The 56,073-nt window shown below is 71.2% G+C and carries 55 protein-coding genes (2 of these 55 only partly in view); 25 read left to right on the forward strand and 30 right to left on the reverse strand.

The annotated features are described in order from the left end of the window. The 5 genes from L942_RS29605 to ald form a co-directional block, all read right to left on the reverse strand. A protein-coding gene (locus L942_RS29605) for a DUF3311 domain-containing protein (RefSeq protein WP_037366905.1) crosses the window boundary here: on the reverse strand, window positions 1-207 show its 5' portion. It extends 33 nt beyond the left edge of the window; only the first 207 of its 240 coding nucleotides appear in the window; the start codon lies at window positions 205-207; the stop codon falls past the left edge of the window. Next, on the reverse strand, window positions 204-1,868 hold the full coding sequence (locus L942_RS29610) for an amidohydrolase (RefSeq protein WP_051166337.1): 1,665 nt from the start codon (window positions 1,866-1,868) through the stop codon (window positions 204-206). Before L942_RS29610 ends, L942_RS29605 begins: the two co-directional genes overlap by 4 nt. Window positions 1,869-1,977: 109 nt before the next feature. Then, window positions 1,978-2,877, reverse strand: coding sequence for an SDR family NAD(P)-dependent oxidoreductase (locus tag L942_RS29615; RefSeq protein ID WP_037366908.1), 900 nt, complete (start codon window positions 2,875-2,877; stop codon window positions 1,978-1,980). A 130-nt stretch (window positions 2,878-3,007) separates the two neighbouring features. Next, a complete protein-coding gene (gene pdxR / locus L942_RS29620; RefSeq protein ID WP_037366910.1) occupies window positions 3,008-4,471 on the reverse strand; it encodes a MocR-like pyridoxine biosynthesis transcription factor PdxR in 1,464 nt (487 codons plus the stop codon). Between the two features lie 94 nt (window positions 4,472-4,565). Continuing rightward, window positions 4,566-5,681: an alanine dehydrogenase gene (ald, locus tag L942_RS29625; RefSeq protein WP_037366912.1), complete on the reverse strand. Its 1,116-nt coding sequence runs from the start codon at window positions 5,679-5,681 to the stop codon at window positions 4,566-4,568. 204 nt (window positions 5,682-5,885) lie between these two features. Here ald and L942_RS29630 point away from each other — a divergent pair, with 204 nt between their 5' ends. Both L942_RS29630 and L942_RS29635 read left to right on the forward strand, forming a co-directional pair. After that, window positions 5,886-6,875 carry a phosphotransacetylase gene (locus L942_RS29630; protein ID WP_037366914.1) on the forward strand — a complete coding sequence of 330 codons (990 nt, stop codon included), beginning with the start codon at window positions 5,886-5,888 and terminating at the stop codon, window positions 6,873-6,875. Then, window positions 6,872-7,549, forward strand: a complete 678-nt coding sequence (locus tag L942_RS29635; protein ID WP_037366916.1) for a phosphonatase-like hydrolase — start codon at window positions 6,872-6,874, stop codon at window positions 7,547-7,549. The genes L942_RS29630 and L942_RS29635 overlap by 4 nt, the downstream gene beginning before the upstream one ends. Here the strand turns inward: L942_RS29635 and L942_RS29640 are convergent. Further along, window positions 7,546-8,115, reverse strand: coding sequence for a TetR/AcrR family transcriptional regulator (locus tag L942_RS29640; RefSeq protein WP_037366918.1), 570 nt, complete (start codon window positions 8,113-8,115; stop codon window positions 7,546-7,548). The genes L942_RS29635 and L942_RS29640 overlap by 4 nt on opposite strands. A gap of 73 nt (window positions 8,116-8,188) precedes the next feature. On the opposite strand from L942_RS29640, the gene L942_RS29645 reads away from it, so the two are divergent. Continuing rightward, window positions 8,189-9,346, forward strand: coding sequence for an FAD-dependent monooxygenase (locus L942_RS29645; RefSeq protein WP_037366920.1), 1,158 nt, complete (start codon window positions 8,189-8,191; stop codon window positions 9,344-9,346). 48 nt (window positions 9,347-9,394) lie between these two features. Here L942_RS29645 and L942_RS29650 read toward each other — a convergent pair whose 3' ends face one another. Both L942_RS29650 and L942_RS29655 read right to left on the reverse strand, forming a co-directional pair. Next, window positions 9,395-10,039, reverse strand: a complete 645-nt coding sequence (locus L942_RS29650; RefSeq protein WP_037366923.1) for a cysteine hydrolase family protein — start codon at window positions 10,037-10,039, stop codon at window positions 9,395-9,397. Window positions 10,040-10,113: 74 nt separating this feature from the next. Then, a complete protein-coding gene (locus L942_RS29655; protein WP_037366926.1) occupies window positions 10,114-11,040 on the reverse strand; it encodes a LysR substrate-binding domain-containing protein in 927 nt (308 codons plus the stop codon). 251 nt (window positions 11,041-11,291) lie between these two features. Here L942_RS29655 and L942_RS29660 point away from each other — a divergent pair, with 251 nt between their 5' ends. Genes L942_RS29660 through L942_RS29680 form a run of 5 tightly spaced genes read left to right on the forward strand, consistent with a single transcriptional unit; the run spans window position 11,292 to window position 15,418 of the window. After that, window positions 11,292-12,749 carry a 2-hydroxymuconic semialdehyde dehydrogenase gene (locus L942_RS29660; RefSeq protein ID WP_037367073.1) on the forward strand — a complete coding sequence of 486 codons (1,458 nt, stop codon included), beginning with the start codon at window positions 11,292-11,294 and terminating at the stop codon, window positions 12,747-12,749. Next, window positions 12,746-13,480, forward strand: a complete 735-nt coding sequence (locus tag L942_RS29665) for a 2-keto-4-pentenoate hydratase (RefSeq protein WP_051166339.1) — start codon at window positions 12,746-12,748, stop codon at window positions 13,478-13,480. Before L942_RS29660 ends, L942_RS29665 begins: the two co-directional genes overlap by 4 nt. A gap of 2 nt (window positions 13,481-13,482) precedes the next feature. Then, entirely contained in the window at window positions 13,483-13,908 is a 426-nt protein-coding gene (locus L942_RS29670; RefSeq protein ID WP_235079480.1) for a RidA family protein, read from the forward strand. Then, entirely contained in the window at window positions 13,905-14,429 is a 525-nt protein-coding gene (locus L942_RS29675; RefSeq protein ID WP_037366930.1) for a 3-hydroxyanthranilate 3,4-dioxygenase, read from the forward strand. Before L942_RS29670 ends, L942_RS29675 begins: the two co-directional genes overlap by 4 nt. A gap of 2 nt (window positions 14,430-14,431) precedes the next feature. Then, window positions 14,432-15,418 carry an amidohydrolase family protein gene (locus L942_RS29680; RefSeq protein ID WP_037366932.1) on the forward strand — a complete coding sequence of 329 codons (987 nt, stop codon included), beginning with the start codon at window positions 14,432-14,434 and terminating at the stop codon, window positions 15,416-15,418. A 7-nt stretch (window positions 15,419-15,425) separates the two neighbouring features. Here the strand turns inward: L942_RS29680 and L942_RS29685 are convergent, their stop codons facing one another. The 7 genes from L942_RS29685 to L942_RS29715 form a co-directional block, all read right to left on the reverse strand. Further along, on the reverse strand, window positions 15,426-16,937 hold the full coding sequence (locus L942_RS29685) for an amidohydrolase family protein (RefSeq protein ID WP_037366934.1): 1,512 nt from the start codon (window positions 16,935-16,937) through the stop codon (window positions 15,426-15,428). Then, entirely contained in the window at window positions 16,921-18,396 is a 1,476-nt protein-coding gene (locus tag L942_RS29690) for a chlorohydrolase family protein (RefSeq protein WP_037366937.1), read from the reverse strand. Before L942_RS29690 ends, L942_RS29685 begins: the two co-directional genes overlap by 17 nt. Further along, window positions 18,396-19,442: a sugar phosphate isomerase/epimerase family protein gene (locus tag L942_RS29695; protein ID WP_037366941.1), complete on the reverse strand. Its 1,047-nt coding sequence runs from the start codon at window positions 19,440-19,442 to the stop codon at window positions 18,396-18,398. Before L942_RS29695 ends, L942_RS29690 begins: the two co-directional genes overlap by 1 nt. Continuing rightward, window positions 19,439-20,152: a hypothetical protein gene (locus tag L942_RS29700; RefSeq protein WP_051166340.1), complete on the reverse strand. Its 714-nt coding sequence runs from the start codon at window positions 20,150-20,152 to the stop codon at window positions 19,439-19,441. Before L942_RS29700 ends, L942_RS29695 begins: the two co-directional genes overlap by 4 nt. Window positions 20,153-20,235: 83 nt before the next feature. Next, entirely contained in the window at window positions 20,236-21,501 is a 1,266-nt protein-coding gene (locus tag L942_RS29705) for an MFS transporter (RefSeq protein ID WP_051166341.1), read from the reverse strand. Between the two features lie 164 nt (window positions 21,502-21,665). Continuing rightward, on the reverse strand, window positions 21,666-22,991 hold the full coding sequence (locus L942_RS29710; protein ID WP_200862965.1) for an NtaA/DmoA family FMN-dependent monooxygenase: 1,326 nt from the start codon (window positions 22,989-22,991) through the stop codon (window positions 21,666-21,668). A 16-nt stretch (window positions 22,992-23,007) separates the two neighbouring features. Further along, window positions 23,008-24,123: an LLM class flavin-dependent oxidoreductase gene (locus tag L942_RS29715; protein ID WP_037366948.1), complete on the reverse strand. Its 1,116-nt coding sequence runs from the start codon at window positions 24,121-24,123 to the stop codon at window positions 23,008-23,010. Window positions 24,124-24,341: 218 nt separating this feature from the next. Here L942_RS29715 and L942_RS29720 point away from each other — a divergent pair, with 218 nt between their 5' ends. Together L942_RS29720 and L942_RS29725 are read left to right on the forward strand one after the other, a co-directional pair. Continuing rightward, on the forward strand, window positions 24,342-25,547 hold the full coding sequence (locus L942_RS29720; protein WP_037366950.1) for an IS110 family transposase: 1,206 nt from the start codon (window positions 24,342-24,344) through the stop codon (window positions 25,545-25,547). A gap of 152 nt (window positions 25,548-25,699) precedes the next feature. After that, on the forward strand, window positions 25,700-26,566 hold the full coding sequence (locus tag L942_RS29725; RefSeq protein ID WP_037366952.1) for an aminoglycoside phosphotransferase family protein: 867 nt from the start codon (window positions 25,700-25,702) through the stop codon (window positions 26,564-26,566). A 6-nt stretch (window positions 26,567-26,572) separates the two neighbouring features. Here the strand turns inward: L942_RS29725 and L942_RS45600 are convergent, their stop codons facing one another. Together L942_RS45600 and L942_RS29735 are read right to left on the reverse strand one after the other, a co-directional pair. After that, window positions 26,573-27,352, reverse strand: a complete 780-nt coding sequence (locus tag L942_RS45600; protein ID WP_235079482.1) for a nitroreductase/quinone reductase family protein — start codon at window positions 27,350-27,352, stop codon at window positions 26,573-26,575. Between the two features lie 25 nt (window positions 27,353-27,377). After that, a complete protein-coding gene (locus tag L942_RS29735; RefSeq protein ID WP_037366955.1) occupies window positions 27,378-28,400 on the reverse strand; it encodes an LLM class flavin-dependent oxidoreductase in 1,023 nt (340 codons plus the stop codon). 98 nt (window positions 28,401-28,498) lie between these two features. Here L942_RS29735 and L942_RS29740 point away from each other — a divergent pair, with 98 nt between their 5' ends. Next, window positions 28,499-29,470, forward strand: a complete 972-nt coding sequence (locus L942_RS29740) for a quinone oxidoreductase family protein (RefSeq protein ID WP_037366957.1) — start codon at window positions 28,499-28,501, stop codon at window positions 29,468-29,470. Window positions 29,471-29,472: 2 nt separating this feature from the next. On the opposite strand, the gene L942_RS29745 is transcribed toward L942_RS29740, so the two are convergent. The 4 genes from L942_RS29745 to L942_RS29760 are packed head-to-tail and all read right to left on the reverse strand — an operon-like array spanning window position 29,473 to window position 34,410. Beyond that, the gene (locus L942_RS29745; RefSeq protein ID WP_037366960.1) at window positions 29,473-31,056 is read right to left on the reverse strand and encodes a dipeptide ABC transporter ATP-binding protein; all 1,584 of its coding nucleotides are present in this window, start codon (window positions 31,054-31,056) and stop codon (window positions 29,473-29,475) included. A 3-nt stretch (window positions 31,057-31,059) separates the two neighbouring features. Continuing rightward, window positions 31,060-31,884: an ABC transporter permease gene (locus L942_RS29750; protein ID WP_037366962.1), complete on the reverse strand. Its 825-nt coding sequence runs from the start codon at window positions 31,882-31,884 to the stop codon at window positions 31,060-31,062. Continuing rightward, the gene (locus L942_RS29755; RefSeq protein WP_326929366.1) at window positions 31,877-32,851 is read right to left on the reverse strand and encodes an ABC transporter permease; all 975 of its coding nucleotides are present in this window, start codon (window positions 32,849-32,851) and stop codon (window positions 31,877-31,879) included. Before L942_RS29755 ends, L942_RS29750 begins: the two co-directional genes overlap by 8 nt. After that, window positions 32,833-34,410: an ABC transporter substrate-binding protein gene (locus L942_RS29760; RefSeq protein ID WP_037367078.1), complete on the reverse strand. Its 1,578-nt coding sequence runs from the start codon at window positions 34,408-34,410 to the stop codon at window positions 32,833-32,835. Before L942_RS29760 ends, L942_RS29755 begins: the two co-directional genes overlap by 19 nt. A 323-nt stretch (window positions 34,411-34,733) precedes the next feature. On the opposite strand from L942_RS29760, the gene L942_RS29765 reads away from it, so the two are divergent. Then, a complete protein-coding gene (locus L942_RS29765) occupies window positions 34,734-35,954 on the forward strand; it encodes an MFS transporter (protein WP_037366965.1) in 1,221 nt (406 codons plus the stop codon). A gap of 4 nt (window positions 35,955-35,958) precedes the next feature. Here L942_RS29765 and msrA read toward each other — a convergent pair whose 3' ends face one another. Both msrA and L942_RS29775 read right to left on the reverse strand, forming a co-directional pair. Continuing rightward, window positions 35,959-36,459 carry a peptide-methionine (S)-S-oxide reductase MsrA gene (gene msrA, locus L942_RS29770; RefSeq protein WP_037366967.1) on the reverse strand — a complete coding sequence of 167 codons (501 nt, stop codon included), beginning with the start codon at window positions 36,457-36,459 and terminating at the stop codon, window positions 35,959-35,961. Window positions 36,460-36,497: 38 nt separating this feature from the next. Further along, entirely contained in the window at window positions 36,498-37,385 is an 888-nt protein-coding gene (locus L942_RS29775) for a LysR family transcriptional regulator (protein ID WP_037366970.1), read from the reverse strand. A gap of 84 nt (window positions 37,386-37,469) precedes the next feature. Between L942_RS29775 and L942_RS29780 the strand changes: the two genes are divergently transcribed. Together L942_RS29780 and L942_RS29785 are read left to right on the forward strand one after the other, a co-directional pair. Next, window positions 37,470-38,327 carry an EamA family transporter gene (locus L942_RS29780; protein WP_037366972.1) on the forward strand — a complete coding sequence of 286 codons (858 nt, stop codon included), beginning with the start codon at window positions 37,470-37,472 and terminating at the stop codon, window positions 38,325-38,327. 23 nt (window positions 38,328-38,350) lie between these two features. Further along, window positions 38,351-38,977 carry a DsbA family oxidoreductase gene (locus L942_RS29785; protein WP_037366974.1) on the forward strand — a complete coding sequence of 209 codons (627 nt, stop codon included), beginning with the start codon at window positions 38,351-38,353 and terminating at the stop codon, window positions 38,975-38,977. Between the two features lie 12 nt (window positions 38,978-38,989). On the opposite strand, the gene L942_RS29790 is transcribed toward L942_RS29785, so the two are convergent. Continuing rightward, complete coding sequence (locus L942_RS29790; protein ID WP_037366976.1) at window positions 38,990-39,478, reverse strand: hypothetical protein; 489 nt, start codon at window positions 39,476-39,478, stop codon at window positions 38,990-38,992. A 187-nt stretch (window positions 39,479-39,665) separates the two neighbouring features. Between L942_RS29790 and L942_RS29795 the strand changes: the two genes are divergently transcribed. Further along, the gene (locus L942_RS29795; RefSeq protein ID WP_051166342.1) at window positions 39,666-40,127 is read left to right on the forward strand and encodes a nuclear transport factor 2 family protein; all 462 of its coding nucleotides are present in this window, start codon (window positions 39,666-39,668) and stop codon (window positions 40,125-40,127) included. Between the two features lie 57 nt (window positions 40,128-40,184). Here L942_RS29795 and lepB read toward each other — a convergent pair whose 3' ends face one another. Further along, on the reverse strand, window positions 40,185-41,069 hold the full coding sequence (gene lepB / locus L942_RS29800) for a signal peptidase I (RefSeq protein ID WP_037366978.1): 885 nt from the start codon (window positions 41,067-41,069) through the stop codon (window positions 40,185-40,187). A 430-nt stretch (window positions 41,070-41,499) separates the two neighbouring features. Next, window positions 41,500-42,264, reverse strand: coding sequence for a crotonase/enoyl-CoA hydratase family protein (locus L942_RS29805; protein WP_037367080.1), 765 nt, complete (start codon window positions 42,262-42,264; stop codon window positions 41,500-41,502). 104 nt (window positions 42,265-42,368) lie between these two features. Here L942_RS29805 and L942_RS29810 point away from each other — a divergent pair, with 104 nt between their 5' ends. Together L942_RS29810 and L942_RS29815 are read left to right on the forward strand one after the other, a co-directional pair. After that, on the forward strand, window positions 42,369-42,917 hold the full coding sequence (locus L942_RS29810) for an HD domain-containing protein (protein WP_037366980.1): 549 nt from the start codon (window positions 42,369-42,371) through the stop codon (window positions 42,915-42,917). An 85-nt stretch (window positions 42,918-43,002) separates the two neighbouring features. Further along, complete coding sequence (locus tag L942_RS29815; protein WP_037366983.1) at window positions 43,003-43,437, forward strand: L,D-transpeptidase; 435 nt, start codon at window positions 43,003-43,005, stop codon at window positions 43,435-43,437. Here the strand turns inward: L942_RS29815 and L942_RS29820 are convergent, their stop codons facing one another. Continuing rightward, window positions 43,438-44,595: an NAD(P)/FAD-dependent oxidoreductase gene (locus L942_RS29820; protein WP_037366985.1), complete on the reverse strand. Its 1,158-nt coding sequence runs from the start codon at window positions 44,593-44,595 to the stop codon at window positions 43,438-43,440. Continuing rightward, window positions 44,592-44,909 (reverse strand): bifunctional 3-phenylpropionate/cinnamic acid dioxygenase ferredoxin subunit, encoded by a 318-nt coding sequence (locus L942_RS29825; RefSeq protein WP_037366987.1) that lies wholly within the window; start codon window positions 44,907-44,909, stop codon window positions 44,592-44,594. The genes L942_RS29820 and L942_RS29825 overlap by 4 nt, the downstream gene beginning before the upstream one ends. A 280-nt stretch (window positions 44,910-45,189) precedes the next feature. Between L942_RS29825 and L942_RS29830 the strand changes: the two genes are divergently transcribed. Then, the gene (locus tag L942_RS29830) at window positions 45,190-46,311 is read left to right on the forward strand and encodes an aromatic ring-hydroxylating oxygenase subunit alpha (protein ID WP_037366990.1); all 1,122 of its coding nucleotides are present in this window, start codon (window positions 45,190-45,192) and stop codon (window positions 46,309-46,311) included. Between the two features lie 18 nt (window positions 46,312-46,329). On the opposite strand, the gene L942_RS29835 is transcribed toward L942_RS29830, so the two are convergent. Beyond that, a complete protein-coding gene (locus L942_RS29835) occupies window positions 46,330-46,701 on the reverse strand; it encodes a hypothetical protein (protein ID WP_106965081.1) in 372 nt (123 codons plus the stop codon). A gap of 100 nt (window positions 46,702-46,801) precedes the next feature. Next, complete coding sequence (locus L942_RS29840) at window positions 46,802-47,464, reverse strand: GntR family transcriptional regulator (RefSeq protein ID WP_200862967.1); 663 nt, start codon at window positions 47,462-47,464, stop codon at window positions 46,802-46,804. 71 nt (window positions 47,465-47,535) lie between these two features. Here L942_RS29840 and L942_RS29845 point away from each other — a divergent pair, with 71 nt between their 5' ends. The 7 genes in view from L942_RS29845 to L942_RS44555 are tightly spaced (at most 19 nt apart) and all read left to right on the forward strand, a layout consistent with a single transcriptional unit that may run on beyond the window. Beyond that, a complete protein-coding gene (locus L942_RS29845) occupies window positions 47,536-48,780 on the forward strand; it encodes a sarcosine oxidase subunit beta family protein (RefSeq protein WP_037366995.1) in 1,245 nt (414 codons plus the stop codon). A gap of 8 nt (window positions 48,781-48,788) precedes the next feature. Next, window positions 48,789-49,067, forward strand: a complete 279-nt coding sequence (locus tag L942_RS29850) for a sarcosine oxidase subunit delta (RefSeq protein ID WP_037366998.1) — start codon at window positions 48,789-48,791, stop codon at window positions 49,065-49,067. Then, window positions 49,064-51,853 (forward strand): FAD-dependent oxidoreductase, encoded by a 2,790-nt coding sequence (locus L942_RS29855; protein ID WP_037367000.1) that lies wholly within the window; start codon window positions 49,064-49,066, stop codon window positions 51,851-51,853. Before L942_RS29850 ends, L942_RS29855 begins: the two co-directional genes overlap by 4 nt. Further along, window positions 51,843-52,394 (forward strand): sarcosine oxidase subunit gamma, encoded by a 552-nt coding sequence (locus L942_RS29860; RefSeq protein ID WP_106965082.1) that lies wholly within the window; start codon window positions 51,843-51,845, stop codon window positions 52,392-52,394. The genes L942_RS29855 and L942_RS29860 overlap by 11 nt, the downstream gene beginning before the upstream one ends. Then, window positions 52,391-53,236 carry a formyltetrahydrofolate deformylase gene (gene purU, locus L942_RS29865; RefSeq protein WP_037367002.1) on the forward strand — a complete coding sequence of 282 codons (846 nt, stop codon included), beginning with the start codon at window positions 52,391-52,393 and terminating at the stop codon, window positions 53,234-53,236. Before L942_RS29860 ends, purU begins: the two co-directional genes overlap by 4 nt. A 19-nt stretch (window positions 53,237-53,255) precedes the next feature. Next, a complete protein-coding gene (locus L942_RS29870) occupies window positions 53,256-55,679 on the forward strand; it encodes a GcvT family protein (RefSeq protein ID WP_037367005.1) in 2,424 nt (807 codons plus the stop codon). A 14-nt stretch (window positions 55,680-55,693) separates the two neighbouring features. Then, on the forward strand, window positions 55,694-56,073 hold the 5' portion of the coding sequence (locus L942_RS44555) for a hypothetical protein (protein WP_037367007.1). It continues 91 nt past the right edge of the window; 380 of the gene's 471 nt are visible here — the first part of the coding sequence; the start codon lies at window positions 55,694-55,696; its stop codon lies beyond the right edge, outside the window.

The following is a 56,073-nucleotide window of genomic DNA, read 5'->3' on the forward strand; positions in this document are numbered from 1 at the left end:
GTCGGCCGGGTAGTGCCGGCGGTCGAAGAACCGCCAGCTGATCCACAGGCACAGGGTGGTCAGCGGGAAGCAGAGGAACATCCAGAAGAACACCAGCGGGAACCCGGCGACAGTCGCGGGCGAACCCGCCACCAGCGGGATTCCGCCGAGGATGGCGACGGCGGGGATGCCCAGCCCGATGCACAGGCTCGGCCAGCTGCGGATCATCGGATGCCTCCCGCCGTGGCCGGATCGCGTTGCCAGACCAGCTGTCCGCCGATCACCGTGGCGTCGACGGTCAGGTCCCGGATCCGGCTCGGGTCCACAGTGGTCGGATCCTCGGACAGCACGATCAGGTCCGCGAGCTTGCCGACCTCGAGGCTGCCCTTGCTCGCTTCCTCGCCGGCCAGATATGCCGCGTCGATCGTGTATCCGCGCAGGGCGGCTTCGACGTCGATCGCCTGCTCCGGGCCGAGGAGCCGGCCGCTGCTGGTTTGCCGGGCGACCGCGCACCAGATGCCCTCCAGCGGCGGCACCGGCGTGACCGGGGTGTCGGAATGCAGTCCGAAGTGGATGCCGCGGGAGCGGGCCGACGCGAGCGGGCTGATCCGGCGGGCCCGTTCCGGGCCGAGGAAAACGTCCCGGTGCCGGTCGCCCCAGTAGTAGACGTGCTTGATGAAGAACGACGCGGCGATGCCGTTTTCGGCCATCCGGTCGAGCTGGTCCTCGCGGGCGGTCTGGCAGTGTTCGATGCGGTGCCGCCGGCCGGTGCCCTCGGGCGCGCCGAGCCGGGCGTAGCCGTCGATGATCGCGTCGATCGCGGCGTCGCCGTTGCCGTGCACCGCGACCTGCCAGCCGGCGGCGTCGAGCGCGGCGATGCGGCGGGACAGGTCGTCCGGTTCGAGCAGCATCATGCCGTGTTCGCCCGGATCGCAGGTGTAGCCCTCGGCCAGGCAGCCGGTGCGGCCCTGGATCGAGCCGTCCGCGACGATCTTGACGCCGTTCATGGTGAAGCCGTCCGGATCCGACGGATCTGGCGGTTCCGGCGTGCCCTCCGCGAGCCCGGGCACGAGGGTGTGGAAGAGATAGCCGTGGACGCGGGTGCGCAGCTTTCCGGCGCGGGTCAGCATCCGGTACGCGGCGAGTTCCTGTTCGCCGCCGATCAGGCCGATTCCGGTGTCGTGCACCGAAGTGACGCCGTTGCGCAGGTACTCGGCGTCGGCCAGCTGGAGGGCGTGGGCCAGTTCGTCCGGGCCTTGCGCGGGCATCGCGGAGTTGACCAGGAACGCCGCCGTCTCGATGAGCAGGCCGGTCGGTTCGCCGCGTTCGTCGCGGGCGATGACGCCGCCGGGGGGATCGGGCGTGGCCGCGGTGATGCCGACGGCTCGCAACGCGGCGGAGTTCGCCACGGAGAAGTGGCCGGTCACGTGCGTGAGCAGGACCGGGTTGCCCGGGGAGGCCGGATCGAGGTCGTGCCGGGTCGGGTGCCGGTTGTCGGCGAGGAGCGTGTCGTCGTAGCGGAAACCCTTGATCCATTCGCCGGGCCCGAAATCGCGCGCCGCCTGCCGGACCCGGTCGGCGATGTCGCTGATCCGGTCGTTGGGCGGGCTGCCGGCGTCGACCGGGGCGGCCAGCGCCATGCCGAAGAACGACGGATGGTTGTGCGATTCCACGAATCCCGGGACGACGGCGCGCCCGGCCAGATCGAGCACCGTCGTGTCCGGACCGGCGAGGGCGGCGATCGCGCGGTCGTCGCCGACCTCGGCGATCCGTCCGTCGCGGGCGGCGAGCGCGGACGCCCGGGTCCCGCCTCGGTCCAGGGTCAGCACCGTGCCCCCGAGCACCACCAGGTCGGGAGCCGGGCGAGCGGATGCGACGGGTTCGCCCACGATGGGACCTCCTTGTCCACGTGTCCTGCCCCCACGACAGTGCCGGGGGAGCTGGCCCGCGAACAGGTCCAGAAAGCGACGCGCGCGTGGCGCCAGAAGCGGCCGCCCGCTAGACGATGTCGAGCAGCGATACCTCGCCTTCGCTGCCCACGATGCCGAGCGGTTTGCTGGTCGCGTCGTCGACGATCTGCGCCAGGTGCTCGGCGATGTCCTCCGGGGTGGTGTCCGGGTTGGCGTAGCCCTCGTTCATGGTGAGCGCGATGCGCTGCATGAGCCCGCCTTGGGTCAGGAAGGTTTCGCCGGTCACCGCGCAGGCTTCGTGGGCGAAATAGGCGACCAGCTGCGACGCCATCGACGGCGTCATCTTCTCCTTGAGCGTTTCCTTGAGCGAGTCCGGGATGTCGGCTTCCTCGGCCAAGCGGGTGTAGGCCGTCGGCGCGATCGCGTTCACGCGGATGCCCGCCGCCTTGCCTTCCAGGGCGAGGCACCGGGTGAACCCGAAGACCGCGGCCTTGGAGGTGACGTAGGGAGTCTGGCCCTCCCAGCCGACGATGGTCGGCGACGAGGTGTTGACGATGCGGCCGGCCCCGCTGGCGGCCAGGTGCGGCCACGCGGCGGCGGCGATCGCGGCGGTGCCGAAGAAGTTGACCTCCATCTGGCGCCGGATCTGGTCGACGGCGCCGGGCGAGCCGATCGGGGCGGGCACGTTGATGCCGGCGTTGTTCACGACGATGTCGAGCTTCCCGAACGCGTCGATCGCAGCCTGCACGACGGCTTCGGCGTCGGCGGCGACGTCGTCGTGGTTCGCCGCGGCGGTTCCGCCCGCTGCCTTGATCTCGGCGACCACTTCGTCGGCCGGGCGCGGGCTGGCGCCGGAGCCGGTCGGGTCGCCGCCGAGGTCGTTGACGAGCACCGAAGCGCCGCGCGCGGCCAGCAGCAGGGCGTGCGAACGGCCCAGGCCGCGTCCGCCGCCGGTCACCAGGGCCACTTTGCCGTCGAAACGCAGCATCTCGGGTCGCTCCTCGTCGTGGTCGGGGCCTGGCTGCCGACGGCCTCCAGTGCGTCGCACAATATGTTATATATTTTGGGTGGTTGTCAAGGCCCGAGGCGCGGCGGGCGTTCCCGTCCGCCGGGCGGGTTCAGGCGTCCAGCAGCTCCCGGCAGAGGTCGCCGAGCAGCCGGATCCCCGGGTCGATCGCGGACTGCGGGGTGGCGGAGAAGCCGATGCGGAAGTGGTTGCGCGGCGGGTCGTCGCCGAGGAAGAAGATGTCGCCGGGTTCGACGAGGATGCCCAGTTCCTCCGCGCGCCGCACGAGGACCCGGCAGTCCAGTTCGGACGGCCCGGTCATCCACAGGCTGACGCCGCCGGGCGGATACGGGCCCTGCGGCCACGGCAGGTATTCGGCGACCGCGGCGGTGGTGGCGGTCCACTTGCGCATCAGTTTCGTGCGGTAGCGGCGCAGCGACCGGTGGTACTCGCCGCTTTCGATGAGCAGCGCCAGTGCCCGCTGCAGCTGGCCGGGCGGGTGGCGCAGGACGTAGCGGCGCGCCTCGCGCAGCGCGCGCACCAGTTCGCGCGGCCCGACCAGGTAGCCGAGGCGCAGGCCGGGCGAGAGGAATTTGGAGAAGGTGCCGAGGTAGACCGCGTCGCCGGTGTTGTCGAGCGCCTTCAACGCCGGGGTCGGGCTGCCCTGGTAGCGGAATTCGCTGTCGTAGTCGTCTTCGACCAGCACGGTGCCGGACGCCGCGGCCTGCGAGAGAAGCTGGCGGCGCCGGCCGATGCCGAGGGTCGCGTTGGTCGGGTGCTGGTGGCTCGGGGTGAGGTACAGGAGATCGATCCCGTCGAGCGATTCGGGCGGCTGCAGGCCGCGGGAGTCGACGTCGAGGCCGGTCACGCGGGCGCCGGTGCGGAGGAAGATGTGCCGCGCGTCGAGGTAGCCGGGGTTTTCGATGGCCACGACCTGGTCCGGGCCGAGCAGCACGCGGCCGAGCAGGTCGAGGCCCTGCTGCGAGCCGACGGTGATCAGCACTTCTTCCGGGTCCGCCTCGATGCCGCGGGTGGTCAGCAGCTGCCGGCAGACCATCTCGACCAGCATCGGATCGTCGGAACCGACGCTGTCCTGCAGGCTGTGGAAGACGTGCGGGCGGTAGAGCGCGTCGCGCAGGCAGCGGGTCCAGGACCGGGCCGGGAACGCGGTGATGTCGACCTGCCCGGCCAGGAACGGATACGGGTAGCTCGCCCAGTCGGTGCGTTTTTCGATGTGGGCGACGCCGGCGTCCGGGAACCGGCGCACCCGGCTCGCCCAGTCGATCCGCGATTCGGTGTCCCGGGCCTCCACCGCGCAGTGCGGGCGCATCTCGGCGTTGACGAACAATCCGCTGCGCTCGCGGCTTTCCACGTAGCCCTCGGCGACCAGCTCCTGGTAGGCGAGGTTGATCGTGTTCCGGGAAACGCCCAGTTCGACGGCCAGTTCCCGCGAGCTGGGCAGCCGGCGGGCCGGGTCGAACGTGCCGATGGCGATCCCGTGCTCGATCGCCCGCCGGACCTGGCGGTACAGCGGTTCGTCCGACGAGCGGTCGATCTCGATCAACGTGCGGGGCAAGTGCGCTCTCCCAAGTCGGCCGACGTGCAGCGGGGTGGGCTGAAACGTAACTCGCGGCGTCCGGTTTTCCCACCCCGCGCCACGCCGACGAGGCTCAGGCCAGCGCGTCGGCGACGTCGGTGAAGGCCAGGCCGTGCGCCCGGGCGACCGGCTCGTAGGTCAGCGCCCCGGCCACCGTGTTCACGCCGCCGCGAAGCTCGGGCGTGTCCTGCACCGCGGTGCGGAGGCCCTTGTTCGCGATCTCCAGCGCGTAGGGAAGCGTTACGTTGGTGAGCGCGTGCGTGGAGGTGTGCGGGACCGCGCCCGGCATGTTGGCCACGCAGTAGAACACCGACTCGTGCACGCGGAAGGTCGGCTCGGCGTGGGTCGTCGGCCTCGAGTCCTCGAAGCAGCCGCCCTGGTCGATCGAGATGTCCACCAGCACGCTGCCCGGCTTCATCCGCGAAACCGTCTCGTTGGAGACCAGGCTCGGGGCCTTCGCGCCCGGGACGAGCACCGCGCCGATCACCAGATCGGCCTCCAGCACCGCCTGCTCGATCGCGTACGCGTTCGCCGCGGCGGTGCGGATCCGGCCCTGGTACATCCGGTCGGCGGCGCGCAGCTTGTCCACGTTCTTGTCGAACAGCACGACGTCGCCCCAGGTCCCGGCCGCGACGGCGACCGCGTTCATCCCGGCGACGCCCGCGCCCAGCACGACCACGCGGGCCGGCGGCACCCCGGAGACGCCGCCGATCAGCACCCCGCGCCCGCCGTTGACGCGCATCAGCGTCTGCGCGCCGACCTGCGGGGCCAGCCGTCCGGCCACCTCGCTCATCGGGAACAGCAGCGGAAGGGAGCCGTTCGGCAGCTGGACCGTTTCGTAGGCCACCGACGTGGTGCCCGCGTCGAGCAGGGCCTTCGTGCAGGGCTCGCTCGCGGCGAGGTGCAGGTAGGTGAACAGCAGCTGGTCCGAACGCAGCCGGTGGTACTCCTCGGCGATCGGCTCCTTGACCTTCAGCACCATTTCCGCGGTGCCCCACACGTCGTCCGCGTGGTCGAGCAGCTTCGCGCCGGCGGCCGCGTAGTCCTCGTCGCGGATGGACGAGCCCTCGCCCGCGCCGCGTTCCACGAAGACCTCGTGGCCGGCCGAGGTGAACTCGTGCACTCCGGCCGGCGTCGCCGCCACCCGGTATTCGTGGTTCTTGACCTCGCGTGGCACGCCGATCTTCATCGCCTGCTCCCATCTGCCGTGTGTGGTGCGACCGAGAGTGCGCGAGGACTGGCCACCGCGAAAGTGCCAGAAACCGCTCGGTCGACGGGTCCAGGCGCGGGCGCTTCTGGACCCGTCAACGGGCACTGTTCTGGCTCTGTCCCTTGGGGCCAGGGGTCGGGATCCTGCTCGGGGAGCACTGCCGTCCGCGAGGGAGTTTGCGAGATGACCATGGCCCCTCTGGCCGAGACCTGGCGGGACCGCGTCGGCGATGCCCGCCCGCGGATCGCGCTCGCCGACGGCGCCGATCCGCGCGCCGTCACCGCGGCGGCGCACCTGGTCGACCGGGGCGAGATCTCGCCGGTGCTGGTAGGTCCGGCCGCGAAGATCGCCGCTGCGGCGGCAGAGCTGGGGCTTCCGGTGCCGCCGTTGCTGGACACTTCCGCGTTGGCTGCCGACGAGGCTGTCCTCGCGCGGCTGGCGACGGCGTTCCCGGACCGGGCGGAGGCAGTCCGGGCCGACCCGGTCGCCCTCTCCGCGGCGCTTCTCGCGCTGGGCCGGGTGGATGCGTGCCTGGCGGGGGCGACGCGGCCGACGTCCGATGTGCTGCGGGCCGGCCTGCGGATCGTCGGGCTTGCTCCGGGGGTGCGGACCCTGAGCAGTTGTTTCCTGATGTTGTTGCGGGACGGCCGATCGCTCACGTTCGCCGACTGCGCGGTGGTCCCCGAGCCGGATGCGGACGCGCTGGCCGACATCGCGGTCGGTGCGGCGGCGACGCATCGCGCGCTGACCGGAACTGAGCCGGTGGTGGCGATGCTTTCCTTCAGCACGCAAGGCAGTGCCAAGCATTCCGCGGTGGACAAGGTTCGCGCGGCCACTTCGCTGGTGCGGGAACGGCTGCCGGGCGTGGCGGTGGACGGCGAACTGCAATTCGACGCCGCGGTCGTGGACGCGGTCGGGGTGGCCAAGGCGCCGCGGTCGACGGTGGCGGGGCGGGCGAATGTGCTGGTGTTCCCCAACCTGGACGCGGGGAACATCGCGTACAAGATCGCTGAACGGCTCGGCGGGGCGACCGCGCTCGGGCCGATCCTGCAGGGCGTCGCGGCGCCGCTGCACGACCTGTCGCGCGGCTGCAGCGCGGCGGACATCGAGACGATGGCCCTGATCAGCGCGGTGCACGCGGTGACCGGGCGGGAAGTGGAGCAGGTCCGATGACGCGAACGGTGGAACTGGTCGTGCTCGACATGGCGGGCACGACGGTCCGGGACGACGGCGCGGTCGAGGCGGCTTTCTCGGCGGCACTGGAGGCGGTGGGGGTGCCCGCGGACTCGCCGGAGCGGGAGGACGTGGACGCCTACGTCCGCGACACGATGGGGCAGTCGAAGATCGAGGTCTTCCGGGCGCTGTTTCCGGCGGACGGTGTGGCGGAGAAGGCGAATCAGGTTTTCGAGAGCGCGTTCGCTTCCCGGGCGATCGAGGTGGCCGCGCCGCTTCCCGGTGCGGAGGAAGCGATCGACAAGTTGCGCGCCCAGGGACGCCGGGTGTGCTTGAGCACGGGGTTCTCGGCTCGGACCCGGGACGCGCTGCTGCGGCGGCTGGGGTGGACGGACCTGGCAGATCTGGTGGTGTGCCCGGCGGACGCGGGCGGGCGGGGCCGGCCGTTCCCGGACATGGTGCTGACCGCGGTGCTGCGGCTGGGAATCACGGATGTGCGCGCGGTCGCGGTGGCGGGGGACACCGGGTTCGACATGCTGACCGGCCGCCGGGCAGGCGCGTCAGTGGTGGCTGGGGTCCTGACTGGGGCGCACGACGAGGCGACTTTGCGGGCGCACGGGGCGACGCATGTGCTCGGGTCGGTGGCGGAGTTGCCGGCGGTTCTGGAGCGTTAGGGCTTGGCGGGCGGTGCCACCGCAGTGGCGATCAACGCCCGTGCCGCGATCTCGATCCTCTCCTCGTCTCCGGTGACGATCCGGTCCAGGCACAACCCCCGCAGGCCGGAGATCAGCAAGCTGGCTCGGGCGGCCGCCTCGGGTTCGGCGTAGCCCAGTTTTCGGTACACCGGCACCAGTGGCTCCACCATCGCGGTGATCGCTTCCCGCGCGACGGTCAGGTAGCGCTCCGGCTGGGTCGGGGCCAGGGCCAGCACCTGGAAAAGGATGTTGATCGGCCGTTGCTGGCGGCCGCGGGTGATCGCGTGCCACAGGGCGTGCGCGGCGGCGGCGAGGGATTTCTCGTCGTGCACGGAGTGGAAGAGTTCGGTGACGTCCGGGCGGCTCGCCGCGATCGCTTCGGTGATCAGGTTTTCCCGGCTGCCGAAGTAGTACAGCAGCATCCGCTTGCTCGTCCCCAGCGCTTCGCCCATCGGGGCGAGCGACAGGTCCGCGATGCCGTGCGTCGCCAGGTAGTCCACGGCTTGCTGCATCAGTTCGGCACGGCGGCCGGTCCCGGAGTCCACCCCTTGACTGTACCGATCGGTACGCCGTACCGTCCAACCATGTACCGATCGGTACACGAGGCGAGGAGGGCTCATGGCGGTGGCGATCGTCGGCGGCGGGATCGGCGGGCTGACGCTCGCGCTCGCGTTGCGGGAGCGCGGGATCCGGGCGGAGGTGTACGAGCGGTCCGCGGAGCTGCGGGAGATCGGGGCGGCGGTGGCGTTGTCCGCCAACGGTTCCCGCGTGCTCGCGGGGCTCGGGTTGCGCGACGAGCTGGACGCGTGCTCGGCGGTTCCGACGGAGCTGGTCTACCGGCATTGGCGGGGCGGCCATCGCGTGGCGGCGTATCCGGTGGGGGAGGCGTACGAAAAGCGGTTCGCCGGGCCGTATTTCGGTGTGCATCGGGCGGATTTGCAGCGGATTCTCGCCGGCGCGTGCGGGAACGTCCATCTTGGCCGGCGGGTGACCGGGGTGGTCGAGGACGGGGCGGGATATCGGCTCGAGTTCGCCGACGGCGGCAGCGAAACCGCGGACGTCGTGGTGGGGGCGGACGGGGTGCACTCGACCGTCCGGGCGTGGGTCGACGACATGCCGCTGGCCCGGTATTCGGGTTCGAGCGGGTTTCGCGGGCTGGTGCCGGTGGCGCACCTGCCGTCGCTGCCGGACGCGGGCGCGATCCAGTTCTGGATGGGGCCGGGCGGGCATCTCCTGCATTACCCGATCGGCGACGGGTCGGTGGTGAATTTCCTTGCGGTGCTGGACGAACCGGCGAATTGGCCGGGGGAGTCGTGGACCGAGGACATTCCCCGGGAGCGCATCGACGCCGCCTTCGAGGGCTGGCATCCGGCGGTGCGCGAGATGGTCGGCGCGACGACGTTGCTTCAGCGGTGGGGACTGTTCGGCCAGCACCCGCTCAACCGCTGGCATCGCGGCGGGGTGGTGCTGCTCGGCGACGCCGCGCACGCGATGCTGCCGCACCACGGGCAGGGTGCGAACCAGACGATCGAGGACGCGGTGACGCTCGCCGAGTGCCTGGCGGCGGATTCCCGCGACGCGGCGCTTGCCCGGTACGAGAAGCTCCGGCGGCCGCGGACCCGGGCGATTCAGCGGAGTTCGTGGGTGGCCAATGCGTTGCTGCACGTGCCGGACGGCCCGGCAGCGGACGCGCGGGATGTCGCGTTGGGGCGGATCGAGGAAACGCTGGAGTGGATCCACGGACACGACGCGGTGGCGACTGCTGAGCGCGGCTGAGGGAGTTGCTTGCCCGACAGCAGTCGCCCGGATCCCCGCGAGGTCTGGCTAAGCCGCCCCTTTTTCCGCCAACGCCTTGAACTCGGCGCTCGTGAGCACGTCCGCAGTGGACTGAGCGAGCACGACCAGGGTCGCGGCGTGCACTTCGGCGGCGGACATCGCGCCGTGGCCAAGGTCGGGGTGGTCGTAGGTGGCGCACGCGTCGGACAGCACTCCGGTGCGGAAGTCGCGGAACATCGCGTCGCGGATGGTGGCGTGGACGCAGTCCTCGGTGGTCACTCCGGTGGCGATCAGCGTGTCCACGCCGCGTCCGCGGAGCTGTATTTCGAAATCGGTGCCGTAGAAGGCGCTGTACCGGTGCTTGGGGATCAGCGGCTCGTCCGGGCGGCGGTCCACTTCGGAGTAGAGCGCAGCGCCGGGCGTGCCGTCGATGAGCGCCCGGCCCTCCGCGATCGGCGGGTACAGGTCGGCGAACCGGCCCATGTCGGTGCCGTCGGGGCGATGGACGTGGGCGGTGAAAAAGACCGGGATGCCCGCGTCGCGGCAGAACCGGATCGTGTCGTTCAGGACGGGGATCATCGCGCGTCCGGCCGGGGATTCCAGCGGGGCACCGGGCGCCAGGAAGTCGTGCTGCATGTCGATGACGGCCAGCGCGGTGCGGGCCGGGTCGACGGTGGACAAGCGGTAACCCATGGAACGCTCCCTCCGCAGAGGTTCCATGAGGTATCACGGCTTCACGTCGGTCGTCAAGAATGCGACAGAAAGCGTCAGGCGTCTTCGATCTGGGCGGCGGCGGTGTGCAGGGACTCGATGAGTGCTTGGGTGGCTGGGTTGAGCCGGCGTCCGGCGGCGAGGGTGAGGCCGACACTGTGTCCGATGTTCTCGAGCGGGGTCGGCAGGGTGGCCAGTCGGGGGTCGTCCATTCCGAGCAGGCCGGGGAGTGCGGCGACCATGGCGGTTTCGGTGAGCAGTTGCCGGACGGTGAGGAAGGAGGTCGCTTCGACGCGGTTGGCGGGCAGGTCGAGGCCGTGTTGGGCGAAGAGGCTTTCGAGTTCGTGGCGGAGCATGGTTTCGGTGCCGGGCACGATCCAGGGGAATTCGGCGAGGTCTTCGAGGGAGACGCTCTCGTGGTCGGCGAGGGGGTGGTGTGCGCCGGCGACGACGCGGATTGATTCCTGGTAGAGGGCGTGTCGTCGGGTGTTTTCGGTGCCGGGGCCGCTGAGTCGGCCGACGATGACGTCGACGCGGCCTGCGGTGAGTTCGACGAGCAGCGTTTCGGGGGTGCCTTCGCGGACGACGACGGTGACGAGGGGGTGGTCTTGTTTGAGGTGTGCGATGGCGCGGGGGAGGAGCAGGTTGGAGCCGGCGAGGTGGATGCCGGCGACGACGCGGCCGCGGGTGGCGTCGGCGATTTCGACGACGTGGCGGGCGGCGTGGGTGAGTTGGGCGAGTACGGCGCGGGCGTGTTCGGTGAAGGCGGTGCCGAATTCGGTGGGGGTGATGCCGCGGGGGCCGCGTTCGTAGAGGGGGACGCCGAGGATGGTTTCGAGGTCGTGCAGGCCGCGGGTGACGACTGGCTGGGTGACGTGCAGGGCGGCGGCCGCGCCGACGACGCTGCCCTGCTCGGTGAGGGTGTCCACGAGCACGAGGTGCCTGAGCTTGAGGCGGCCGTCGAGCAGGCGGGGCATCTCCATTCCGGCGACATTACTGTCCGGACCGGTTTCCGGCGTCACGAGAGGGCGAGCCGGAGCAAGGCCCGGCTGAGCCTGTGGTCCCGATCGACGTTCACGGGAGCCATCCTTCGCCGCCGCTGTCATGCCTGGCCAATGCTCATTCCGGGGAAAGTTATGCCGGAACAGGCACGCCGGAGCCATGTCCGGGCGGCTATGGGAGCGGCGGCAAAGAGCATTGGCCAGGCATGCCGGACGTCCCTACGGTCAGCTTCATGGCTGCGGAACTCCACAACGTCGTCGGCGGGACCCGGGTCGCCGGGCGGCGCACCTTCGAGAAGGTCGACCCGGTCGACGGGTCGCTCGTCGCGCACGTCCACGAGGCCGGACCGGACGTGGTCGACGCGGCGGTCGCGGCCGCGCGCGCCGCGCTGGACGGGCCGTGGGGACGCGCGCCGGTGGCCGAGCGCACCGCCCTGCTGCGCCGGATCGCGGACCGGATCGAGGAGCGGTTCGAGGATTTCGTCGCCGCGGAGGTCCGCGACACCGGAAAGCCGGAGCGGCTGGCACGCGACTTGGACGTGGCGCGGGCGGCGGCGAACTTCCGCTCCTTCGCGGACACGGTCGCGGCGGCCGGTCTCGACTCCTTCCTGACGGATCTGCCCGGCGGCCGGAAAGCGCTCAACTACGCGGTGCCCAAGCCGCTGGGCGTGGTCGCGGTGATCGTGCCGTGGAACCTGCCGCTGCTGCTGTTGACCTGGAAGGTCGCGCCCGCGCTGGCCTGCGGCAACGCGGTGGTGGTCAAGCCCTCGGAGGAGACGCCCTCGACCGCGACGCTGCTGGCCGAAGTGATCGCGGAGGCGGGTGCGCCGGCCGGGGTGTATAACGTCGTGCACGGCTTCGGGCCGGACTCCGCCGGCGAGTACCTCACCACGCACCGCGGCATCGACGGCGTGACGTTCACCGGCGAATCCCGGACCGGCTCGGCGATCATGCGCGCGGTCGCTCCGTCGGTCCGGCCGGTTTCCTTTGAACTGGGCGGAAAAAACTCGGCGGTGGTGTTCGCGGACTGCGACCTCGAAAAGACACTCGACGGACTCGCCCGTTCGGTTTTCCTGAACACCGGGCAGGTGTGTCTGTGCACCGAGCGGGTTTACGTCGAGCGGTCGGTCTTCGACGCGGTGGCGGACGGGCTCGCGGAGCGGGCGAGAGCGTTGCGGCTGGGACGGCCGGACGATCCGGACACCACCACCGGGCCGTTGATCTCCCAGCAGCACCGGAAGAAAGTCCAGTCCTATCTGGACTTGGCGGTGGCGGAAGGCGCGACGGTGCTGACCGGCGGTTCGGTCCCGGACCTCGGGCCGGACCTCGCGGGCGGGTCGTGGATCGAACCGACGCTGTGGACCGGGCTGGACAACTCGGCGCGGGTCGTGCGCGAGGAGGTCTTCGGTCCGGTCGCGGCGCTGATCCCGTTCGACACCGAGGAGGAAGCCGTCCGGCTGGCGAACGACACCGAGTACGGGCTGGCCGCCGCCGTGTGGACCACCGACCTGGAGCGCGGCCACCGCGTCGCGCAGCAGATGCGGGTCGGGATGGCCTGGGTCAACACCTGGTACCTGCGCGATCTCCGGTCGCCGTTCGGGGGTGTCGGGCTGTCCGGCATCGGCCGGGAGGGCGGCCTGCACTCGATGCACTTCTACACCCAGCCGACGAATGTGTGCGTGCAGCTGTGAGCACTGTCGAGGAGCGTGCGGAACTGTTGGACCGCGCGACCGCCACCGGGCAGGCGATCCCGCAGCTCACCAGCGCCGAACCGATGACCCTGGAGACCGCCTACGCCGTGCAGCACGCCGGAATCGCGTTGCGCGAACAGCGCGGCGAGCGGCTGGCCGGGGTCAAGCTGGGTTTCACGAGCAAGGCGAAGGCCGAGCAGATGGGCGTCTCCGACGTGATCATCGGCTCGCTGACCGACCGCATGGGGATCGAGGACGGCGGGACGTTCGACGTCGGCCGCGGCGTGCATCCGCGGGTCGAACCCGAGGTCGCGTTCCGGCTCGGTCCGGACGCCGAGCCGGTCGCCGTCGCGCCCGCGCTCGAGATCATCGACAGCCGGTACCGCGACTTCCGGTTCAGCCTGGCCGACGTGGTCGCCGACAACACCTCGGCGTCCGCGTTCGTGCTCGGGCCGTGGACGCGGATCGGTCGGCTGGACGCGCTGGCCGTGGACCTGCTTTTCGACGGCGAGGTCGTCGCGACCGGCTCGACCGCGGACATCCTCGGCGACCCGCTCCGGGCGCTCCCCGCGGCGCGGCGGATGGCCGCCGAGTACGGGCACCGCCTGTTCGACGGGGCGGTGCTGCTGGCTGGCGCGGCGACCGCGGCGGTGGCGCTGAAGCCGCGCACGCATGTGGAGGCCCGGGTCGCCGGGCTGGGGTCGGTTTCCGTTCGCACCAAGGAGGGATGAGCGTGGCGCAAGCCCATGTCGTCGCCGGGAAGGCGACGCCGCGCGGGCGGTTCCCGCACGTGAAGGTCGTCGGGGACCTCGTGTTCGTCTCCGGCACCAGCAGCAGGCGCCCGGACAACACGTTCGCCGGCGCGGAGGCCGACGAGTCCGGTGTGACCACATTGGACATCCGGGCGCAGACCCGCGCGGTCATCGAGAACATCCGCGACATCCTGGCCGCGGCCGGCGCGGGGCTCGAAGACCTCGCGCAGCTGACCGTGTTCCTGGTCAACATGAACGATTTCGGCGGCTACAACGAGGTCTACGGCGAGTTCTTCGACGAGCACGGCCCGGCCCGCACGACCGTCGCGGTGCACCAGCTGCCGCATCCGCATCTGCTCATCGAGATCCAGGCGATCGCCCGGATCCCCGGCAAGGAGGAACGATGACCGCCATCCCGCCCGTGTTCGACTTCGCGAAGTGGATCAAAGACCACGAGGACGAGCTGAAGCCGCCGGTCAACAACAAGCAGATGTGGGCCCCGACGGGCGATTTCATCGTGCAGGTGGTCGGCGGGCCGAACCAGCGCACCGACTTCCACCTCGACCCGTACGAGGAATGGTTCTACCAGTACAAGGGCGACATGCACGTCAACCTGATGACCGAGGACGGCCCGCGGCGGGTCGACATCCGCGAGGGCGAGATGTGGATGCTGCCGCGGAACGTGCACCATTCGCCGCAGCGCCCGCAGGAGGGTTCGATCGGGATCGTGATCGAGCGGATCCGCGAGGAGGGCACGCTCGAGAAGTTCGTCTGGTTCTGCTTGGAGTGCGACGCGAAGGTGCACGAGGTGGAACTGCAGGTGCGGGACATCGTCGACGACCTGCCGCCGGTGTTCGAGCAGTTCTACTCGTCCGAGGAAGCCCGGACCTGCGGCAACTGCGGTGCGCTGCACCCCGGGAAGGGCTGAGCGTGCGCGCGATCGACGTCCACAGCCATTTCGTCCCGCACGGCTGGCCCGACCTCGGCGAGGGAATGCCGTGGCTGCGCGCGGAAACCGAGCGCGAGGCGATGATCATGGTCGGCTCGGAGGAGTTCCGCCGGATCCGGTCCGACTGCTGGGACGCGTCGGTCCGGCTGCGCGACATGGACGCCGACGGCATCGAGGCGCAGGCCGTCTCGCCGACGCCGGTGTTCTTCGGCTACGAAACCAGTCCGGGGCAGGGCGAGAAAATCGCCCGGGTCTTCAACGATCTCGCGCTGGAGATCTGCGCGCCCGCGCCGGACCGGCTGATCCCGTTCTGCCAGGTTCCCTTGCAGGACGCCGACGCCGCGTGCCGCGAACTGGACCGTGCGGTCGCGGCCGGGCACCGGGGCGTGGAGATCGGCAACCACGTCGGCGACCGCGACCTCGACGACGCCGGCGTGGTGACCTTCCTGCAGCACGCGGCGTCGCTCGGCGTCCCGGTGTTCGTGCACCCGTGGGACATGCCGCTCGCGCCGCGGCTGGACCGCTGGATGGCGCGGTGGCTGACCGGAATGCCCGCCGAGACGCATCTGTCGATCATCGCGATGATCCTCGGCGGGGTGTTCGACCGGGTGCCGCCGAGCTTGCGGATCTGCTTCGCGCACGGGGGCGGGTCGTTCGCGTTCTGGCTGGGGCGGCTGGAGAACGCGTGGCACCAGCGGGCGGACATCATCGCCACTTCGGAGAAGCCGCCGTCGGAGTACGTCGGGCGGTTCAGCGTCGATTCGGTCGTGTTCACCGAGCCCGCGTTGCGGAATCTGGTGGACACGCTCGGGGCGGAGCAGGTGATGGTGGGAAGCGATTATCCGTACCCGCTGGGGGAGCGCCCGGCCGGCGGCGTCGTGCGCCAGGCCGGATTCCTCGACGACGCCGAACGGGAACTGCTGCTGCGGGGCAACGCACAGCGGTTCCTGGGGATCGCCGACAACTGAGCCGCGGTCACTCCTCGAACGGGACGGGCGAGGTGAATCGCTGCCGCGTCACGCCCCAGGCAGGCGGCGTGACGAAACGGTCCAAGCCGCCGCGCTCGCGGATGAGCGCGGCTTCTTCCGCAGCCTCGGCCAGCACCGCGTCGGCGTCCATCGTCAGCACCCGGCGATCCCGCATCAGCACCCGGCCGCCGACGACAGTGGTTTCGACGTCCTGGCCGCCGGCCTTGTAGACGAGGTCCTGCACCGGCATGTGCACCGGCCACAGGTGCGCCTGCCGGGTGTCCACCACGATCAGGTCCGCCGCCTTGCCCGGCTCCAGCGACCCGATCTCGTCCGCCCAGCCCAGCGCCCGTGCCGCTTGGACGGTGACGGACTCCAGCAGGGTGCCCGGCGGCAGCAGGTAGACGTCGCGCAGCTGCAGCTGGGTCAGCGTCTGCGCCTGCCGCATCGCGGCGAAGAGGTCGAACGACGACATCGGCGCACAGCCGTCGGTGGTGATCGCGACCGGGACGCCCGCGTCCATCAGCTCCGGGACCGGGCACCGGCCGCGCAGCGCCCCGACCACGACGCCCGGCCCGTGAGTCACCGCGGTGCCGGTCTCGGCCAGGATCGCGACCTCGTCCGGGCTCAGGCCGAAGCCGTGCTGGAAGTGCACGTCCGGGCCGAGCAGGGCGTTCGGGTCCTGCTCGTGGGCGAGCCGGATCATGCCGCCGAACGCGTCGGTGTGGATTCTCGTGCCGTGGCGGCGGGCGAGATCGCGCACCAGTTCCGACTGCAGCCGGTCGGACGGCGTGAGCGTGGTCGTCTGGTCCGGCGGCAGCGGCCCGCTCGGGCTCAGCGACGGGACCATCGTGTAGGGCGTCACGTACACCCGGACGCGGCCGTCCGCACCGCCGTGCCAGCGGCCGACGGTGGCTTCCGCGCCGGCCATCATCTCCTCCAGTCCGACCGTGTGCGAGCGCTGGATTCCGTTGTCCCACCACCGGGTTTCGCGCGGCCACGGCTGTCCCGCCGGGCCGACGCCGAGCACCAGCCGCATCCCGCTCGCCGCGTAGGCTTCGGCGTGCGCGTTCCCCATCTCGGGCACGTCCGACCGCGGCTGGGAACCCAATACGGACACTCCGGTGGTGACCCCGAACCGGATCCGTTCCATCGCCGCCAGCGCCGCGTCCGCGCGCCAGTACTCCGCGGACGTGTGCTCGAAGTACGCCCGGGTGGCGATCCGCATCCACCACGAGAGCGAGTCGACGCCGATCGTTTTCATCAGGGCGTGCCCGCCGTGGCCGTGCGCGTCGATCAGGCCGGGCAGCACGGCTTTGCCGCCGCAGTCGATGACCTCGTCGCCGAGGTACTCGGCGGCGACGGCCTCGGCGGTGTCCACCGCGAGGATCTTGCCGTCGTCGATGGCCACCGCGCCGCGTTCGAGGACGCGCCGGTCGGCATCGAGGGTGATCACGGTCGCGTTGGTGACCACCAGCGCGATCCGGCGGGGCGCGGTGCGTTCAGCGACGGTCGGCATGACGTTCCATCCGGAAGGAGGGCGGGAAGAGTTCGTGCTCGGGGCGGCGCAGGCGGTCGCGTTCGGGATAGCTCGCCCGGTACTTGTCGTGGATCGCCTGTGCCTGGGCTCGGGACCGCTCGTGGTCGACGCCCACGACCCGCCCGTGCTCGACCGTCGTCCGCCCGGCGACCACCACTCGGCGCACGTCGCGGCCGTTGCCGTTCATGACGAGGCTGCGGATCGGGTCGTCGACGGGGCCGAAATGCGGGGCGGACAGGTCGAACGAGACCAGGTCGGCCTGCGCGCCGGGGGAAAGGCGGCCGAGGTCGGCGCGGCCCAGCGCGTGCGCGCCCCCGAGGGTGGCGGCCCGGTAGAGGTCGGCGGCGGATCCCGCCGATTTGACGCGTTCGACAGCCTTGGTGAGGACCATCCCGGTGTCCATCGCGCGGACCATGTCGGGCGGGGCGGTGTCGGTGCCCATCGCCATCGCGACGCCGTGCGCCCGGTAGCGGTCGAAAGACTCCAGCACGACGCCGAAACGGGCGACCGCCATCGGGCAGAAGACCACCGTCGTGCCCGACCTGGCCAGCCGGTCGAGGTCCGCGTGCCCGGAAGCGGGCAGCTGGCTGTGCCCGTCGACGGCCCAGGCGTGCGGGATCGCGGTCCGCGGCCCGAGGAAGCCGATCGCGTCGAGATACTCGATCGGCCGCAGTGCGTGGCGGTGCGCGATCGCGTCCACTTCGGACAGGGTTTGGCCCGCGTGCAGGCGGATCGGCCAGCCGTTGTCGTCGCTGGCTTCTTTCGCGCGCTGGAGCAGCCCGGTCGTCTGGTTTTCGACGCGGGAGGGGAGCAAGGCGGCGCGCACCAGCCCGTCCGAGGCGCCGTCGAAGTCCTGCGCGAACCGGACCGCCTCGGCCAGGCCGTGCTCCCCGAGCGCGAGATCTTCGAAGACTCCCGGTTCGCCGCGGGCGTCGACGATCGGCACCGACGCCCGGAAGCTGGGCCCCAGATAGACCCGGAGGCCGAGCCGCGCGGCGCTGGCGGCGGCCGCGGCGAGGTCGTCGTAGTTCTCCGCCCACGAGGTGTAGATCTCCGACGCGATCGGCATCGCGGTGGTGATGCCGTTGAGCAGCAGCTGCTGGAACGCCAGCTCCCGGATCGTCGCGCGCTCCCCGGGGGTGAAGACCTCCCTCCGGCGTCCGACGTAGTCCTCCGACCAGGCCAGCCCGGACGCGAGAGCGGGTGGCTGATGGGTGTCGAAAACGGCGTGGTCGATGTCCCCCAACGCGTTCAGGTCCACGAAACCGGGACCGACGAGCGCGTCGCCCTCGTCGATCTCGACGTCCGCGGTCCCCTCGAACGGGCTGCCGGCGTGGACGATCCGGTCGCCGTCGTAGACGACCTCGCCGTGCTCGTGCACGACGTGGTCCTGCCCGTCGTGCGCGACGACGAACCGGGCGTTGATCCGGGTGCGCATCAGATGGTCTGCAGTTCGTGCGCCAGCACGTGCCGCAAGTAGCTCGCGGTCTTTTCGATGAACCGGAGTTGTTCCGCCTCGTCGCACGGGTGGCTCAGCAAATAGCCGGTCGCCGGGATCTCTCCGCGTTCGGCGCGTGCGGCGTACTCGTCAGTGAGCCGCAGGACTTCCGCGAGTTCGGCGTCGGTGAGGTCGGGATGCGCGGCGAGCCACGCCGGGTCGTTGACGTGCACCGGCATGACGGTCCGGTCGCGCGAGTTTTCAATGGACAGCGTGAGTTCCGGATTGTGTGCGGCGAGGACGCGGAGGATTTCGCGCCAGTCGAAGACGCCTTCGCCGCACGGCGCGAGCATCCGGCCGATGCCGTAGTCGGTGCGCATCAACGCGACGTCGCGGACATGGCTCATCCGCGTGTAGGGCGCGACACGCCGGGCCGCCGCGACCGGATCTTCCGCGCGCGCGATGACGTTGGCGGTGTCGAACGTGATGCCGACGGTGTCCGGCCCGACGGCTTCGACCAGCCGGACCACCTCGAACGAAGTGATCTCCTCGTGTGTCTCGACATTCAGGTGACATCCCAGGTCGCGGACCGCGGGAGCGAGCTGCCGCAGGAACTTCTCGGTCGCGGCGAGCTGATCGGCCCAGGACACGTCAGTGCGGAACCGGTCGAAGACGTAGTAGCCGGGAAGCTTCGGCTTGTAGTTGGCGGTTCCGACCCACAGCTCGCGGCAGCCGATCTCGGCGGCCGCGGTCATCATCAGAACGATCCCGCGGGCGTAGTCCCCTTCGCCGAGCTCACGCACCTCGGGCGCTTCCGCGTTGGCGTACGGATTCACTTTCGCCAGGCCCAATTCGAGGTACATGCCGAGCCGGTCCGCCTCGGCGCGCAGTTCGCGCAGCACGCCCCGGTCCAGCGTCGGGGTGACGTCGAGAATGGTGCGGAAGAAGATCCCGTCCATGCCGATTTCGCGGGCGCGGCGCAGCCGGTCGACCGCGCTGCTGTCCGGCGCTCCCGGCAGTTTCCTTCCGTCGACGCCGATCTTCATCGAGAGTGCTCCTTGTCTGCGCGGCCCGGGTCGGCCGAGCTGGTAGGGACCGGATGGTGGCACTTGGCGGTCACCGAACCGGTCGGGCCGGGGAAGCTGCGGCTCGCCGGGAACGAGGCCGAGCACTCGGGCCGGCCGTGGCCGACCGGGCAGCCCGGTTCGAACGCGCAGCCGCCGGTCGGCGCGTGCACCCGCTCGGGTGCGCCGGCGAGCAGCGCTGCGAGATAGCGGTGGCGCGGCCGGGAGAAGAGCTCCTCGGCCGGCCCGCGCTCGACGATCCGGCCGGCGAGCAGGATCTGGACCGTGTCGCAGGTCTGGCGAAGCAGGGCGAGGTCGTCGCTCACCAGGACGAGCGGGGTGTCGTGCTCCGCGAAGGTGCGGCGGAGAAAGGCGGAATCGGTCGCGTCCGGGCGGGCACCGGCCTGGTCGACGACGACGGCGCGGGCTCCCTGCGCCAGGGCGCGGCGGAGCTCGTCGTGCTCGAGCGTGCCCGTCAGCAGGTGCGCCCACTTCCGCTCCGCGAGCCCGCAGAGGTCACCGTCGTTCTCGACAGTTCCGCCCGTGACTGTCTCGCCGGATGCGGGCTGACCGGCGAGCGCCCTGGCGAGTGCGCTCGTTCCGGACGCGCGACCGCCGGCTATCCCCAGGCGCTCGCCGGCGCGCAGGTCGAAGTTCACGTCGTCGACCAGGGCGCCAGACCGGTCCCGCACCCGCACTCCGCGGACCCGGGCGACCGTCCGGCGGCCGGACACCCGGGGACCGGGAGAAGCGGGGAGGTGGTGGGCTTGCGGGGTCACCGGTCGGCCGGCGCCGGACGGCGGAAACCGAGGAACGCGGCACAGGCCAGTGCGACCACGACCGGCACGGCGGCGATCAGCAGGATCGGCCGGGCGCCGAAGGACGCGGCGATCAGGACGCCGCCGACGGCCGGTGCGACGATCGAGCCGACCCGGCCGACGGCTGCGTTCCAGCCGATGCCGGTAGCGCGGGCGCCCGTCGGGTACAGCGTCGTCGCGACGGCCATCTGCCCGTTGCCGTTGGTGATCGTCCCGGCTCCGGCGATCAGCAGCGCCACGAGCACTCCGGCGTGCGTCAGCTGGGCCACGCCGAGGACCGCCAGCGCGGCGATCCCGAAGCAGCTGGTGACGACCTGGGTCCGGGCGGTGCCCAGCCGGGTCGAAAGCAGGACCAGCACGAGCGTGCCGAGGATGCCGCCGAGGTTGTACATCGCGATGCCGAGCGGCGCTTGGACGGCGGTGAAGCCGTAGTCCTTCAGCAGCGAGGGCACCCAGCTGTTGATGATGTAAGTGGTCAAGAACGCGACGAAGGCGAAAACCCACAGCACCGCGGTGAAGACGCGCAGGCGGGGAGTGAAGAGCTGGCTGACCGCTGCTTCGCGGCGGCGGACTGCGGCATCGGCCACGGCGTCGGCGGGCAGCGCGTTCGGCATCGGGTGCAGCATCAAAGCACCCGCGACCACGAAGGGCAGCGCGCCGGCGACCCAGAAGACGCCACGCGCGCCGAGCGAGGAGATCAGAGAGCCGCCGACGAACCCGCCGACCGTCGCGCCCACCGCCAGGCCGAGCGTGGTGAGGACCGCGACTCGTTCCCGCAGCCGCGCCGGTGCGTGCGCGGACCCGAGAGCGATGGCGACCGGCAGCACCGCGCCCAGCCCGAGCCCGGTGACGAACCGCAGACCGGCCAGCAGCGGGATCGAGTGCATCGGCAGGGTCGCCGCCACCATCAGGGTGAACAGCCCGTACCAGGCCACGCCCAGAAGCAGGAAGCGCTTCGGCCCCAGCACGGTGCTGAGCCAGCCGGACAGGACGTAGCCGGCCACCGCGCCGAGGTTGGTCAGGACGAGCGCGAGGCTGAAATCGGCGGGCGAGACGTGCCATCCGGCCGCCATCTCGGGCAGGGAGAAGGCCAGGCTGACGGTGTCGAACCCGTCGAGCAGGACCGCGAGGAACGTCAGTGCGGTGAACGACCACAGCACGCCGGGGCGCACCCGTGCGTCTGGTCCGGACCGCTGAGCGAGGCGGCTTTCTTGCGCGGACATCTTCGTCTCCTTCGGCTGGTCGTGTGAGTTTCGGCCAGCGCGAGATGCCGCACAAATGCCTAATGCCGGGTCCGCCATAGCCTGATGGGCATAGAGTGGCGACCGGCGCCGGGACGAAAAAAACCGGCCGCCCGGGCAGAGCAGCCGGCTTTCGCGGGCAGGGTTCAGGAAAGCCCGAGGTGGTCCCGGAGAGTAGGCCCGCTGTAGTCCTCCCGGAACACCCCCCGTTCCTGAAGCCGCGGCACCACCTGGTCGGCGAACCGGTCCAGCCCGCCCGGCGTCACGTGCGGCACCAGGATGAATCCGTCCGACGCGTCGGCCTGGACGAGTTCGTTCATGGCGGACGCGACGGTCTCCGCGGAGCCTATGAAGTTCTGCCGTCCGGTGACCTCGATGATCAGTTCCCGGCTCGAGAGGTGCTTCGCCTCCGCCAGCTGCCGCCATTCGTTGGCGGTCGCGATCGGGTCGCGGTGCATCCGGACGCTCGCGCGGCCCTTCGAGATCAGGTCGCCGACCACCGGGTCGAACGACGGGAGCGGGCCGTTCGGGTCGTGGTCGCTGAGGTCGGTGTTCCAGAGCTGTTCGAGGAACTTGATCGCGGTCTGTTCGCTGACCTGCTGCAACCGGACTTCGTGGGCGAGTTCGTGCGCCTCGGCGTCGGTGTCGCCCAGGACGAAGGTGGCGGCGGGCAGGATGACCAGTTCGTGCGGGGAGCGGCCGTATTTCGCCAGGCGGCCCTTGACGTCGGAGTAGAACGCCTGCCCTGCTTCGAGCGTGCCGTGCCGGGTGAAGATGGCGTCCGCGGTCGCGGCGGCGAATTCGCGGCCTTCTTCGGAATCGCCGGCCTGGATGGTGACCGGGCGGCCCTGCGGGCTGCGCGGGACCGGGAAGCGGCCGGAGATGTCGAAATGCTCGTCGTGGTGCGCGAAATCGCCGCCGCGGTCGGCCAGGAAACGGCCGGATTCCCGGTCCGCCAGGAGTTCGTCGCCGCGCCAGGAGTCGAAGAGCTCCCACGCGGTCCGCAGGAACGTTTCGGCGCGGGAGTAGCGCTGGTCCTGCGGCAGGAAGCCGCCGCGGCGGAAGTTTTCGCCGGTGAAGGCGTCCCAGGACGTGACGACGTTCCACGCGGCCCGTCCGGCGGAAAGGTGGTCGAGGGAGGCGAATTGCCGCGCGACCTCGAACGGTTCGTTGAAGGTGGAGTTGATGGTGCCGGCCAGGCCCAGGCGGTCGGTCACCGCGGCCAGCGCGGACAGCACGGTGAAGGTGTCCGGGCGGCCTACGACGTCGAGGTCGTAGATCTGGCCGTTCTGTTCGCGCAGCCGGAGGCCTTCGGCGAGGAAGAAGAAGTCGAACTTCGCGCGTTCGGCCGTCTGGGCCAGCTTGACGAACGAGCTGAACTCGATGTGGCTGCCCGCTTCGGGATCGCTCCACACGGTGGTGTTGTTGACCCCGGGGAAATGCGCGGCGAGGTGGATTTGCTTGGCGGTCATGGAAATCTCCCGGGACTCAGGCGGCGTAGCGGTTGGCCGGGCGCGGCAGGCCGAGCAGCCCGCGCAGGGTCGAGGCCTCGTAGCCGGTGCGGAACGCGCCCCGGTCGCGCAGTTCGGGGACCAGGGCGCGGGTGACGGCGGTCAGGTCGTGCGGCAACGCCCCGGGGCGAAGGCGGAACCCGGTCAGCCCGGCGGCGTGCCAGTCGAGCAGGAGATCCGCCAGCTGGGCCGGGGTGCCGGTGAAGACGTGTGCGTCCGAAGCGAACTCGGCGCGGTCGTCCAGGCGGGCTTTGCGGTCGGCGGCGGCTTGTTCGGTCTCGTCGAGGAAGATCACGAGGTCGGCGAAAACCTGAAGGGGCGCACCGATCTCGTCGATGATCGACGCGGCGTGCGCGCGGTCGGCCGGGGTCACGTACACGACGTCGGCCTGGCGGGCGGCGAGGCGGTAGGCGTCGGGGCCGTGCGCCAGTGCGGCGACGATCGGCTGGCCCTGCGGCGGACGCGGCGTGATGGACGGGCCTTTGACGGAGAACCAGCGGCCCTCGAAGTCGATGTAGTGCAGTTTGTCCCGGTCGATGAACCGGCCGGTGGCGACGTCGCGGATTTCGGCGTCGTCCTCCCAGCTGTCCCACAGCCGGCGCAGCACCTCGACGTAATCGGCGGCTTCCTCGAACAGGTCGGCCGCCTCGGGCGGCGTGCGGCGGCCGAAGTGCTGGAACTCTTCGGGACGGCTGGAAACCTGGACGCGGACGCCGGCGCGGCCGGTGCTGACGTAGTCGAGCGTCGCGATCGCCTTCGACAGGTGGAACGGCTCGGTATGGGTGACGACCGCGGTCGGGATCAGGCCGATGTGCGACGTCAGCGGCGCGATCCGCGAGGCCAGCAGCACCGCGTCCAGCCGGGTCTGCGCGCGGTCGGCGCGCGCGGTCGGTTCGCTGGGATCGCGCAGGGAGAGGAAGTCCTCGAAGGTGACGAAGTCCAGGTGCGCGGCTTCGGCTTCCTGGACCAGGCCGGTCCAGTACCCGGCGGTGAGCAGGTCGGCCGGGCGGGCGTCCGGTTCGCGCCACGCCGCAGGGTGCCAGCCGGCGCCTTCCAGCGCGACGGCGAGCCGTGGTCCGGTGTGCCCTGTCATGCTGCGTCCTACCTTCTTTGTTGGGTCTGAACTGGTCATTCGTAGGATCGGTGGGCCCTGGGGCTCCGGGTATGGCTCTCATGCTGTCGCTGTTGGCAAGGCTGAAAGGACTTGGCCGCCCGGGCCCCCGCGACGACTCGACCGCTCATTGGGATATGCGTGGATCGCTGTGTAGGACACCGTCGGCGTGGTCGTCTGCGGGTGAACTGTTCTCGTGAATGACGGAGGCGGTCGTGCCCCGGATCTGGGCTGGCGTGGACATCGGCAAGGAACACCACCACTGCGTGGTGATCAACGACAACGGCGAGCGGCTGTTGTCCCGGCGAGTCCGCAACGACGAAACCGAACTGCTGGCCTTGATCGCCGACGTCGCGGCCGTCGACACCGATGCGCTGTGGGCGATCGACCTGAACAGCGGCGGCGCCGCGCTGCTGATCGGCCTGCTGGCCAACCACGACCAGGAACTGGTCTACATCACGGGTTTGAAGGTCCACCGAGCTGCCGGAACCTGCCGGGGCGAAGGGAAAACCGACGCGAAAGACGCGTTCGTCATCGCCGACCAGGCCCGCGTCCGCCGCGACCTCGGCCCGTTGCGGGCCGGGGACGAGATCGCGGTGGACTTGCGGACCCTGACCAACCGGCGCACCGACCTGGTCTGCGACCGCACCCGGGCGATCAACCGGATCCGCCACCAGCTGCTGGAGTACTTTCCCGCGCTGGAACGCAGCCTCGACCTGTCCCGCAAAGGACACCTGCTGCTGCTGACGGAACACCAGACCCCGGACGGAATCCGGAGACTGGGCGAGCAACGCCTGACCCGCTGGCTGCGCCACCGCAAGGTCCGCAAAGCCGAATCGGTCGCACACGCGGCCGTCGAAGCCGCCGCCGCGCAGCACACCACGCTGCCCGGCCAGAAACTCGCCGCCGCGATGGTCGAACGGCTGGCCAAAGGGGTGATCGCCCTCAACACCGAAATCGCCGAGATCGACGCGATGATCGAGGAACGGTTTCGCCAGCACCGCCTTGCCGAAGTGATCCTCACCCTGCCCGGTTTCGGCCCGACCCTCGCCGCGGAATTTCTCGCCGCCACCGGCGGCGAGACAACCGCGTTCGGCTCGGCCGACCGGCTCGCCGGCTACGCCGGCCTCGCCCCGGTTCCCCGCGACTCCGGCCGCATCCGCGGCAACCTGCGACGACCTCGCCGCTACCACCGCGGCCTGCTGCGCGCCTGCTACCTCGCCGCCTCGGCCAGCCTGCCCAACTGCCCGATTTCCAAGGCCTACTACCAGCGCAAACGCGCCGAAGGCAAACGACACGAACAAGCCCTGCTCTGCCTCGCCCGCCGACGCCTCAACGTCCTCTGGGCCATGCTCCGCGACAACGCCCGCTACCACGATTCACCCCCGATCCCGGTAGCTGCCTGACTTGACAATCCCCATTGGGAAGTCCTTTCCCCGTGGATGCCAGCAGTGTGGCGCGGACCCCGGCGCGCGGGCGACGGTAACCAGCGTCTGGGACAGTCCGCGGAAACGGGAATAAACCGGTTGCCCGCTGTCGCGCCGACGCGGTTTGCTCGATGCCGATGAATCGGATGCACGCCGACGAAGCGGACATCGACGACGACCTGGTCCGTCGCCTCGTCGCGGCCCAGTTTCCGCGGTGGGCCGGGCTGCCGGTCGCGCGGGTCGCCTCGTCGGGGACGGAAAACGCGATGTTCCGGCTCGGCGACGAGCTGGTGGTGCGGCTGCCTCGGCTGGCACGCGCGGCCGCCGAGATCGGCCGCGAACAGCGCTGGCTGCGGTGGCTCGCGCCGCGGCTGCCGGTCGCGGTGCCCGAAGTGCTGGCCGGAGGACGGCCGGGCGAGGGTTTCGCCTGGAACTGGTCGGTGCTGCGCTGGCTGCCCGGGGCCAACCGGGATTTCGGCGACGCGCAGGTGGCGCGCGACTTGGGCGCGTTCGTAAAAGCGTTGCGCCGCCTCGACCCTGCCGGCGCGCCGGAAATCAGCCGCGGCCGCCCGCTGCGCACCCGCGACGTGCCGACCCGGGAAGCGATCGCGCAACTGGGCGGAGACCCGGCGTATGTCGCGGCGTGGGAGAAGGCGCTCGCGGCACCGGAATGGACCGGGAATCCGAGGTGGCTGCACGCGGATCTGTCGCCGGGAAATGTGCTGGTCGACGATGGCGGCCTGAGCGCGGTGCTGGACTTCGCCGGGGTGGGCGTCGGCGATCCGGCGGTGGACGTGATCCCGGCGTGGAACACGTTCGCGGCGGCGGAGCGGGAGGTGTTCCGCGAGGCCGTGGAGGTCGACGACGCGACGTGGCAGCGCGGCCGGGGCTGGGCGTTGTCGATCGCGCTGATCCAGCTGCCGTATTACCGCGAGACGAATCCGGTGCTGGCGGCCAACGCGCGGCGCACGATCGAGGCCGTGCTGTCCGACTCGTGAGCGGCCCTAGTCCAGGTCGATCCGGATCGTCAGCAGGTCGGTGCCGAACGCCTGGACCGCGGCGCTGTTCAAGCGGGGCAACGCCTTCAGCCGCGCGCGGGCGTCGTCGTCCGGGAGCAGCAGGGCGGTCCCGCGCAGCCAGCGGCCGTGCAGGCGCAGCCGGATGCGCGGGTCGGCCTGGATGTTGCGCACGTACTGCGACCGCTCGCCGAATTCCGACACCAGCCAGAATTCCCGCCCGACGCGGCGTCCGCCGATCGGGGTCCGGCGGGGGAGGCCGGAGCTGCGGCCGGTGGTTTCGAGCAGGGTCTGGCCAGGGAGCCGCGACAGGACGGGGTTCCCGAGTTTGCGCTGGAACGTCGTGACGATCTGGTGCTGCAGGTCGCCGGGCCGCGCCGCCCCGGCAGCCTGCCGCAAGCGCGCCGGAATGACGAGTTCGTGGATCGGCGCTGCCAAGGCCCAGAGCTGGCGGGCCGGGAACCGGTCGTAGCCGACCTCAGTCGTCCAGTGCACCCGGTCCGAGTCGAGGTGCACGATGTTGCGCGTCGTCAGCAGCGGCGACGGGGCTTCGAGCACGACCCGGTCCGGCGCGGCCGAAGCGACGGTCCAGCCCAGCACCCGGTCGGGTGCCAGGCGGGTGGTGAGGCCGAGGGCGAGCCACCCGGCGCGCAGGAAGGTCCGGAGCGGCGGCGGAGCGTCCTCCCAGACGGCGCGGGCCCACGCGAGGGCGTCGCGCCGGTCTCCGGCAGGACGGGCAATGTCCACTGTGGACGTGAAATCCGGCACCCCGCCACGCTAGCATCCGCGGCCGTCAGGACGCCGGTTTCCAGCCCAGCTCCGGGCCCAGCCGGGTGGCCAGGTCGGTGAGGATCTGCACGTAGTCCTCGTGCTCGAAGGTGAACGGCAGGGCGAAGGCGACCTCGTCGATCTCGCGGAAGGCGGCGTGCCGGTACAGCTGCTCGGCGATCTGCGCGGAAGTGCCGACGTAATCGGGCGAGAACAGCAGGCCGGCCGGGCCCTGCGGAGTTTTCGTGCGCGGCAGGCGTTGTGCCGCGTAATCCTCGTACTTCGCGCGCTGCTCGGCGGTGGCACTGTCGGTCGGAATCACCACCAGGCCCTGCGAAACCCGCGCCTGCGCGCCGTCCGGATGCTGCTCCCGGAACGCCCGCACGTGCGAGAGCTGGATCTTCTCGAAATCCGTCGAGCCTTCCTCGGCGCGCACGACGCTGCTGGTCAGGTAGTTCATCCCGGCTTGCCCGGCCCAGGCCGCCGACCGGGTGCTCGCGCCGCCGTACCACATCCGGCCGGCCAGGCCGGGCGAATGCGGCTGGACGCGGTCGGAGAACGTCTCGATGCCTTCGACGCCGCTGAACGTCGAAGCGGGCTCCCCGCGGATCAGCGACAACAGCCGCGAGACCCGGGGGTAGCCGAAGTCTTCGCGGTCGCCGGTGTCCGGGTAGAGCGCGGCCCGCACGTCCTCGTAGTGCATCGGCGGGCTGACGCTCACGCCCGGGTTGAGCCGTCCGCCGGACAGGACGTCGACCGTCGCCAGGTCCTCGGCCAGCCGCAGCGGGTTTTCCCAGCCCAGCGGGATGACCGCGGTGCCCAGTTCGATCCGGCTGGTCCGCTGGGTGGCCGCGGCGAGCACCGCGACCGGCGACGAGATGCCGTACTGCAGGTGCCGGTGGCGGACCCAGGCGCTGTCGAACCCGAGCTGCTCGCCGAGCTCGAGCACGCGCAGCGTGGATTCGTGGCCCGGCCGCGGGTCGGCGCCGTCGAACAGGCCGATCGTCAGGAAACCCAGTTTGCGCAGCGGTTGCGTTTCGCTCGGCACGGCGATCCTTCCTCGGGTGGACTGAGCCGGAATAACCGCGGACCGGCCCAGGTTGTTCCGGCTCGCTGACACACACCTGACACGGGGGAGCACCCACGATGCGCGCTTTGTCCATCACCCGCTACGGCGGTCCGGAGGTCCTCGAGGAGATCGAGGTGCCCGAGCCCGTCCCGGGCCCGGGCGAAGTGACCATCGCGGTCTCGCACGCGTCGGTCGGGCTGATCGACGCGCTGATCCGCCGCGGCACGCTCGCCGAGTACGACTACGCGCCGAAGCCGCCGCTGGTGCCCGGGCTCGAGGTCGCGGGCACGATCCGCGCGGCCGGACCGGACAGTGGCTTCTCGGTCGGGGACGAGGTCGTCACGCTCACCTTGCCCGGAATGGGCGGATACGCCGACGTCAAGCTCGCGCCCGCCGGCCTCGTCGTGCCGCTGGCGGGCACCGGGGTGGAGCGCGCGCAGGCGGTCGCCGGACTGGCGAATACCGTGACGGCCTACCTTTCGCTCACCGAGGCAGTGCGGCTGCCGAAGGACGCGCGCGTGCTCGTGCACGGAGCGCTCGGCGGTCTCGCCTCGGTGTATCCGGAGGTGGCGCGGCTGCTCGGGGCGCGCGAGGTCGTCGGCACGGTCCGGCGGCCCGAGCAGGTCGAGGCGGCGAAGGAGCTCGGGTTCGACCGGGTCGTGCTGTCCGGGGACCTCGGCGCGGTGCAGGACGAGCGGTTCGAGATCGTCGTCGACCCGGTGGGCGGCGACCTGCGGATCGCCTCGCTGGACCTGCTCGCGCCGATGGGACGGATGCTCGTGGTCGGCAGCGCGGGCAGCGAGACCGCGCCGATGGTCGACTCGAACGCCGTGTGGGGCAAGAACATCGGCGTCGTCGGGTTCAACGTGGGCGGCTTCCTGGCCGCCGACCCCGCGCCCGCCCGCCCCGCCGCGGACGCCGTGCTCCCGCTGTACACCGAGGGCCGCATCCGGCTGCCAGTCACCGTCCTGCCGATGGCGCAGGCACGCGAGGCGCATCGCCGGATGGACGCGGGCGAGGCGGTCGGCCGGCTGGTCCTCGCCAACTAGCCTCACGCGCTGACCTGCTCGCCGCCGGGAATCGCGGCCAGCAGGTCGCGGGTGTACTGCTCGCGCGGCCGCCGCAGGACGTCGTCCGCCGGGCCGGACTCCAGCAGCTCGCCCTGGCGCAGCACCCCGACCTGGTCGGCGATTTCCCGCACCACGGCCAGGTCGTGCGTGATGAACAGGTAGGTCAGGCCGAGTTCGTCCTGCAGCTCCACGAGCAGCTTCAGGATCTGTGCCTGCACCGAAACGTCCAGCGCGGACACCGGCTCGTCGAGCACCACGAGATCGGGCCGCAGCGCCAGCGCCCGGGCGATCGCCGCGCGCTGGCGCTGGCCGCCGGACAGCTCGGCCGGTTTCCGGCGCAGCACCGACGACGGCAACGCGACCTGGTCGGCCAGCTCAGCGACCCGTTCGGCCCGGCCGCCGACGCCGAACGCGCGCAGCGGTTCGCCGATCACGTCGGCGATGGAGAAGCGCGGGTTCAGCGAGGCGTACGGGTTCTGGTAGACGAGCTGGAACCGGCGGCGCAACCGGCGCAGTTCGGCGGCCGGCAGCCGGGTGATGTCCTTGCCGTCGAACCTGATCGTGCCCGCGGTCGGGGTTTCCAGGCCGACCGCCATGCGTGCGGTGGTCGTCTTGCCGGAGCCGGACTCGCCGACCAGCGCCAGCGTCCGGCCGCGGGTGAGCTGGAAGGACACATTGTCGACGGCTCGCACCGAACCGGCCCGCGCGGAGGCGAAGGTCTTCGAGACCGATTCCACGGACAGGAGGACTTCGGGGCCCTCCGCGCGGCGCGGCCGGAGCGGTTCGCGGCTGAGACTCGGTGCGGCGGCGAGAAGCCGTCGCGTGTAGTCCTGTGCCGGCGCGGCGAGCAGCTCGCGGGCCGGTCCTTCCTCCACCAGCCGGCCTTCGGACAGCACGGCGATCCGTCCCGCCCGGTCCGCGGCGACGCCCAGGTCATGGGTGATGAGCAGGATCGCGGTGCCGTCGTCGGCGGCCAGTCCCGCCAGGTGGTCGAGGATTTCCTTCTGCACGGTGACATCGAGCGCGCTGGTCGGCTCGTCGGCGATGATCAGCCGCGGTTCGCCGGCGAGCGCGATGGCGATCAGCACCCGCTGCCGAAGACCGCCGGACAGCTCGTGCGGATACTGCCGCGCGCGCAGTCCCGGCCGGTCGACCCCAGCCCGGCGCAGCAGGTCGACCGCGCGGGCGGCGGCCTCGTTCCGGGCGGCCAGCCGGTGGATCAGCAGCACCTCGGCGACCTGCTCGCCGATCCGCCGGACCGGGTCGAGCGACACCGTCGGATCCTGCGGCACGAGCGCGATGCCGGTGCCGCGCACCTGCCGCCAGTCCTTTTCGGACAGTGCGGTCAGGTCGCGTCCGGCGAAGGCGATCCGGCCGCGCCGCACCCGTCCGCCGCGGGGGAGCAGCCCGATCGCGGCGTGTGCGGTGGTGCTCTTCCCGGAACCGGACTCGCCGACCACCGCGACGATCTCGCCCGCTCCCACCCGCAGGCTCACGTCCCGTACGGCAGGGACCACGCCGCCCGAGGTGCGGTACGAGACCGCCAGCTCGCTGATCTCCAGCACTTGTCAGCTCCGTTCGCCGTCGAGAGCCCGGGACACGCGGTTCGCGGCCAGCACGACGGCCGCGACGGTCAACCCGGGGAACGTGGTCATCCACCAAGCGGTGGCCAGGAAATTGCGTCCGCCGGCCACGAGCGCGCCCCACTCCGGCGTCGGCGGGCTCGCACCGAATCCGAGGAAGCTGAGCGCGGACACCTCGAGCACCGCGGTCCCGACCGTCACCGTGGCCAGCACCAGCACCGGTCCGAGCGCGTTGGGCAGCACGTGCCGCCCGAGCACTCCGGCCCAGCGCACGCCCGATGCCCGGGCCGCCTCCACGAACACGCCGGAGCGAACTCGCAGCACCTCGGCGCGCATCAGCCGGGCGAACGCGGCGAGGTTCGCGACTCCGACGGCGATCGCGACGTTCGTGGTGCCGAACCCCAGCGCGGTGACCAATGCCAGCGACAGCAGGATCGCCGGCACCGCCTGGAGGACGTCCACGATCCGCATGACGACCGCGTCGAGCCAGCCGCCGCGGAACCCGGCGAGCAGCCCGAGCGCCGACCCGGCGGCGAACGCGACGAGAACCGCGAGCACGGTGGCGCGCAGGGACAGCCCGGCCCCGTGCACGACGCGGGCGAACACGTCCCGGCCGGTTTCGTCGGTGCCGAACAGATGACCGAGCGACGGGCCCTGGAGCCGTTCGGACGGGACGCCGGTGATCGGGTCCTGACTGGTGAACAGCGTCGGCGCGAAGGCGGCGATCAGCACTAGGGCGAGCAAGAGCCCGGACAGCACCAGGCCGGGCCGGCGCAGGAGAAACCGTTGCGGCAAGACAGCTTCAGACATGCGCGGGCACCTCCTTGCGCACGGACACCCGCGGGTCGAGCAGCGGGTACACGAGGTCGACGACCAGGTTGAGCACCACGAAGAAGAACGCGGCGAGCACGATCACCGCCTGCACCACCGGCACGTCCTGCGCGGTCACCGCCGCTGCGGTCACCCGGCCGAGCCCGTCGCGCGAGAACACGGTTTCGGTCACCACCGAACCGGCCAGCAGATTGCCCGCGACGACGCCCACCAGCGTGAGCGCGGGCAGTCCGGCGTTGCGCAGCGCGTGTCCGAAGTGGACTCGACGGCGGCTCGCCCCCTTCGCCCGCACCACTTCGATGTACGGTTCGGCGAGCTGCGTCCGCAGGCTTTTCGCCAGCACCTGCGCGATGATCGCCCCGGTCGGCAGGGAAAGCGTGACCGCGGGGAGGATCAGCGACGCGAATCCGGTCGAGCCGAGCGCCGGGAACAGCCGCAGCTGGAACGAGAACAGCTGGATCAGCAGCAGCCCGACCCAGAACGTCGGCAGCGAAGTGCCCAGCGGCGGCAGCGAAAGCAGCAGCTGGCTCACCCAGCGGGTGCGGGTGAAGGTGCCCAGCACGGCGATCCCGCCGCCGAAGACGATCGCGAGCAGCAACGCCAGGCCGGAGACGGCGAGCGTCGGCGGCAACGCGGTGAGGACCTGGTGCGTCGCGTCGTCGCCGGTGGCGACCGAGGTGCCGAAGTCGCCGTGCAGCGCGGCGAGGAGGTGCTTGCCGTATTGCACGAGGACCGGATCGTCCAGCCCGTACTCGGCGCGCAGGGCGGCGATCTGCTCCGGCGACGCGCTCGGCCCGCCCTCGGCCGAGCCGAGTTTGGTCAGCACCGCGTCGCCGGGCAGCAGGTACAGGATGACGAACGACAGCGTGAACGCCGCCCACAGCACCACTACGGCCTGCAGAAGGCGGCGAAGCAGCGGGAAGCCTTTCACGAGCCCGAAACCCACGCGTCGAACAGCTGCAGCCGCGAGGACGCCTCGAACCCGACGTCGTGCGCGTTCGGCCCGACGCCGAGCACCTGGGTCAGCTCGAACACCGGGATCGAGTAGGCCTGCTCCACGATGGTCCGCTGCGCCTGTTCCGCCGCGGGCTTGCGCTTCGCGGGGTCGACGGTGGCGGACTGTTCGGTCAGGGACGCGTCGAGCGGGTTGTCCGCGGGCAGCTTGCTGCGGTTGTTCGTCTTCGTGGAGAACTGCTGGCGCAGGATGTCCGGGTCGGCGCGGGTGACGTTGTACCAGAGGAAGTCGTAGTCGCCGGCCTGCTGCAGCCGGGTGACCTCGGCGTTGGTGTGCAGCTCGATCTTCAGGTCGAAGCCGATCTTGCGCAGCTGCTGCTGGATCAGCTCCAGCACGCTCTGGTTCTGGTTGAACACCGCGGAGAACAGCACGGACGCGGTCAGCCGCTGGCCGTTCTTCGTCCGGATGCCGTCCGGGCCGGGGAGCCAGCCGTCGGACTGCAGCAGCGCCTGCGCGCCCGCCGGGTCGTAGGCGAGTTCCTTCGACAGATCGGTGTACAGCGGCGTCGCGGAGCCGAGGATGCTCGTGGCGGGCTTGTAGTTCGGGGTGAGCACCGTGCTGGTGACCTCCGGCCGGTTCACGCCCTTGAGCACCGCTTGGCGCACCTTCTGGTCGGCGAGGACGCCGCGCGTGGTGTTCGCGTGCAGGTTGAACACGATGCCCGGGTTCGGCCGCACCGGTTCGGTGAATCCGTTGCCGGAGAACTGCGGTTCGTCCACCGGCTGGACGTCGGTGATCGCGTCGAGCTGGCCGGACGTCAGGCTGCCCGACCGAACGCCCGGCTCCGGCACGACCCGGAAGTCGATTTTGTCGACGTACGCCTCGCCCTGGTGCCGCCACAACGGCGAACCCCAGTGGTAGCCGGTGCGCTTGCTGAGCACGATGTCCTGGTTCGGCTTCAGGCTGGTGAACACGAACGGACCGGAGCCGATCAGCCCGGTGCCCTGGCAGCGCTGCTCGGCGGTGTGCCGGAACGCCGCGGGCGCGAGCACGCCGAGCGACATCGTGGAGCTGGCCTGCAGGAACTGCGCGCTGGGCTGGCTGAAGTCGAGCCGGACGGTAGCCGGGTCGACCACCGTCGCGCCGCGGTAGGCGGCCAGGTAGCTGGACCCGAGCAGCGCCTTCGCGCCGAGTGCCTTGATGCCGTCGAAGCTGGTCTTGACCGCGGCGGCGTCCACCGGGGAGCCGTCGGAGAACGTCGCGCCGGAGCGGAGATGGAAGGTGAAGCTCGTCGAATCGGGGCTGACCGTCCAGCGGTCGGCGAGCCACGGCGTGATCGCGCCGGTCTTCGGGTCCTGGTCGGTGAGCGAATCGACCAGCTGGCGGCCGACGTTCACCGAGGCGTTCGTGCTGACCTGCTGCGGGTCGATGCAGTCCGGATTGGACGAGATGCCCAGCCGGAGCGTGCCGCCCGGGCGCGGGGGACCGGCGTCCTGCGGGCTGGCCCCGCCCGCCGTGCCGCACGCGGCGAGCAGCAGCGGAAGGGCCAGTGCGAAGGCGAAACGGGACCGCGCGGGAGCGGGGCGCGCGAGCCGGGACGGGGTGTGGCGGGGCACGGAGTTCCTCCAGCGGGGACGGATCGGATGCGTCCAGCTCAACCGTTCGCGGCGGTTCGCTGAAGCCCGTCCCAGCAGGTGAACCGGCGTCCCGCGATCCGGCCGCGGGCGGGGATTCCGGTTGACGGGCAAGGGAAAGCGTGGCCCGCGCCCGCGTGATAACCGGCGGGGGTTTGTTCGGCGAGCAGGTCCGGAGAGCGGGAGCCCGCGCCGGTGTGCTGGAAAAACCGGTTGCGCGGCGGAGAAGACTGGCGGACATGGCGGGGCGGGGTGGGAGAGGGCCGGCGTGGGTCCGGCTGCAAGCGGTGGCGGTGTCCGGTTCGACCTGCGAAGGGCTTTTGCTTGCCGCGCTGCCCTTGCTGGCCGTTTCGATCACCACCGACCCGCGTGCGGTGTCCTTGGTGAACGTCGCCGGCCAGGCGCCGTGGCTGCTGCTTTCGCTGTTCGCCGGAGTGGTGATCGACCGGGTCCGGCGGACGACCGTGCTCGCCTCCGCCTACGCGGTGCAGATCGCCGCCGCGCTCGCGCTGGCGGTGCTGGGCTCCACCGGTTCGCTGACCCTGCCCGCACTGCTGGCGGTGGCCTTCGTGCTCACCACCGCGCAGGTTTTCGGGGACGGCGCGGCGGGCTCGGTGGTCCCCGAGGTCGTCTCGCCGGATCAGCTCAACATGGCCAATTCCCGGCTGCAGGTGATCGACCGCGGCCTGGTCCAGTTCGTGGTGCCGCCCGCAACCGGGCTGCTGATCGGGATCAGCGCGGGACTGCCCGCGTGGCTGGCGGCCGTCGCCGCGCTCGCGGCCTTAGTGCTGGCACGCGGGATTCCCTCGGCGAAACCGGTGCGCACGCCCGCGCATCCGCTCAAGGACGTGACGGCGGGGCTGCGTTATCTCGTCGGCACGCCGCTGCTGCGGTCGATCACCGTCACGGTCGCGCTGGGCTCGTTCGCGGCGGCCGCGGGCAACTCGATGCTCGTCCTCTACGCCACGAAGGAACTGCGTCTCGCCCCGTTCGGCTACGGCGTGCTGCTGGCCTGCCTCGCGGTCGGCTGGGTGGCGTCGTCGTTCTTCGTGGACCGGTTCGTGCGGCGGTTCGGCGACTCGACGGCCATGCGGATCGCCCAGGCGTGCGCGGTGCTGAGCCAGCTGCTGATCGCGGTCGTGCCCCCGTGGCCGGTGCTGGTCGGCGCGGTGCTGGTCTTCCTGACCGGGACGACGCTGATCTGGAACGTGTGCTCGCAGTCCAGCCGCCAGCGATTCACCCCGTCGGAGCTGCTGGGCCGGGTGCTGACCAGCCACCGGGCGCTGGCCTGGGGCCTCACCCCGCTGGGCGCGCTCGCCGGCGGGTTCGTCGCGGTGCACTGGGGCTTGCGCGGGGTGTGGGTGATGGCGGCGGCGGTCCAGCTGCTCGGGACGGCGCTCGTGTGGCGGCAGCTGTCCCCGGCGGCGTTCCGGGAGGCAGAGGCCGCGATGGCGCGCTGAGCCGTCAGGCGCGTTTCGGGAGTTTCCAGCCGGGGCGGGGGAAGTGGCAGGTGTAGCCGTTGGGGTAGCGCTGGAGGTAGTTCTGGTGTTCGGGTTCGGCTTCCCAGAAGTCGCCGGCGGGGGTGACTTCGGTGACGACCTTGCCGGGCCAGAGTCCGGAGGCGTCGACGTCGGCGATGGTGTCTTCGGCGATGCGTTTCTGCTCGTCGGTGGTGTAGAAGACGGCGGAGCGGTAGCTGGTGCCGATGTCGTTGCCTTGCCGGTTTTTCGTGGTGGGGTCGTGGACCTGGAAGAAGAATTCGAGCAGGGCGCGGAAGTCGGTCTGTTCGGGGTCGTAGGTGACTTCGATGGTTTCGGCGTGGGTGCCGTGGTTGCGGTAGGTGGCGTGGGGGACGTCGCCGCCGCTGTAGCCGACGCGGGTGGCGGTGACGCCGGGCTGGTGGCGGAACAGCTCCTCCATGCCCCAGAAACACCCGCCGGCCAGAATCGCTTTCTCTTCCGCCATGTCGCCTCCTCCGTGCTCGAACCGCTTCGCCTGCCATGCTAGTCGCCGGGCAGCAGCCCGAGGACCAGGGCGAGCGGCGGCCACGCGTCCCGCCCGCCCCGAGTGCAGGCGAACGCGCGCAGCCGGACGTCCGGCCCGGTCAGCGGCAGGACCGCGACGTCGGGCCGGGTCGGCCAGGACTCCGGCAGCAGGCCGACCCCGCCGCCCGCCGCGATCAGGTCCTGCACCAGGTCCAGGTTGTCCGCGCGGTGGGTGAACCGCGGCGAGAACCCGGCCATCGACGCCAGCGTGCCGACGACGGTTTCGTCCGCGCCGTTGCGCGAGTTGCCGATCCAGTCCCGGTCGCGGAACGCGGTGAACACGTCCAGGGTTCCCTTGCCGCGCAACGGGTGCGCGTCCGCGCGCGGCACCGCGAGACCCCACGGTGCGGTCCACAGCGGACGGACGGCGAGTGACGGGTCGGCGGTCGCGGGCGCGAGGTTGTAGTCGTAGGTGAGCGCGAGATCGATGTCGTCGGTCCGCAGCTGCGCCAGCGCTTCGGCGGGTTCGTGCTCGCTGATCACCACGCGGACCCGCGGATGCCGCTGCGCGAGGAGGTCCGCGACCGGGAGCACCGCGTGCCGCACCCCGGTCCCGAACCCGGCGACGCGCACGGTTCCGGCGGGTTCGGCTTCGGGATCGAGGTCGACCCGGGCCGCCTCGACCGCCGCCAGGATCGTCACGGCGTGCTCGGCGAGCCGCCGTCCGGCCGGAGTCAGCCGTACCCGGCGGCCGTCCGGCTCCAGCAGCGCGGCACCGGTTTCCTTGGCCAGCACCGAGATCTGCTGCGAGACGGTCGAGGTTGTGGTTTCGAGCACGTCCGCGACCGCGCGCATCGAACCGAGCCGCGACAACTCGAGAAGGAACTGCAGCCTGCGGGTGTCCATGACCCGATTGTTCAGGATTTCCGGACGATACGTCCAGCATTGGCACGTGGACACGAACGGTCCGGATGCGTTCTCCTGGAAAGCGTGCTTCCCTCCACTCCCCGCGCCGGCGCCGTCCTCGCCGTCGGCGCCATGCTGTCCGTCCAGCTCGGACTGGCGGTTTCGGTCAGTCTCGCGAACCAGATCGGGCCGGCCGGCGTCGCGTGGCTGCGGCTGGCCTGGGCCGGCGTGCTGCTCCTGGTGCTCGTGCGGCCGCGCCCGTCGGCGTTCCGGCGTCCGGCGTTGCTGGCGTGTGCCGTGCTCGGCTTCGCCACGGCCGGGATGACGATCCTGTTCATGGTCGCCGCGACCCGGCTGCCGCTGGGCACGGCGAGCGCGCTGGAATTCCTCGGCCCGCTGACGGTCGCGATCGTCCGCGGCCGGAGCGGCGCCCGGGCGTGGCCGGTGCTGGCGGCGGCCGGGGTGGTGCTGCTGACCCAGCCGTGGCAGGGCGGGACCGACTTGGTCGGCGTCGGCTGCGCGCTCGCCGCGGCGGCCTGCTGGGGCGCCTACATCGTGCTGACGCAGCGAGTCGGCGACGAGGTGTCGGGCCTGCGCGGGCTGGCGGTGTCGATGCCGGTGGCCGGTCTGGTCGCCACGGTGGTGCACGGTCCGGCGGTGGCCGACCAGGTGACGTGGCCGCTGCTGCTCGCCGGGCTCGGGCTCGCGGTGCTCGTTCCGGTGGTGCCGTTCAGCCTGGAAATGATGGCGTTGCGCCGGTTGACGACCTCGGCGTTCGGCACGCTGATGAGCCTGGAACCGGCGATCGCGCTGGTGCTGGGGCTGATCGTGCTGCACCAGGCGCCGAATCTCGCCGCGGTGGCCGGGATCGCCTTCGTGGTGGCCGCCGGCGTCGGCGCGGAACGGACCGGGGCGCGGGAACCGGTGAAGACCGCCGTCTAGCCGGCGCGCTCTACGCTGGCGGCATGCAGGTGGAAATCTGGAGCGACGTCGTGTGCCCGTGGTGCTACCTCGGGAAGGCGCGGTTCGAGAAGGCGCTGGCCGGATTCGAGCACCGGGACGAGGTGACCGTCACTTACCGGTCGTTCGAGCTGGACCCCGGGAAGACCGGGACCGAGCCGCTGCTGGACATGCTCACCGCGAAGTACGGTCCGCAGGCCGCCGAGATGGAGCAGCGGGTCGCCGGGCTCGCGGAGGCGGAAGGACTCGGCTACCGGACGGACCGGGAAATCGGCAACACCTTCGACGCGCACCGCCTGCTGCACCTGGCTCGCGAGAAGGGACTCGAGACCGAGATGGTGTCGGCGTTGTTCCGCGCGAATTTCGCCGAAGCTCGCGACGTGTTCACTCCGGGGGTGCTGGCCGACGTCGCCGAGGAGGCCGGCTTGCCGCGCGCGGAAGCCGAAGCGGTGCTGGCGGATTCGTCGCGGTACGCGGACGCGGTCCGGGCCGAAGAGCGGGAAGCCGCGGAACTGGGCGCGGGCGGCGTGCCGTTTTTCGTGCTGGGACGGCGGTTCGGCGTTTCCGGCGGACAGCCGGTCGAGGTTTTCGCGCAGGCGCTGGAAAAGGCCTGGGAGGCGGCCGCCGGGTGATCGGTTCGCTGGTCAGTCGGACCAGGTGCTGAGCCGGTTGAGCAGTCGTTCGAGCACCTCGGGGTCGGCGGTGACGGGTTCGCCGGAGACGGGTTCGTCGACGAGGGTGCGCCGGTCGCCGCGGCGGGGCAGCCGGACCTGTCCGGCGGAAATGCCGCCGGGCAGGGGGAGTTCGCACCAGGTGGTGCGGCCGCGGTCGCCGGTGCGCACGCCGATCCGTTCGTCGCGCGGCGGGTTCGGGGCGACGAGGTCGTCGTCGACCTCGACGACGAGCCGGTCGCCGCGCAGCTGGAGCCGGACGGTGACGAAGGCGGGCGCGGACGGGCTGCTCTGGTCGACGACGTCGCCGACGAGCCGGACCGCGGCGTGCGTGACCTGCTCCAGCATCGCCAGCAGCGACCAGTCGGTCAGGATCAGGCGGACGAACAGCTCGGTGCACGGGACCGCGCTCGGCTGCGCCACCAGCCGGAGGTCGTCCACCTGGGTAGTGCGCGTGCTCAAGCGTCACCTTCCTCCTCGGCGAGCGGTCCGATCGGCCGGGACCGTGCGGGCATCATGCCACCGCCGCCGGACCGCGCTGCGGCGGGAGGGCGGTGTCCGGGAGAACCGCAGGTCACCGGGCCGGGCGTGCTTCCGGCCGGCGGGAGCGCTCGGCCCGCGTCCACAGTGGAGCTCCTAGGCTGGCCGCATGTCGGCAGAATCGGCCCGGTGGGCGATCCACGATCTGATCATGACCTACGCCGCTCGCATCGACGCGGGCGATCTCGCCGGGGTGGGCGAGTTGTTCCGCGAGGGCACGCTGCACAGCGGCGGGCGGCGTACCGGGCGGGAAGCCGTGGAGAACTGGTTCCGCGACATCCTCATCCTCCACCCCGACGGCACGCCGAGGACCCGCCACGCGACGACGAACGTCCGGATCACAGTCGACGAGGACGACGACACCGCCTCCGCGCACAGCTACTTCACCGTTTTCCAAGCCGCGGCGGAGCTTCCGCTGCAGCCGATCGCGGCCGGGCACTACGACGACAAGTTTCTCCGGCGCGGAGACGAATGGCGGTTCGCGGAGCGGACGCCGGTGCTGCACCTGACCGGGGACCTGACCCGGCACCTCCGGCTGGACGTGCTGCGGGCGGCCAGCCCGGGAGGGTGACCGGGTGGTCCAGACCGCGCCAGGCGGCTGCCCCGAAAGGCGAGCGGCTCGGGCAGGTCACTCCTGCTTGCTCAGCTTCCGCCGCAACCCCCGCCCGGCGGCCAGCGTCGGGAAGGCCAGCACCGCGCCCGCTCCGAGCGGGATTCCCTGCTGCCACGCGGGAGCCCCGAGCGCGGCGGGCGCGGCCTGCGGGTCGTGGTCGCTGACGCCGCCCCACCGCGACGGCGGCAGGACGATCACCCGGGCCTTGCCGATGACGTCGTCCACCGGAACCGTGCCGTTCAGCCCGCCGCCGCCCTGGCAGCGGGAGTCGCACGAGTTCTCGCGGTTGTCGCCCATCACCCAGAGGCTTCCCTTCGGGACGGTCACCGGGGCGAACGTCTGGCGCGCCGTCGGCGGCTGCTCCAGCCAGTGCACGTACGGCTCGTCGAGCGGCTTCCCGTCGACCAGCACGCGGCCCTGCGGGTCGCAGCACTGGACGGTCTGGCCGCCGACGGCGATCACGCGTTTCACGAAGTCGCGTTCGTCCGGCGGTGCGAAGCCGACCAGCGAACCGAGGCCGCGCAACGCCTTCGTGAAGATGTTGCCCGGCTCCTGCGGGGCGATCTCGTTCGCGCTCCACGACTGCGGGCCGCGGAACACGATGACGTCGCCCGGCGCGGGGTCGGTGAAATCGTAGGTGACGCGGTCGACGACGACCCGGTCGCCGAAACAGCCGTCGCAGCCGTGCAGCGTCGTCTCCATCGACGCCGACGGGATCAGGAACACCTTCGCGACGAACTGCTGGATCAGGATCGTCAGCACCAGCGCGATCCCGATGAGGATCGGCAGCTCCTGCCAGAACGGCCGCTTCCGGCGGCCCTTCGTGCGCGGTTCCTCCGCGTCCGGACGGTCGGATCCGGGCTCGCCGGGGGCGGGGACTGGGGGGATCGGGTCGGCCACGCCGTCAGGCTACCCAGATCCGCCCGCCCGGCGGCGGACCGCGCGCGGCCACGATCGGGGGGTCGTGCCGGCGATCGGGACGCAACCGGAGATTCCGCCCTCGCGGAAGGAAAACGGGCCGGGGTCGGGGGAGTGCTCCGGAATCCGGTGCGAGAGCCGAGGCGGAACGGCGAACGCCGCTGGGCACCGGAGCGTCCGCTGACCGATCGCTGCCGGATGTGCGCTCAATGCGCAACCCGCTGGCTCCGCGGGTTCCGGCGGCGAACGAGCGAGGCGCCGGATCGCGGTGCCGCGCGCCCCGCAGACGCCGTTCGGGCAGAGATCGGGCGGTCTGGCCGGTGCGGAGGGCCTCGAATCGACCCCGCTGAGGCCGGTGTCCGGAGACTCTTCGCGCTGGCCTGCCTTCGCCGGGAAACTCCGGCGGAGGCGGCTAGTTCTCGAACGACCCGTGCCTGCCCGCGCCCTCGGCGAACCTCGTGGCTCCCGCGATGCTGTCCGTGCGCAGGGACTGCATCCCGTGCCGGAATTCGTTGTCCAAGGCGGATTCCTCGCTCAACGACTCGTTTTCCAGCAAGGCCGCGCGGTCCTCGCGCAGGCAGGTCTGCGGGAACGCGGCGATTTCCCTGGCGAGCGCGACCGCCGCGGGCACGGCCTGCCCGCTCGGCACGACGCGATTCGCCAGCCCGATCCGGTGTGCTTCCTCCGCGTCGACCGGGCGTCCGGTGAGCACCAGATCGAGCGCGCGGCTCCGGCCGATCAGCCGCGGCAGCCGCACCGTGCCGCCGTCGATCAGCGGGACGCCCCAGCGCCGGCAGAACACGCCGAACACCGCCGTTTCGTCCGCGATCCGGAGGTCGGCCCAGATCGCCAGCTCCAGTCCGCCCGCGACGGCGTGGCCGGACACCGCCGCGAGCACCGGCTTGCGCAACCGCAGGCGCGTCGGCCCCATCGGGCCGTCGCCGTCCGGTTCGGTGCGGTTGCCGCGGCCCTCGCTCACCGCCTTGAGGTCCGCGCCCGCGCAGAACGTTCCGCCGACTCCGTAGAGCACCGCCACTGACGCTTCCGAGGCGTCGAATTCCCGGAAGGCGTCGGCCAATGCCTCGGCAGTGGCGCGATCGACGGCGTTGCGGCGCTCCGGCCGGTTGATGCCGATGGTGGTGACCGGACCGTCGTGCTCGACCAGCACAGTGCTCACGCGGGCCTCCTGCGGAAGAAGCGGATGTCCGGGCAGCATGCCACGGCCCGTAGGCTCCGGCACTGGAATCGGCACCGGGCAGGCACGGGAAGGGGACCGCGGGAATGGACGGCCTTGCGGCGTTCGGGTTCGAGCTGGGAGTGCTCAAGCGGGTCCGCCGCGCGGGCTGGTGGCAGGCGGGGGTCCGGGACCCGGAGTCGGTGGCCGAGCACAGCCTCCGGGCCGCGCAGCTGGCCGCGCTCCTCGCCGCCGAGGAAGGCGCGAACCCCGAGCGCGCCGCGTTCCTCGCGCTGTGGCACGACACCCAGGAGACCCGCACCGGCGACCTTCCGCACACCGCCGCGCCCTACCTGACGAAGCCGGAACCGCGCGCCATCACCGCGGACCAGACCGCGGGCTTGCCGCGTGCCTCGGCGGAAATCGTGCAGACAGCGGTAGACGAGTACGAAACGCGCGAGTCGCCCGAAGCGCGATGCGCGAAGGACGCCGACAAACTCGAGATGCTCTTCCAGGCCCTCGAATACCGGGCGGCCGGAGTATCCACAGTGGACGAATGGCTCGTGTCGGCGCGGGCCGGGCTTTTCACCGGAACCGCGCGGCGCGTCGCCGAGGCCGCGCTGGCGATGTCGCCGCTGGCGTGGCGGTCTCGTTAGAGCTCACCCACATGGGCGCACTTGTGGTTTAAGACTGTCCTCTCTGGGAAAGATCCAAAGTACGACCATCTCGGGGAGGCACAGGATGAACCGGAAACTCACCGCAGTGCTGGCCAGTGTCGCCGCGATGGCAGCGACGATCGGATTCGCTTCGAGCGCGGAGGCGGCGGGGCCGCCGTGCAGCGCCCAGGCGAAGGCGTGCCTGAAGCTGTCGTCGAACACGGCGTGGCTGATGGACCACGGCAAGGTCACCCGAGGCGGAGTGCGCGTGACCGTCGGCAAGCCCGCGTACCCGACCCCGGTCGGCACGTTCCGCGTGCAGTACAAGGATCTGCACCACTACAGCAAGCAGTTCCACGGCCCGATGCCGTACTCGGTCTTCTTCACCAACACCGGGGTGGCGTTCCACCAGGGCAGCCTCAAGGTCCAGTCGCACGGCTGCGTCCACCTGTCGCACGCCGACGCGGTGGCGTTCTTCAACACGCTGCAGCCGGGCGACGTGGTGCAGGTGGTGCGGTAATCAGCCGACGGGCATCGGCCGCCGCAGCGCTTGCCGGCGCAGGCGGCCGAACCCCCTCGGGTTGTTGAGCCCGAACACCGCCACGGTCGCGCCGTCGCGGTGGTAGGTGGCGAGGAAGGACTCGTCGTCCGGGCCGCCTTCGGCGAAGCGCACCTCGTCGCCGGGGGCGGGATGCCCGGCGAGCTGGAGCGTTCCGGCGTATTGATCGGACCAGACGTAGCCGCTCGGTTCGTACTCCCGGACCACCTGCCCGGCCAGCAGATTGGCGACCGCGACCGACGCCTGTTCGGTGGCGTTCGTCCAGTGCTCGTGCCGGGTCCCGGCCGGTCCGTATGCCGCGACGTCGCCGGCGGCGACCACGTTCGGCAGCGAGGTGACCAGACCCGCGTCGGTGCGCACGCCGTTGCCGATCGCCAGCCCAGACCCCTCCAGCCACTCGACCGCCGGAACCATGCCTATCCCGGCGACGACCACCTCCGCGGGCAGGTTCTCGCCGGTTTCCAGCTGTACCCCGGTGACCCGGCCGGCCGCCGCGGAAAGCCCGGCCACCCCGGCCCCGCAGCGCAACGTGACCCCGTTCCGGCCGTGCAGCCGCGCGCAGATCCCGCCGAGTTCCGGGCCCAGCACTCGCACCATGGGCGTCGGGAGCGCCTCCAGCACCGTGACGTCCAGGCCCAGAGCGTTGGCCGTCGATGCCACCTCGGCGCCGATGAATCCTCCGCCGACGATCACCGCTCGCGCCCCGGGAACCAGCTCCTCGCGAAGCGCGAGTGCGTCGTCCAGTGTGCGCAGAACATGAACTCCGGCAACGGATTCCGCCCCCGGAAGGGCACGAGCACGCCCACCGGTGGCGAGGACGACGCCGTCCGCTTCGAGCTCCCCGTCCGAGAGGACGACCCGACCGGTCGACGGATCGAGACGCTCCGCGCGAGTGCCGAGCCGGAGCTCCAGCGAGGCGAGATCGTCGGCGTCGACCAGGTCCAGCGACTCGCGCGACGCGGTCCCGGCCAGGAAGCTCTTCGACAGCGGCGGCCGGTCGTAGGGGAGATGCGGCTCCTCGCCGATCAGCACCACGCGACCGTCGAACCCCTGGGCGCGCAGCTCCTGCGCGGCGCGGGCACCGGCGAGCGAAGCGCCGACGATCGCGACCGTTTTCACGCAGCGTCCTCGGCGGCGCCGGCGAGCACGTAGATCACGCCGTCGTCGACCTGCACCTGGTAGGTGCGCACCGGCTGTTTCGCGGGCAGGCAAGACGGCATCCCCGTGCGCAGGTCGAAGAGCGCCGCGTGCAGCGGGCACTCCACGAAGCAGCCTTCGAGCCAGCCGTCGGCCAGCGAAGCGTCCTGGTGGGTGCAGGTGTCCCCGATCGCGTACAGCTCGCCGTCGGCGTTGAAGACGGCGATGGGCTCCGGCCCCGCGATCCGGACGGACTCGCCCGGGGGCAGCTCGTCCACAGTGCACGCGCGCAGCATTGATTCCTCCGAAGCTGGGGATTGTTGCGTATTAAGGAACACCTGACGTGATACGCAACAGAGTCTGGGCGCGCGGAAGGGGTGCCGTCAAGGGGTTCCGGGGTGGAGTTTTTCGGAGCGCTGTTCCGGGTGAAAGCCGTGGTCGAAGGCGGTTCCGGCGAACGGGTGCGGTGCCTTCGGCGGTGCTTGACAGCGCCCCCGCCGAGCCTCATCTTGTTCCGGAGAGGGCAACAAGACGCGTAATACGCAACTTCGATCGTGTTCGAGAGGAGCCCTGCCGGTGACCGCCATCGACCTCCCGCAGAGCCTGCTGCCGACTCTGCCCGGGCCGCACTACACCGACCCGGCGATCTTCGCCCGGGAGCAGGAGCGGATCTTCGAAGCGGGGTGGTTCTGCGCCGTGCGCAGTGCCGACCTGCCGTCGCCCGGCTCGTTCGAGACGGTGCAGGTCGGTCGCGAGAGCGTGCTGATCGCGCGCGGCCGCGACGGGGCGTTGCGCGCGTTCCTGAACATCTGCCGCCACCGCGGCGCGCGGCTGTGCACCGACGAGAAAGGTTCGGTGAAGCGCGCTTTCCAGTGCATGTACCACGCCTGGACCTACGGTCTCGACGGAAAGCTCGTCGCTGCCCCGAATTTGACCGGCATGCCGGACGTCGACCGGGTCGAATACGGTCTCACGCGGGTGCATCTGCGCGAATGGCTCGGCTACGCCTGGGTTTGCCTCGCCGAAGAAGCACCGTCCTTTGCCGACACTGTGATGGCCGACGTGAGCGAGCGGCTCGGCGGCCCGGGCGAGATCGAGGCGTACGGCATCGAGAATCTGGCGCTGGGCCGCCGCATCGAGTACGACGTGCGCGCGAACTGGAAGCAGATCATCGAGAATTTCATGGAGTGCTACCACTGCGCGACGATCCACCCGGAACTCACCGAGGTGCTTCCGGAGTTCGCCGACGGGTACGCCGCGCAGTATTTCGTCGGCCACGGCGCGGAATTCGGCGCGGACGTCACCGGGTTCACTGTGGACGGCGGCGACGGCCTGCAGCGGCTGCCGGGCGTCGGCGAGCACCAGGACCGGCGGTACTACGCGATCACGATCCGGCCGCAGGTGTTCGTGAACCTGGTGCCGGACCACGTGATCGTGCACCGGATGTTCCCGCTGGCCCCGGACCGCACGCTGGTCCGCTGCGACTGGCTGTACCTGCCGGAGGTCGTCGAGTCGGGCGCGGACCTGGACCGCTCGGTGGAGCTGTTCCACCGGGTGAACCAGCAGGATTTCGAGGCGTGCGAACGGTGTCAGCAGGCGATGGGCTCGCGCGCGTACGCCCGCGGCGGCGTGCTGGTGCCGAGCGAACACCACATCGGCGAGTTCCATGACTGGGTGCGGGCGCGGACCGGGGAGTAGCACCCGCGCCCGCGCCGGTCACGGCTGGATGTTCATCTCCGGGCCGATGTACTCGCGCACGCGGACCGCTTTCCCATCCTTCGCCTCGACGATCTGCACGAGGTGCAGCTTCACCGGGTTGCCGCCGACCTCGATCTCGACGGCCGCCTCGTTGAAGAATCCCTTTTCGGTGAAGGTGACGCCGACCGGCCGGAAGTCCGGCACCGGTCCGTCGCCCGCGCGCTCGTGCACGGCGGCGACCGCCTCGGACACCGTGACCCATTTGTCGTCGGCGCTGTGCCAGACGGGACAGTCCTGGACGCAGATTTCGAGGAAGAGGTCGATGTCGGCCAGCGCCTTCACCCAGTTCTCGGCGAGTTCGGCGGTGGCCTGGTCTGGTGTGGTGCTCATCGGCTCGCGGTGCCTTCCGCTCGGGGATCGATTCCCCGATGCTGCCGGGACGCGGGCGGCCGGAGTGTCCAAGTTCCCGGACACTCCGGCCGCGGACCGGTCAGATCAGCGCCCGGATCGCCGACTCGAAACCGGTCACGTGGTCGAGCGTCAGCGCCGCCGCCTTCTTCGCGTCGCCCTCGGCGATCGCGGTCAGCAGCGGCGAATGCTCGTCGACGTGCCCGGCCATGCCGCGCAGCCGGGGGAGGAACACGCACCAGATCCGGGTCGCGAGGTTGTCGTAGTGGATCAGCGTGTCCTCGAAGAACGGATTGTGCACGCAAGCGTAGATCGCGCGGTGGAGTTCGAGGTCGGTGCGCAGGAGGTCGGCGTTTTCCCTCGGCGCGGCCGAATCCAGCCGATCGCGCAGTTCGGCCAGCCGGGTCCGCTCCGCGTCGGTCGCCCGCGTCGCGGCGGACGCGGCGGCCGTCGGCTCGAGGGTGCGCCGGACCTCGGAGATGTGCGCGAGATCGGAGATGTTGACGTCCGTGGCGAACGTGCCGCGGCGCGGATACGCGACCACGAGGCGTTCGGTTTCGAGCCGCTTCAGCGCTTCGCGGATCGGCGTGCGGCCCATTTCGAGCACGCTGCCCGCCCATTCCTCGTTGATCGGGTCGCCCGGCTTGATGTCGAGCATGACGAGGCGGTCACGCAGGAACTCGTAGGCGCGTTCGGCCAGCGACGGGGCGGCGGCCGGGATGACGTGGTTGACCGGGGTGCTCACCCGGCATACTCTACAGCGAAGATTGATATATCAGTAGTCGACCAGTTGTCCGATACGGGAGGCCAGCCGGAATGACCACGACCGACCAGCCTCGTCCCCCGGGCGCGGACCTTCCGGAGCACCCGGATTTCCTCTGGCGGGACCCGGAACCGCGGCGCGCGTACGACGTCGTCGTGGTGGGCGGCGGCGGGCACGGCCTCGCGACCGCCTACTACCTCGCCAAGGTGCACGGCATCACGAACGTCGCGGTGCTGGAGAAGGGCTGGCTCGCCGGCGGGAACATGGCCCGCAACACGACGATCATCCGCTCCAACTACCTGTGGGACGAAAGCTCCGGGATCTACGAGCATTCGCTGAAGCTGTGGGAGGGGCTCGAGGAAGACCTCGGCTACCCGATCCTGTTCAGCCAGCGCGGCGTGCTCAACCTCGCGCACAGTCTGCAGGACGTTCGCGACAGCGTGCGCCGGGTGAACGCCAACCGGCTCAACGGGATCGACGCCGAATGGGTCGACGCGGACGGAGTCAAGGAACTCTGTCCGATCGTGAACACGTCGCCGGACGTGCGCTACCCAGTGCTCGGCGCGACCTACCAGCCGCGCGCCGGGATCGCCAAACACGACTACGTGGCTTGGGGTTTCGCCCGCGCGGCCGCCGCGATGGGCGTCGACCTGATCCAGAACTGCGAGGTCACCGGTATCGAGACGCGCGGCGGCAAGGTCGTCGGCCTCGAAACGAGCCGGGGCCGGATCGCGGCCGGGAAGGTCGCGCTGTGCGCGGCCGGGCACAGTTCGGTGCTGGCGAAGATGGCCGGAATCGACCTTCCGCTGGTGTCGCATCCGCTGCAGGCGCTCGTGTCGGAGCTGCTCGAACCGGTGCACCCGACGGTGGTGATGTCGAACGCCGTGCACGTCTACGTTTCCCAGGCGCACAAGGGAGAACTCGTGATGGGCGCGGGCATCGACTCCTACGCCGGCTACGGCCAGCGCGGCGCGTTCCACATCATCGAGGACCAGATGGCCGCCGCGCTGGAGCTGTTCCCGGTGTTCGCGCGGGCGCACCTGCTGCGGACCTGGGCGGGCATCGTGGACGTGACCCCGGACGCGTCGCCGATCATCGGGCTGACCCCGGTGGAGAACCTGTACCTCAACTGCGGCTGGGGGACCGGCGGGTTCAAGGCCACGCCGGGCGTCGGCGACTGCTTCGCGCACACCGTCGCGAAGGGCAAACCGCATCCGTACGCCGAGCCGTTCACCCTCGACCGGTTCACCACCGGCGCGCTCGTCGACGAGCACGGCGCCGCCGCCGTCGCGCATTAGGAGCCACTGTGCAGCTGATTCCCTGCCCCTGGTGCGGTCCCCGCGAGGAGACCGAATTCCACTACGGCGGCCAAGCCCACGTCGCGTACCCGGAGGACTCGGCGGCGCTGTCGGACGAGGAGTGGGCGAAGTACGTCTTCTTCCGCGCCAACCCGAGCGGCCCGCTCGCCGAGCGCTGGACGCACAGCGCGGGCTGCCGCCGGTGGTTCAACGCCGTCCGCGACACCCGCACCCACGAGCTCGCGGCGGTCTACCGCCTCGACGAACCCCGGCCGGTGATCCCATGACCTTCCGCCTCCCCAGTGGCGGCCACGTCGACCGCGACACCCTGCTCCAGTTCACCTTCGACGGCCAGCTGTTCACCGGGCACCCCGGCGACACGCTCGCGTCCGCCCTGCTGGCCCACGGCGTGCACCAGGTCGCCCGGAGCGTCAAGCTCGGCCGCCCGCGCGGCATCATGGCGGCCGGCGTCGAAGAGCCGAACGCGGTGGTGCAGCTGGAAAAGCCGTTCCCCGAGCCGATGCAGACCGCCACCACCGTCGAGCTGTACGACGGCCTGGTCGCGCGCAGCCTGTCCGGCCAGGGCCGATTGGCGACCGAACCGGACCCGGCCCGGTACGACGCGAAGCACCTGCACTGCGACGTGCTGGTGGTCGGCGCGGGTCCGGCCGGTCTGGTCGCCGCCCGGACCGCGGCCCGCGCGGGCGCCCGGGTGGTGCTGGTGGACGACCAGCCCGAGCCCGGCGGTTCGCTGCTCGGCTCGAACGAGTACGTCGACCTCAAGCCCGCCGTCGAATGGGCGCGCGCGATCGCCGACGAAGTCCGCGCGACCCCGGACGTGCACGTGCTAGACCGGACCACCGCGTTCGGCGCCTACGACGACGGGTTCGTTCTGGCCTTGCAGCACCGCACGTCCGGTGCGGCCCGGCAGCGTGTGTGGCGGATCCGCGCGCGGCAGACCGTCCTCGCGACCGGTGCGCACGAACGCCCGATCGTGTTCCCGGACAACGACCGCCCCGGCATTCTCCTGGCCGGTGCCGCGCGGACGTACTTGCACCGGTACGGAGTCCTGCCCGGCCGCCGAGCCGTGGTGTTCACGATGGACGATTCCGCCTACGCCACGGCGGTCGACCTCGCCGACGCCGGTGTGGAGATCCCGCTGGTGGTCGACGTCCGCCCGGCCGCCCCGGAAAACTGGGCCGCGGCTTGTGCGGAGCGGGGCATCGAAGTCCGCACCGGGGCCGCGGTGACCGCGACCGAAGGTGCCGAGCGCATCACCGGCGTGCGCGTCGCCGGGGAACTGATCCCGTGCGACACGCTGCTGGTCTCGGGCGGCTGGACTCCGGCGGTCCACCTGTTCAGCCAGCAGCGCGGTGCCCTGCGCTACGAGCCCGCGCTCGGTGCGTACCTGCCGGACGGCGACCTCCCGGCCGCCCGGGTGGCCGGCAGCGCGAACGGGACCCTGGACTTCGCCGGGTGCGTGCGAGAAGGCCGCGCCGCGGCGGGCAAAGCCCTTGCCGGAGCCGGCATCGAGGCGCCGGCGGAACTCCCGCTGCCGGTCTCCGACGCGCCGCCGCGCGAGCTGGCCCCCGCCGTCGAATGGCAGATCCCCGGAACCGGGTCCGAAGCGGACACCCGGTTCGTGGACCTCCAGCGCGACGCCACCGTCTCCGACGTCCTCCGGGCGACCGGCGCGGGCCTCGCCTCGCTGGAGCACGTCAAGCGCTACACCACCATCGGCACCGCGCACGACCAGGGCAAAACCTCGGGCATGCTCGCCGCCGGGATCACCGCCGAAGCCCTCGGCGTCGACCTGGCGGACCGCCGCCCGACCACCTACCGCCCGCCGTACACGCCGGTTGCCTTCGCCGCGCTCGCTGGGCGCAACCGCGGCGAACTGCACGACCCGATCCGCGTCACCGCACTGCATTCCTGGCACGTCGAGCACGGCGCGGAGTTCGAGAACGTCGGCCAGTGGAAGCGCCCGTGGTACTACCCGCAGCCGGGGGAGGACCTGCCCGCGGCGGTCCGGCGGGAGTGCGTCGCCGCCCGCACCGACGTGGCCATGATGGACGGTTCCACCCTGGGCAAGATCGACGTCCAGGGCCCGGACGCCGCCGAGTTCCTGGATCTGCTCTACACCAACATGATGAGCACGCTCAAAGTCGGCCGGATCCGGTACGGCGTGATGTGCGGGGTCGACGGGATGGTGATCGACGACGGCACCGTCATCCGCGTGGCCGAGGACCGCTTCCTGGTCACCACGACCACCGGCAACGCCGCGATGGTGCTCGACTGGATGGAGGAGTGGCTGCAGACCGAGTGGCCGCACCTGCGCGTGTTCGCCACCTCGGTCACCGAGCACTGGGCCACCGTCGCCCTCGTCGGCCCCCGTTCGCGCGAGGTGCTGGCCGGTCTCGCGCCCGAGCTCGACGTCAGCAACGACGCGTTCGGGTTCATGGCCTGGCGCGACGCCGAGGTCGCCGGGATCGCCGCGCGGGTGTGCCGGATCAGCTTCTCCGGCGAGCTGGCGTACGAGATCAACGTCCCGTCCTGGTACGGCCTGGCACTCTGGGAAGCCTTGGCCGCGCAGGGCATCACCCCGTACGGCACCGAGACCATGCACGTTCTGCGCGCGGAGAAGGGCTACCCGATCATCGGCCAGGACACCGACGGCACGGTCACCCCGCACGACCTCGGCATGAGCTGGGCGGTGTCCAAGAAGAAGGCAGACTTCCTCGGCAAACGGTCCTTCTCCCGATCGGAGAACCTGCGCCCGGACCGCAAGCAGTTCGTCGGCTTGCTGCCGGTCGATCCGACCGTGCTGCTGCCGGAGGGCGCGCAGATCATCGAAACCGCGCACGTGCCGAAGCCGCCGGTCCGCATGCTCGGCCACGTCACCTCCAGTTACCCGAGCGCCGCGCTGGACCGCACGTTCGCGCTCGCCCTCGTCCGCTCCGGCCGGGAACGGATCGGGGAGACGCTGCATGTCGCGGACGGCGACCAGGTGGTGCCGGTGACGGTGACCGAATCCGTGCTCTACGACAAGGAGGGGACCCGACGTGACGGCTAAGATCCTGTCGCCGCTCGCGGAGCATGCGGGCCTGCTCGCTGGCTGCGCGCCCGCAGTGCTCGCCGAAGAACGCCCGTTCGTTTCGCAGCTCAACGTCCGCATCCGCGAGGGCCACGACGCCGCCGCCGCGGTGCTCGGCACCGCGCTGCCGGACGTCTGCCGGTTCACCAGCGGCATCGGCGACGTCCTGTGGCTCGGCCCGGACGAGTACCTCGTGCTTGGCGCGCCCGATGGCACCGAAGCCGCGCTGCGGGAAGCCATCACGGTCGGCGCGGTGACCGACGTGTCCGCTCAGCGCACCACGGTGCAGCTGGCCGGACCGGCGGCCCGCGACGTCCTCGCACACGGCTGCGCGATCGACCTCCATCCGAAGGCCGCGCCGCCGGGCACCTGCGTCCAGACTTTGTATGCGCGCACCGGAATCGTCCTGCTGGTACGGGAAGCGAGCGAGTTCACCGTGCTCGTCCGCCAGTCGTTCGCCCCCTATTTCGCCGCCTGGCTCGCCGACGCGGCGCTGGAATACCGAGAGGAGGAGTCTTGACCCAGTTCACCTTGACCCTGCACTGCCCCGAGCGCTCCGGGATCGTGCACGCGGTGACGACATTCCTCGTCAGCAACGGCTGCGACATCGTCGAGCACCAGCAGTTCGACGACGACGTGCACGGGGAACTGTTCCTGCGCACCGAATTCACCTGCGCCGGACCGGCCACAGTGGACGATCTCACCCGCGAGTTCGACCTCGTCGCGCGGGACTACGCCATGCGGTACCGGTTCTCCGACCGCACTCCGGACCGGCTGCTGGTGATGGTCTCCAAGGCCGGGCACTGCCTCAACGACCTCCTCTTCCGCTGGCGCGCGGGTGCGCTCGGCGCGGAAATCGCGCTCGTCGCGTCCAACCACGAGGACCTGCGCCCGATGGCCGAAGCCGCCGGGCTGCCGTTCGTGCACATCCCGGTCACGCCGGAGACCAAGCCCGAAGCCGAACAGCGGCTGCTGGACCTGGTGGCCGAGCACGACATCGACCTCGTGGTGCTGGCGCGCTACATGCAGGTCCTCTCCGACGAGCTGTGCCAGAAGCTGCAGGGCCGCGCGATCAACATCCACCACTCGTTCCTGCCCGGGTTCAAGGGCGCGAAACCGTACGCGCAGGCCTACGACCGAGGCGTGAAGTACGTCGGTGCGACCGCGCACTACGTGACTCCCGAACTCGACGAGGGCCCGATCATCGAACAAGAGGTGCAGCGGGTCGACCATTCGCACTCGCCGCGCGCGCTCGCGACCGTCGGCCGCGACGCCGAAGCCCTCGCGCTTTCCCGCGCGGTGCGCTGGCACTGCGAACGGCGCGTCCTCCTCAATGGCAACCGGACCGTCGTCTTCCGCTGACCTATCCCAGGGAGTTCTCATGACGCGTGTCGTGATCATCGGCGCCGGGATCGTGGGCGCGAACCTCGCCGACGAGCTGACCCTGCGCGGCTGGACCGACGTCACCGTGCTCGACCAGGGCCCGCTGCCGCTGACCGGCGGTTCGACGTCGCACGCGCCGGGACTGGTGTTCCAGACCAACCCGTCGAAGGCGATGACCGAGTTCGCCGGCTACACCGTCGCGAAGCTGCTCGACCTGGGCTGTTTCCACCAGGTCGGCGGCATGGAGGTGGCCAGCACCGCGGCGCGATGGGAGGACCTGAAGCGCAAGCACGGCTGGGCGACGTCGTGGGGGGTCGGCGCGTACCTGATCGACCCGGACGAATGCGTCCGCCGCTGGCCGTTGCTGGACGAGAAGCAGATCTTCGGCGCGCTGTACGTGCCGACCGACGGGCTCGCCGTCGCCTCTCGCGCGGTGGAGGAGCTGATCAAACGGGCTTCGTCGCGCGGCGCGCGGTTCGTCGGCTCGACCCGGGTGACCGGCATCGAGCAGGCGCACGGCCACGTCACCGGCGTCCGGACGGCGGACGAGGTGATTCCGGCCGACATCGTGGTGTCCTGCGCCGGTTTCTGGGGCCGGGAGATCGGCGAGATGGCCGGCCTGACCGTGCCGCTGCTTCCGCTGGCCCACCAGTACGCGAAGACCGGCCAGCTGCCCGAACTGGCCGGGGCCGACCCGGTGCGCCCGGCGCTGCCGATCCTGCGCCATCAGGACCAGGACCTCTACTTCCGCCAGCACGGCGACCGGCTCGGCATCGGCTCGTACGCGCACCGCCCGATGCCGGTGGACACCTTCGCCGAACCCGGCGAAGTCACCGCGTCCGCGATGCCGTCGATGCTGCCGTTCACCGAGGAGGATTTCGCGCCGTCGTGGGAGGAAAGCAAGCTCCTGCTGCCCGCGCTCGGCCAGACCAAGGCGGAGGAGGGGTTCAACGGCATCTTCTCCTTCACGCCGGACGGCGGCTCGCTCGTCGGCGAGTCCTCCGACGTGCGCGGATTCTGGATCGCCGAGGCCATCTGGGTGACGCATTCCGCGGGCATCGCGAAGGCCGTCGCGGAGTCCATTGTGGACGGCCGCGCCGAAACCGACCTGCACGAACTGGACGTGCACCGGTTCGAGGACGTCCAGCTCGCTCCGGACTACATCCGCGAAACCGCGCAGCAGAACTTCGTGGAGATCTACGACGTGCTGCACCCGCTGCAGCCCCGGCTTTCGCCGCGCGACCTGCGGGTCAGCCCGTTCCACGCCCGGCAGCGGGAACTGGGCGCGGTGTTCCTGGAAGCCGGCGGCTGGGAGCGGCCGCACTGGTTCGAGGCCAACGCGTCCCTGCTGAAGGACCTGCCGCACGACTTCCTCCCGCCCGCGCGCGACGCCTGGGCCGGGCAGTTCCATTCGCCGATCGTGGCGGCCGAGGCCTGGCACACCCGAAACCGCGTGGCGATGTACGACATGACGCCGCTCAAGCGGGTCGAGGTCAGCGGCCCGGGTTCGCTCGAATTCCTGCAGGGGCTGACGACGAACCAGCTGGCGAAGTCGGTCGGCTCGGTGACGTACACGCTGATGCTCGACGACGCGGGCGGCGTCCGCAGCGACATCACGGTGGCGCGGCTGGAACCGGAGCTGTTCCAGGTCGGCATCAACGGCAACATCGATTTCGCGTATCTGCGCAGCCGCGCTCCGGAAGGCGTCCGCGTCGTCGACACCACCGGCGGCACCTGCTGCATCGGCGTCTGGGGCCCCCTCGCCCGGGACCTGGTGCAACCGCTGTCGGGCGACGACCTTTCGCACACCGGGCTCAAGTACTTCCGCGGCCGCCGGGCCCGGATCGGCGGGGTGCCGGTGACGATCCTGCGACTGTCCTATGTGGGCGAGCTGGGCTGGGAGATCTACACTTCCGCGGACAACGGCCAGCGCCTGTGGGACGTGCTGTGGCGAGCCGGCCAGCCGCTCGGCGTGATCGCGGCCGGGCGCGGCGCGTTCAACAGCCTCCGGCTGGAGAAGGGCTACCGGCTGTGGGGCGCCGACATGACCACCGAGCACGATCCGTACGAGGCCGGGGTCGGGTTCGCGGTGCGCCCGGCGAAGGGCGAGTTCGTGGGCCGGGCGGCCATCGACGGCCGCAGCGAGGAGACCTCGGCGCGGCGGCTGCGCTGCCTCACCGTGGACGACGGCCGGACCGTCGTGCTCGGCAAGGAACCGGTGTTCGTCGACGGCGCCCCGGCGGGTTACGTCACGAGCGCGGCTTACGGCTACACCGTGGGTCGTCCCATCGCCTACGCCTGGCTGCCGGGCGCGGTCGAGATCGGCGACCAGGTGGAGATCGAGTACTTCGGACGGCGAGTCGCCGCGACAGTGGCCGCGGAACCGCTGGTCGACCCCGGGATGGAGCGCATCCGGCGCTGAGAAGGAGAACCGTCGTGCGGGACCAGATCGTGAGCGACTTCCTGAACACCCTCGCGCGGCCCGCGGTCCCGGCTCCGGCCGGGGCCACGGTCGCGGCTCTCGCCCTTGCCCAAGCCGCGGCGCTGCTGAGCCGGGCGGCCGGCGGCGACGCCGAAGCGGACCGCCTGACGCGGCAGGCGTTGCGGCTGGCGGAGATCGACGCGCATGCCGTCACGCACGACGTGCCCGACCGCGCCCAGCCCGCCGCGGACGTGGTCGCCGCGGCGGGGGAGGTGGTCCGGGTGGCCGAACGCTTGCTGTCCACTGTGGACTCCGCGGCGCTGGCGGACGTCTGCGCGGCGGCGGAAATGGCGGGTTCCTCGGCGCGGACGGCCGGCCTCGCGGTCGAAGCGCG

Origin of the sequence: Amycolatopsis orientalis DSM 43388, from assembly GCF_000411975.1 — a bacterium.
Taxonomy (GTDB): domain Bacteria; phylum Actinomycetota; class Actinomycetes; order Mycobacteriales; family Pseudonocardiaceae; genus Amycolatopsis; species Amycolatopsis orientalis_D.

What these genes read in the sequence shown, in the direction of transcription:
- L942_RS29660 (WP_037367073.1), top strand. Translation starts at nt 11,292, where the DNA reads ATGGCTGCGGAACTCCACAACGTCGTCGGCGGGACCCGGGTCGCCGGG.
- L942_RS29630 (WP_037366914.1), top strand. Translation starts at nt 5,886, where the DNA reads ATGACCATGGCCCCTCTGGCCGAGACCTGGCGGGACCGCGTCGGCGAT.
- L942_RS29720 (WP_037366950.1), top strand. Translation starts at nt 24,342, where the DNA reads ATGACGGAGGCGGTCGTGCCCCGGATCTGGGCTGGCGTGGACATCGGC.
- L942_RS29705 (WP_051166341.1), bottom strand. Translation starts at nt 21,501, where the DNA reads ATGTCCGCGCAAGAAAGCCGCCTCGCTCAGCGGTCCGGACCAGACGCA.
- L942_RS29635 (WP_037366916.1), top strand. Translation starts at nt 6,872, where the DNA reads ATGACGCGAACGGTGGAACTGGTCGTGCTCGACATGGCGGGCACGACG.
- L942_RS29765 (WP_037366965.1), top strand. Translation starts at nt 34,734, where the DNA reads ATGGCGGGGCGGGGTGGGAGAGGGCCGGCGTGGGTCCGGCTGCAAGCG.
- L942_RS29690 (WP_037366937.1), bottom strand. Translation starts at nt 18,396, where the DNA reads ATGCGCACCCGGATCAACGCCCGGTTCGTCGTCGCGCACGACGGGCAG.
- L942_RS29740 (WP_037366957.1), top strand. Translation starts at nt 28,499, where the DNA reads ATGCGCGCTTTGTCCATCACCCGCTACGGCGGTCCGGAGGTCCTCGAG.
- L942_RS29645 (WP_037366920.1), top strand. Translation starts at nt 8,189, where the DNA reads ATGGCGGTGGCGATCGTCGGCGGCGGGATCGGCGGGCTGACGCTCGCG.
- msrA (WP_037366967.1), bottom strand. Translation starts at nt 36,459, where the DNA reads ATGGCGGAAGAGAAAGCGATTCTGGCCGGCGGGTGTTTCTGGGGCATG.
- L942_RS29655 (WP_037366926.1), bottom strand. Translation starts at nt 11,040, where the DNA reads ATGGAGATGCCCCGCCTGCTCGACGGCCGCCTCAAGCTCAGGCACCTC.
- L942_RS29870 (WP_037367005.1), top strand. Translation starts at nt 53,256, where the DNA reads ATGACGCGTGTCGTGATCATCGGCGCCGGGATCGTGGGCGCGAACCTC.
- ald (WP_037366912.1), bottom strand. Translation starts at nt 5,681, where the DNA reads ATGAAGATCGGCGTGCCACGCGAGGTCAAGAACCACGAATACCGGGTG.
- L942_RS29835 (WP_106965081.1), bottom strand. Translation starts at nt 46,701, where the DNA reads ATGAGCACCACACCAGACCAGGCCACCGCCGAACTCGCCGAGAACTGG.
- L942_RS29855 (WP_037367000.1), top strand. Translation starts at nt 49,064, where the DNA reads ATGACCTTCCGCCTCCCCAGTGGCGGCCACGTCGACCGCGACACCCTG.
- L942_RS29775 (WP_037366970.1), bottom strand. Translation starts at nt 37,385, where the DNA reads ATGGACACCCGCAGGCTGCAGTTCCTTCTCGAGTTGTCGCGGCTCGGT.
- L942_RS29685 (WP_037366934.1), bottom strand. Translation starts at nt 16,937, where the DNA reads ATGCCGACCGTCGCTGAACGCACCGCGCCCCGCCGGATCGCGCTGGTG.
- L942_RS29675 (WP_037366930.1), top strand. Translation starts at nt 13,905, where the DNA reads ATGACCGCCATCCCGCCCGTGTTCGACTTCGCGAAGTGGATCAAAGAC.
- L942_RS29710 (WP_200862965.1), bottom strand. Translation starts at nt 22,991, where the DNA reads ATGACCGCCAAGCAAATCCACCTCGCCGCGCATTTCCCCGGGGTCAAC.
- L942_RS29725 (WP_037366952.1), top strand. Translation starts at nt 25,700, where the DNA reads ATGCCGATGAATCGGATGCACGCCGACGAAGCGGACATCGACGACGAC.
- L942_RS29795 (WP_051166342.1), top strand. Translation starts at nt 39,666, where the DNA reads ATGTCGGCAGAATCGGCCCGGTGGGCGATCCACGATCTGATCATGACC.
- L942_RS29810 (WP_037366980.1), top strand. Translation starts at nt 42,369, where the DNA reads ATGGACGGCCTTGCGGCGTTCGGGTTCGAGCTGGGAGTGCTCAAGCGG.
- L942_RS29815 (WP_037366983.1), top strand. Translation starts at nt 43,003, where the DNA reads ATGAACCGGAAACTCACCGCAGTGCTGGCCAGTGTCGCCGCGATGGCA.
- L942_RS29715 (WP_037366948.1), bottom strand. Translation starts at nt 24,123, where the DNA reads ATGACAGGGCACACCGGACCACGGCTCGCCGTCGCGCTGGAAGGCGCC.
- L942_RS29750 (WP_037366962.1), bottom strand. Translation starts at nt 31,884, where the DNA reads ATGTCTGAAGCTGTCTTGCCGCAACGGTTTCTCCTGCGCCGGCCCGGC.
- L942_RS29650 (WP_037366923.1), bottom strand. Translation starts at nt 10,039, where the DNA reads ATGGGTTACCGCTTGTCCACCGTCGACCCGGCCCGCACCGCGCTGGCC.
- L942_RS29845 (WP_037366995.1), top strand. Translation starts at nt 47,536, where the DNA reads ATGACCACGACCGACCAGCCTCGTCCCCCGGGCGCGGACCTTCCGGAG.
- L942_RS29615 (WP_037366908.1), bottom strand. Translation starts at nt 2,877, where the DNA reads ATGCTGCGTTTCGACGGCAAAGTGGCCCTGGTGACCGGCGGCGGACGC.
- L942_RS29785 (WP_037366974.1), top strand. Translation starts at nt 38,351, where the DNA reads ATGCAGGTGGAAATCTGGAGCGACGTCGTGTGCCCGTGGTGCTACCTC.
- L942_RS29695 (WP_037366941.1), bottom strand. Translation starts at nt 19,442, where the DNA reads ATGAAGATCGGCGTCGACGGAAGGAAACTGCCGGGAGCGCCGGACAGC.
- L942_RS29825 (WP_037366987.1), bottom strand. Translation starts at nt 44,909, where the DNA reads ATGCTGCGCGCGTGCACTGTGGACGAGCTGCCCCCGGGCGAGTCCGTC.